At 63.7% G+C, this 55793-nt stretch carries 57 protein-coding genes and 1 tRNA gene (1 of these 58 cut by a window edge); 37 read left to right on the top strand and 21 right to left on the bottom strand.

Annotation, left to right across the window (positions count from 1 at the left end; genetic code table 11):
* The 3 genes from LD110_RS15160 to LD110_RS15170 all read left to right on the top strand — a co-directional run.
* Nucleotides 1–503 carry the 3' end of a LacI family DNA-binding transcriptional regulator gene (locus LD110_RS15160; RefSeq protein WP_225499671.1) on the top strand. 550 nt of this gene lie to the left of the window's left edge, so only the last 503 of its 1053 coding nucleotides appear in the window; its start codon lies beyond the left edge, outside the window; it ends in the stop codon at nt 501–503.
* Complete coding sequence (locus tag LD110_RS15165; protein WP_225499672.1) at nt 496–1221, top strand: HAD family phosphatase; 726 nt, start codon at nt 496–498, stop codon at nt 1219–1221. The genes LD110_RS15160 and LD110_RS15165 overlap by 8 nt, the downstream gene beginning before the upstream one ends.
* 206 nt (nt 1222–1427) lie before the next feature.
* Nucleotides 1428–3827, top strand: coding sequence for a glycoside hydrolase family 65 protein (locus LD110_RS15170; protein WP_225499673.1), 2400 nt, complete (start codon nt 1428–1430; stop codon nt 3825–3827).
* Between the two features lie 130 nt (nt 3828–3957).
* On the opposite strand, the gene LD110_RS15175 is transcribed toward LD110_RS15170, so the two are convergent.
* Nucleotides 3958–5286, bottom strand: coding sequence for an MFS transporter (locus LD110_RS15175; RefSeq protein ID WP_225499848.1), 1329 nt, complete (start codon nt 5284–5286; stop codon nt 3958–3960).
* Between the two features lie 197 nt (nt 5287–5483).
* A complete protein-coding gene (locus LD110_RS15180) occupies nt 5484–5636 on the bottom strand; it encodes a hypothetical protein (RefSeq protein ID WP_225499674.1) in 153 nt (50 codons plus the stop codon).
* 180 nt (nt 5637–5816) lie between these two features.
* On the opposite strand from LD110_RS15180, the gene LD110_RS15185 reads away from it, so the two are divergent.
* Genes LD110_RS15185 through LD110_RS15195 form a run of 3 tightly spaced genes read left to right on the top strand, consistent with a single transcriptional unit; the run spans nt 5817 to nt 8177 of the window.
* The gene (locus tag LD110_RS15185) at nt 5817–6665 is read left to right on the top strand and encodes a hypothetical protein (protein WP_225499675.1); all 849 of its coding nucleotides are present in this window, start codon (nt 5817–5819) and stop codon (nt 6663–6665) included.
* Nucleotides 6649–7305 (top strand): 5-oxoprolinase subunit PxpB, encoded by a 657-nt coding sequence (gene pxpB / locus LD110_RS15190; RefSeq protein WP_225499676.1) that lies wholly within the window; start codon nt 6649–6651, stop codon nt 7303–7305. The genes LD110_RS15185 and pxpB overlap by 17 nt, the downstream gene beginning before the upstream one ends.
* Nucleotides 7305–8177, top strand: a complete 873-nt coding sequence (locus LD110_RS15195; protein ID WP_225499677.1) for a biotin-dependent carboxyltransferase family protein — start codon at nt 7305–7307, stop codon at nt 8175–8177. The genes pxpB and LD110_RS15195 overlap by 1 nt, the downstream gene beginning before the upstream one ends.
* A 95-nt stretch (nt 8178–8272) precedes the next feature.
* Here LD110_RS15195 and LD110_RS15200 read toward each other — a convergent pair whose 3' ends face one another.
* On the bottom strand, nt 8273–9673 hold the full coding sequence (locus LD110_RS15200) for a DUF445 domain-containing protein (protein WP_225499678.1): 1401 nt from the start codon (nt 9671–9673) through the stop codon (nt 8273–8275).
* A gap of 115 nt (nt 9674–9788) precedes the next feature.
* Between LD110_RS15200 and LD110_RS15205 the strand changes: the two genes are divergently transcribed.
* The 9 genes from LD110_RS15205 to LD110_RS15245 all read left to right on the top strand — a co-directional run bounded on the left by LD110_RS15205 (nt 9789) and on the right by LD110_RS15245 (nt 16631).
* Nucleotides 9789–10664, top strand: coding sequence for a glycerophosphodiester phosphodiesterase family protein (locus tag LD110_RS15205; RefSeq protein WP_225499849.1), 876 nt, complete (start codon nt 9789–9791; stop codon nt 10662–10664).
* Nucleotides 10665–10714: 50 nt separating this feature from the next.
* Complete coding sequence (locus LD110_RS15210; protein ID WP_225499679.1) at nt 10715–11509, top strand: AzlC family ABC transporter permease; 795 nt, start codon at nt 10715–10717, stop codon at nt 11507–11509.
* The gene (locus LD110_RS15215) at nt 11506–11817 is read left to right on the top strand and encodes an AzlD domain-containing protein (RefSeq protein WP_225499680.1); all 312 of its coding nucleotides are present in this window, start codon (nt 11506–11508) and stop codon (nt 11815–11817) included. Before LD110_RS15210 ends, LD110_RS15215 begins: the two co-directional genes overlap by 4 nt.
* A gap of 222 nt (nt 11818–12039) precedes the next feature.
* Nucleotides 12040–12372, top strand: a complete 333-nt coding sequence (locus LD110_RS15220) for a PadR family transcriptional regulator (RefSeq protein WP_225499681.1) — start codon at nt 12040–12042, stop codon at nt 12370–12372.
* A 1-nt stretch (nt 12373) separates the two neighbouring features.
* Nucleotides 12374–12736, top strand: coding sequence for a DUF1048 domain-containing protein (locus LD110_RS15225; RefSeq protein ID WP_225499682.1), 363 nt, complete (start codon nt 12374–12376; stop codon nt 12734–12736).
* Nucleotides 12737–12738: 2 nt separating this feature from the next.
* A complete protein-coding gene (locus tag LD110_RS15230; protein ID WP_225499683.1) occupies nt 12739–13611 on the top strand; it encodes an ABC transporter ATP-binding protein in 873 nt (290 codons plus the stop codon).
* On the top strand, nt 13608–14369 hold the full coding sequence (locus LD110_RS15235) for an ABC transporter permease (RefSeq protein WP_225499684.1): 762 nt from the start codon (nt 13608–13610) through the stop codon (nt 14367–14369). Before LD110_RS15230 ends, LD110_RS15235 begins: the two co-directional genes overlap by 4 nt.
* A gap of 187 nt (nt 14370–14556) precedes the next feature.
* On the top strand, nt 14557–15435 hold the full coding sequence (locus LD110_RS15240; RefSeq protein ID WP_225499685.1) for a TetR family transcriptional regulator: 879 nt from the start codon (nt 14557–14559) through the stop codon (nt 15433–15435).
* Nucleotides 15432–16631: an FAD-dependent monooxygenase gene (locus LD110_RS15245; RefSeq protein WP_225499686.1), complete on the top strand. Its 1200-nt coding sequence runs from the start codon at nt 15432–15434 to the stop codon at nt 16629–16631. The genes LD110_RS15240 and LD110_RS15245 overlap by 4 nt, the downstream gene beginning before the upstream one ends.
* Before the next feature lie 184 nt (nt 16632–16815).
* Here LD110_RS15245 and LD110_RS15250 read toward each other — a convergent pair whose 3' ends face one another.
* The 4 genes from LD110_RS15250 to LD110_RS15265 form a co-directional block, all read right to left on the bottom strand.
* Complete coding sequence (locus LD110_RS15250) at nt 16816–17415, bottom strand: DUF5684 domain-containing protein (protein WP_225499687.1); 600 nt, start codon at nt 17413–17415, stop codon at nt 16816–16818.
* 81 nt (nt 17416–17496) lie between these two features.
* On the bottom strand, nt 17497–17967 hold the full coding sequence (locus LD110_RS15255; protein ID WP_225499688.1) for an NUDIX domain-containing protein: 471 nt from the start codon (nt 17965–17967) through the stop codon (nt 17497–17499).
* 121 nt (nt 17968–18088) lie between these two features.
* Nucleotides 18089–19816, bottom strand: a complete 1728-nt coding sequence (locus tag LD110_RS15260) for a hypothetical protein (protein ID WP_225499689.1) — start codon at nt 19814–19816, stop codon at nt 18089–18091.
* A 114-nt stretch (nt 19817–19930) separates the two neighbouring features.
* On the bottom strand, nt 19931–20548 hold the full coding sequence (locus LD110_RS15265) for a TetR/AcrR family transcriptional regulator (RefSeq protein ID WP_225499690.1): 618 nt from the start codon (nt 20546–20548) through the stop codon (nt 19931–19933).
* Nucleotides 20549–20636: 88 nt separating this feature from the next.
* Here LD110_RS15265 and LD110_RS15270 point away from each other — a divergent pair, with 88 nt between their 5' ends.
* Together LD110_RS15270 and LD110_RS15275 are read left to right on the top strand one after the other, a co-directional pair.
* Nucleotides 20637–20966, top strand: a complete 330-nt coding sequence (locus LD110_RS15270; protein ID WP_225499691.1) for a thiamine-binding protein — start codon at nt 20637–20639, stop codon at nt 20964–20966.
* Between the two features lie 20 nt (nt 20967–20986).
* Nucleotides 20987–21670, top strand: a complete 684-nt coding sequence (locus tag LD110_RS15275; protein ID WP_225499692.1) for an O-methyltransferase — start codon at nt 20987–20989, stop codon at nt 21668–21670.
* 211 nt (nt 21671–21881) lie between these two features.
* Here the strand turns inward: LD110_RS15275 and LD110_RS15280 are convergent, their stop codons facing one another.
* A complete protein-coding gene (locus LD110_RS15280) occupies nt 21882–23033 on the bottom strand; it encodes a YihY/virulence factor BrkB family protein (RefSeq protein ID WP_225499693.1) in 1152 nt (383 codons plus the stop codon).
* A 143-nt stretch (nt 23034–23176) separates the two neighbouring features.
* On the opposite strand from LD110_RS15280, the gene LD110_RS15285 reads away from it, so the two are divergent.
* Both LD110_RS15285 and LD110_RS15290 read left to right on the top strand, forming a co-directional pair.
* Entirely contained in the window at nt 23177–24109 is a 933-nt protein-coding gene (locus LD110_RS15285) for a spermidine synthase (RefSeq protein WP_225499694.1), read from the top strand.
* 68 nt (nt 24110–24177) lie between these two features.
* Entirely contained in the window at nt 24178–24525 is a 348-nt protein-coding gene (locus LD110_RS15290; protein WP_225499695.1) for a hypothetical protein, read from the top strand.
* A gap of 59 nt (nt 24526–24584) precedes the next feature.
* Here the strand turns inward: LD110_RS15290 and LD110_RS15295 are convergent, their stop codons facing one another.
* Nucleotides 24585–25499, bottom strand: coding sequence for a LysR family transcriptional regulator (locus tag LD110_RS15295; RefSeq protein ID WP_225499696.1), 915 nt, complete (start codon nt 25497–25499; stop codon nt 24585–24587).
* A 130-nt stretch (nt 25500–25629) separates the two neighbouring features.
* On the opposite strand from LD110_RS15295, the gene LD110_RS15300 reads away from it, so the two are divergent.
* Nucleotides 25630–27000 (top strand): MFS transporter, encoded by a 1371-nt coding sequence (locus tag LD110_RS15300; RefSeq protein ID WP_225499697.1) that lies wholly within the window; start codon nt 25630–25632, stop codon nt 26998–27000.
* Between the two features lie 139 nt (nt 27001–27139).
* On the top strand, nt 27140–27889 hold the full coding sequence (locus LD110_RS15305) for a 3-hydroxybutyrate dehydrogenase (protein WP_225499698.1): 750 nt from the start codon (nt 27140–27142) through the stop codon (nt 27887–27889).
* Nucleotides 27890–27995: 106 nt separating this feature from the next.
* On the opposite strand, the gene LD110_RS15310 is transcribed toward LD110_RS15305, so the two are convergent.
* Nucleotides 27996–29480, bottom strand: coding sequence for an amino acid permease (locus LD110_RS15310; protein WP_225499699.1), 1485 nt, complete (start codon nt 29478–29480; stop codon nt 27996–27998).
* A 159-nt stretch (nt 29481–29639) separates the two neighbouring features.
* On the opposite strand from LD110_RS15310, the gene LD110_RS15315 reads away from it, so the two are divergent.
* The 4 genes from LD110_RS15315 (at nt 29640) to LD110_RS15330 (ending at nt 31818) form a co-directional block, all read left to right on the top strand.
* Nucleotides 29640–30029, top strand: a complete 390-nt coding sequence (locus LD110_RS15315) for a hypothetical protein (protein WP_225499700.1) — start codon at nt 29640–29642, stop codon at nt 30027–30029.
* A gap of 155 nt (nt 30030–30184) precedes the next feature.
* Nucleotides 30185–30622, top strand: a complete 438-nt coding sequence (locus LD110_RS15320) for a hypothetical protein (RefSeq protein WP_225499701.1) — start codon at nt 30185–30187, stop codon at nt 30620–30622.
* A complete protein-coding gene (locus tag LD110_RS15325) occupies nt 30616–30840 on the top strand; it encodes a helix-turn-helix transcriptional regulator (protein ID WP_225499702.1) in 225 nt (74 codons plus the stop codon). Before LD110_RS15320 ends, LD110_RS15325 begins: the two co-directional genes overlap by 7 nt.
* Before the next feature lie 6 nt (nt 30841–30846).
* Nucleotides 30847–31818, top strand: coding sequence for an NAD(P)-dependent alcohol dehydrogenase (locus LD110_RS15330; RefSeq protein ID WP_225499703.1), 972 nt, complete (start codon nt 30847–30849; stop codon nt 31816–31818).
* Between the two features lie 183 nt (nt 31819–32001).
* On the opposite strand, the gene LD110_RS15335 is transcribed toward LD110_RS15330, so the two are convergent.
* Complete coding sequence (locus LD110_RS15335) at nt 32002–32892, bottom strand: sulfurtransferase (RefSeq protein ID WP_225499704.1); 891 nt, start codon at nt 32890–32892, stop codon at nt 32002–32004.
* 243 nt (nt 32893–33135) lie between these two features.
* Between LD110_RS15335 and LD110_RS15340 the strand changes: the two genes are divergently transcribed.
* From LD110_RS15340 to LD110_RS15360, 5 genes are all read left to right on the top strand, one after another.
* On the top strand, nt 33136–33969 hold the full coding sequence (locus LD110_RS15340) for an IclR family transcriptional regulator (RefSeq protein WP_225499705.1): 834 nt from the start codon (nt 33136–33138) through the stop codon (nt 33967–33969).
* Nucleotides 33970–34095: 126 nt separating this feature from the next.
* On the top strand, nt 34096–34560 hold the full coding sequence (locus LD110_RS15345) for an SRPBCC family protein (protein ID WP_225499706.1): 465 nt from the start codon (nt 34096–34098) through the stop codon (nt 34558–34560).
* A 294-nt stretch (nt 34561–34854) separates the two neighbouring features.
* Complete coding sequence (locus LD110_RS15350; protein ID WP_225499707.1) at nt 34855–36585, top strand: urocanate hydratase; 1731 nt, start codon at nt 34855–34857, stop codon at nt 36583–36585.
* Nucleotides 36586–36590: 5 nt separating this feature from the next.
* Nucleotides 36591–38183, top strand: a complete 1593-nt coding sequence (hutH, locus tag LD110_RS15355; RefSeq protein WP_225499708.1) for a histidine ammonia-lyase — start codon at nt 36591–36593, stop codon at nt 38181–38183.
* A gap of 194 nt (nt 38184–38377) precedes the next feature.
* A complete protein-coding gene (locus tag LD110_RS15360; protein WP_225499709.1) occupies nt 38378–38626 on the top strand; it encodes a hypothetical protein in 249 nt (82 codons plus the stop codon).
* Between the two features lie 157 nt (nt 38627–38783).
* Here LD110_RS15360 and LD110_RS15365 read toward each other — a convergent pair whose 3' ends face one another.
* Nucleotides 38784–39005 (bottom strand): hypothetical protein, encoded by a 222-nt coding sequence (locus LD110_RS15365; RefSeq protein ID WP_225499710.1) that lies wholly within the window; start codon nt 39003–39005, stop codon nt 38784–38786.
* Nucleotides 39006–39248: 243 nt separating this feature from the next.
* On the opposite strand from LD110_RS15365, the gene LD110_RS15370 reads away from it, so the two are divergent.
* Entirely contained in the window at nt 39249–41006 is a 1758-nt protein-coding gene (locus LD110_RS15370; RefSeq protein WP_225499711.1) for a hypothetical protein, read from the top strand.
* 78 nt (nt 41007–41084) lie between these two features.
* Here LD110_RS15370 and LD110_RS15375 read toward each other — a convergent pair whose 3' ends face one another.
* The 5 genes from LD110_RS15375 to LD110_RS15395 form a co-directional block, all read right to left on the bottom strand.
* Nucleotides 41085–41261: a hypothetical protein gene (locus LD110_RS15375; RefSeq protein ID WP_225499712.1), complete on the bottom strand. Its 177-nt coding sequence runs from the start codon at nt 41259–41261 to the stop codon at nt 41085–41087.
* Nucleotides 41262–41571: 310 nt separating this feature from the next.
* Nucleotides 41572–41642, bottom strand: a tRNA-Cys gene (locus LD110_RS15380).
* 168 nt (nt 41643–41810) lie between these two features.
* Nucleotides 41811–42341 (bottom strand): hypothetical protein, encoded by a 531-nt coding sequence (locus tag LD110_RS15385; protein ID WP_225499713.1) that lies wholly within the window; start codon nt 42339–42341, stop codon nt 41811–41813.
* A 149-nt stretch (nt 42342–42490) separates the two neighbouring features.
* The gene (gene hutG, locus LD110_RS15390) at nt 42491–43474 is read right to left on the bottom strand and encodes a formimidoylglutamase (protein ID WP_225499714.1); all 984 of its coding nucleotides are present in this window, start codon (nt 43472–43474) and stop codon (nt 42491–42493) included.
* Between the two features lie 159 nt (nt 43475–43633).
* Nucleotides 43634–45079 (bottom strand): NCS2 family permease, encoded by a 1446-nt coding sequence (locus tag LD110_RS15395; protein ID WP_225499715.1) that lies wholly within the window; start codon nt 45077–45079, stop codon nt 43634–43636.
* A gap of 112 nt (nt 45080–45191) precedes the next feature.
* Between LD110_RS15395 and LD110_RS15400 the strand changes: the two genes are divergently transcribed.
* Nucleotides 45192–45863 carry a copper resistance CopC family protein gene (locus LD110_RS15400; RefSeq protein WP_225499716.1) on the top strand — a complete coding sequence of 224 codons (672 nt, stop codon included), beginning with the start codon at nt 45192–45194 and terminating at the stop codon, nt 45861–45863.
* On the opposite strand, the gene LD110_RS15405 is transcribed toward LD110_RS15400, so the two are convergent.
* On the bottom strand, nt 45864–46508 hold the full coding sequence (locus LD110_RS15405; protein WP_225499717.1) for an FAD-dependent monooxygenase: 645 nt from the start codon (nt 46506–46508) through the stop codon (nt 45864–45866). It abuts the gene before it with no gap.
* Between the two features lie 451 nt (nt 46509–46959).
* On the opposite strand from LD110_RS15405, the gene LD110_RS15410 reads away from it, so the two are divergent.
* The 3 genes from LD110_RS15410 (at nt 46960) to LD110_RS15420 (ending at nt 51352) form a co-directional block, all read left to right on the top strand.
* Nucleotides 46960–47388: a universal stress protein gene (locus tag LD110_RS15410; protein ID WP_225499718.1), complete on the top strand. Its 429-nt coding sequence runs from the start codon at nt 46960–46962 to the stop codon at nt 47386–47388.
* Nucleotides 47389–47563: 175 nt separating this feature from the next.
* Nucleotides 47564–48601, top strand: a complete 1038-nt coding sequence (locus LD110_RS15415; protein ID WP_225499719.1) for a universal stress protein — start codon at nt 47564–47566, stop codon at nt 48599–48601.
* 21 nt (nt 48602–48622) lie between these two features.
* Nucleotides 48623–51352: a PEP/pyruvate-binding domain-containing protein gene (locus LD110_RS15420; protein ID WP_225499720.1), complete on the top strand. Its 2730-nt coding sequence runs from the start codon at nt 48623–48625 to the stop codon at nt 51350–51352.
* An 81-nt stretch (nt 51353–51433) separates the two neighbouring features.
* Here the strand turns inward: LD110_RS15420 and LD110_RS15425 are convergent, their stop codons facing one another.
* From LD110_RS15425 to LD110_RS23710, 3 genes are all read right to left on the bottom strand, one after another.
* Nucleotides 51434–51976 carry a DUF6036 family nucleotidyltransferase gene (locus LD110_RS15425; protein WP_225499721.1) on the bottom strand — a complete coding sequence of 181 codons (543 nt, stop codon included), beginning with the start codon at nt 51974–51976 and terminating at the stop codon, nt 51434–51436.
* Nucleotides 51963–52514 carry a hypothetical protein gene (locus tag LD110_RS15430; protein WP_225499722.1) on the bottom strand — a complete coding sequence of 184 codons (552 nt, stop codon included), beginning with the start codon at nt 52512–52514 and terminating at the stop codon, nt 51963–51965. The genes LD110_RS15425 and LD110_RS15430 overlap by 14 nt, the downstream gene beginning before the upstream one ends.
* A gap of 65 nt (nt 52515–52579) precedes the next feature.
* The gene (locus LD110_RS23710) at nt 52580–52705 is read right to left on the bottom strand and encodes a hypothetical protein (protein WP_263855260.1); all 126 of its coding nucleotides are present in this window, start codon (nt 52703–52705) and stop codon (nt 52580–52582) included.
* 178 nt (nt 52706–52883) lie between these two features.
* On the opposite strand from LD110_RS23710, the gene LD110_RS15435 reads away from it, so the two are divergent.
* On the top strand, nt 52884–54140 hold the full coding sequence (locus LD110_RS15435) for a hypothetical protein (protein ID WP_225499723.1): 1257 nt from the start codon (nt 52884–52886) through the stop codon (nt 54138–54140).
* Nucleotides 54137–55237 carry an ABC transporter ATP-binding protein gene (locus tag LD110_RS15440; protein WP_225499724.1) on the top strand — a complete coding sequence of 367 codons (1101 nt, stop codon included), beginning with the start codon at nt 54137–54139 and terminating at the stop codon, nt 55235–55237. Before LD110_RS15435 ends, LD110_RS15440 begins: the two co-directional genes overlap by 4 nt.
* Nucleotides 55238–55793: the final 556 nt, after the last annotated feature.

Here is a 55793-nt window from a genome sequence, read left to right on the forward strand (position 1 = left end):
TCGCCGTGCTCGCCGCCCGGGAGAAACGGGGCTACTCAGTGGCCACGAGTCAACAGAGGCTGGCCGGGTTCACCCGGGCGCTTGAGGAACAACACCTCACCGTCCACCCGGACCTGGTCATCGACGCGGACTCCAGCATCGAGGGCGGCCGGCGTGCGATGACAGAGCTCATCGCTCACCGAAGCCTACCGACGGCGATCTTCGCCCACTGTGACGAAGCCGCCTTTGGGGCCTTGATGGCTTTGCGGGAGCACGGACTGTCGTCGCCGAAGGATGTGTCGTTGATCGGGATCGACGACCACCCGATGAGTTGGTTTATGGGACTCAGCACCGTGGCTCAGCCGGTAGCTGACCAGGGAGCCTTCGCCGCGAATCTCCTTGTGGAGCGGCTGCAGAATCCGGAAGCCAGCCACGAGCCCACACACCACCTCCTCAACACGAAGCTGATCGAACGGAAGACAACGCGCCGCAAGCGTGGAACGGAAAAGCACAAACATGACTGAACACCGCACCGCCTGGGCCGGCGCCTCCGCTGTTCTCTTCGACCTCGACGGCGTGCTGACGCCCACTGCCGTAGTGCACGAGCAAGCCTGGCAGGAACTGTTCGACGGCTACTTGGCCGAAACTGGCAACCCGGAAGGCTACCGGGAAAGCGACTACTTCGATTTCATCGACGGCAAGCCGCGGTTCGACGGCGTCCGGGACTTCCTGGCCTCCCGCGGGGTCGAGCTCCCCGAAGGACCCGCCGATGACGACCCCTCCAATGCAACTGTCCAGGGTCTGGGGAACCGCAAGAACCGCATTTTCAACGACATTGTGGAAACCCATGGCGTCGCCCCCTACGAGGGTTCGGTTCGCTTTGTCCGCGCGGCGCTCGAGGAAGGCCTCAAGCTGGCGGTCGTTTCGTCGTCGCGCAATGCGCCGGCCGTGCTGAAGGCAGCCGGCCTCGCCGGCCTGTTCCCGGTAGTGGTCGATGGACAAGTGGCGGCGGATCACGGCCTGCCGGGCAAGCCGGACCCCGCCACCTTCAAGTACGCGGCGAAGCTCCTGGACATCCCCACCGAGCAGTGCGTCATCGTTGAGGACGCAGTTTCCGGCGTCAAGGCGGGCAGCGCAGGCAGCTTCCGCGCAGTCATCGGCGTGGACCGTGGCGCGGGACGCGAAGTCCTGCTGGACGCTGGCGCAACGTTCGTCGTCGACGACCTGGCTGACCTGCTCTGACCAAGCTCCGGTCGACGGGGGACGGCGACGCCAAATCCTACCTGGATAGCGAACAAAGACAGCCCGCCAGGGTGGTCCTAAACGGGCCCTTCCGCTGGTAAACGTGAGGCCCGCGCCTCCGCTGGCGGCCGTCGTCGGACCCTCCACAGACTCCCACCCACTTCCTTGCTTTCCCCAATACTTCTCCTGTAAGGAACACACCTCCCATGGCACTCATCAGTTCTGACCGGCTGCGCTTCCCTTGCGATCCTTGGAAGCTCGTGGAGAACATCCACGTACCTGGCGACGCCGGCACGCTGGAGACGTTGTTCTGCGTCGGCAATGGCCACCTGGGCGTCCGCGGCGCCCACTGGTCAGCCGGTGACGGCGATCTCCCGGGCACGTTTATCAACGGTTTCCACGAGGTCTGGGACATCAAGCACGCCGAGAATGCATTCGGTTTCGCCCGGACCGGCCAGCGAATCGTGTACGTTCCTGACGCCAATAACTTCGCGGTAGTGATCGACGGCGAGCAGCTGAACCTCAGCGAATCCGTGGTGGCCGACTACCGCCGCACGGTGGACTTTTCCACAGGTATCTACGAGTGCTCCATCACGTGGCAGTGCCGCTCCGGCGCCACAGTCACAACCGTGGAGCGCCGGGCTGTCGGCTTCGAATCCAGGGGCTCGCTGGGCATCGAGCTGACTGTCACGGCCGACCGATACGTTTCCGTGGACATCACCTCCACACTCCTTAATCGACAGGACCAACCTGTTGAGGACCACTCGGAGCACGATCCCCGTCGCTCAGGTCGGCACGCCGGACGTGTGCTCAGTCCCCTGCACCTGCAGGGCGCGGACGGATCGCTCCGCCTGGCGTGGCGGACCTCTGAGTCGCGGCAACGCATCGGGGTTGCCGTGGACCACTGGATCTCGTCTGATCACCAGCCCTTCGAAACCACGGTTGGGGAGGACGAGTCGACAGTTCGCTACGTCCTGCCCATCGGTGAGGGCGAGGAATTCCGCTTGGAAAAGAGCGTCAGCTACGTCGTAGCCGGCGCAGCCGAGCCGGTAGTCGGCGTCGAGGGTGAGTCAACAGTCGACGACGGCGGTGAGGGGCTCGCCGCTGCGGCGGAAGAAGCGCTAATTCCGGTGCGCGAAGTCTTCGCCCAATCAACCGCACACTACCGTCGATACTGGTCGTCAGCCGACGTTATTGTCCGCGGGCAGCCGGAACTTCAGCAGGCCGTGCGCTGGAGCCTTTTCCAGCTGGCCCAGGCCACTGCCCGGGCAGGTGTGGCCGGCATCCCCGCCAAGGGCGTTTCCGGGTCCGGCTATGAGGGCCACTACTTCTGGGACCAGGAAATCTACCTTCTGCCCTACCTGACCTACACCAACCCCGCCGGTGCGCGACAGGTCCTGGAGTCGCGCCATGCCATGCTGCCGGATGCGCGCATCCGGGCAAAGGAACTCAGTGTGGAAGGCGCCCTTTTCCCGTGGCGCACTATCAACGGCCTTGAAGCCAGCGCCTACTACGCAGCCGGAACCGCGCAGTTCCACATTGCGGCAGCCATCGCCTTTGCGGCGAACCGATACGAGTGGGCCAGCGGCGACCCCGGCTTCCGCACCGAAGTGGGCGCCGACCTGCTCATCGAGACGGCGCGAATGTGGCTTTCGCTCGGGTTCTTCGGCAAGGACGGCATGTTCCACATTCACGGTGTCACCGGCCCGGATGAGTACACCGCCGTGGTGAACGACAACCTGTACACGAACGTTATGGCGCGCTTCAACCTGCGCGCGGCCGCCGCACTGGACCACCCTGGCATCGAACCGAACGAGCAGGACCTTTGGGCACAGGCAGCCGAGCGCATGGCCTTGCCCTACGACGAACACCTGCATGTCCACAGCCAGGACAACGACTTCATGACCCTGGAGCCGTGGGACTGGTCCACACCACGCTCCAAGTACCCGCTGCTGCTGAACTTCCACCCACTGGTGATCTACCGCCACCAGGTGCTCAAGCAGGCGGATACCGTGCTGGCGATGTTCCTTCAGTGGCAGGACTTCACCCCCGAGGAGAAGCAGCGCGCCTTCGACTTTTATGACCCCATCACCACGGGAGACTCCACTCTTTCCGCCTGTGTGCAGGGGATCATGGCCGCCGAGGTGGGCTACGCGGGGGTTGCGCTCAAGCACTTCACCGAGGCCTTGTTCATCGATCTGGACAACACGCACCTCAACACCGTGGATGGCGTCCACATTGCCTCTACGGGCGGCATCTGGTCCTCCCTTGTTTGCGGCTTCGCGGGCATGCGGGACCAAGGTGAGGTGCTGTACTTCGACCCTCGCCTTCCTAAAGAGTGGGAGAGCCTGTCCTTCAAGCTGCACCTCCGTGGCCGGCAGCTCGCAGTGGAACTCGCCTCTGGACGGATCACGCTAGTGCTCAATGGCCAACTGGAGGGCTTCTCACAAGAACCGATTGAGGTGGCCGTCCGCGGCCAGCGCCTCAACGTCGGTTCGCAGCCCGTCACCGTGGCGCTCGACGACGTCGCCGTCCCGCCGCCGTCGGTGTTTCCGAGCAACATGCCCACTGCCGGTATCCCGGTGATTGGCCTGCCCCGCTCCTAACGGCGCCCCAGCTAGCGCTGGGGGTGGCCCCGGCAATTCAGCCGGGGCCACCCCTACGCGTGCGGCGAGGAGTTTGTGTACAGCTCAGACCCCTTATATCAGACCCTTATAGACGGCCACATAAGGGGCACTAAGTGGACACAATCTCCGGCTCCTCGGTGGGCTCTGCCTTGTCCAGTGGATGCTCCAGCTCGTCTGTGGGCATCCGGGCAGCGGCCATGGCAACCACCGCCACGACCGGGCAGACCGTCCCGGCCACCAGGAAGATCAGCCAGAGCGGCGCCATCTGGGCAACCGGGCCGGCCAAGGCCATGGAAAGCGGCATCAGGGCTAGCGAGACAAAGAAATCCAGGCTCGAAACCCTGCCCAGCAACCTTGGCGGTACGCGGCGTTGGAGCAAGGTGCCCCAGATGACCATGCCGACGCCGCCGGAAGCGCCGAAGACGAACAGGGCCACGGCCATCACCCAGAAGTTCGCGATTATTCCGACGGCGGCAATCGGCAAGCTGCCGAGGCCCCATGACACCATCATGACGGTGAGATAGCGACGCGGCAGCGTCATCGAGGCCGTGACCAGCGAGGCCATTGCCCCGCCCACACCCATCACGGCCAGCAGGAAACCAAACATCCTGGAATCGCCGGACAACTGCTCCTCCACAACGAACGGTAGGAGGACTTCGATGGGACCGATCAGGAACAGCACTGAGAGGCATGCCCATAAAAGAGTCCAGAGCAACCACGGTGTACGGAGGGTGTAGACGATTCCCTCGTGAAGGTCATGGAAGAAGGACGTCTTCCTTGGTTGGACTGCATCGGTGTTTGTTGCGTTTGTGGTCGTTGGCCGAGCAGCGGCCGAATCGGCGTCGAGGCTGTGGCGGCCGAGGAAATTCAGGATGACGAACGCCGTGAGGTGACAGACAGCCACACCAGATACCGCGTGGGCAGGGCTCAGCGAGGCCACCACGATGCCCGCAACAGCAGGACCGGCTGCCTGCTGCAGGATTGGCCGCATGGTACCTTCCATGCCGTTGGCGGCCAGCAAGTCCTCGGGCGGCAGGATCCGGGGGAGGATCGCCGAATAGGCAGGGAAGAAGAAGGCGGCGCCAATGCCCAAAACGAAGGCGCCCACTGCAACGTGCCAGAGCTGCAGCCAGCCAAATATCGCCAACAGGCTCACGATGGCGATGACTGCCAAATTGGTCCCCTCAACGGCAATAATCAGCAGGCGCTGCGGCATCCGGTCAGCAGCAATGCCTCCTGCGAGTACAAAGGCGACCAGGCCAATGCTGGCTGCAGTGGCCACAAGGGACAGCTCCAGTGGTCCCCCGCCAAGGTGAAGGACCTCGTAAACCATGGCCACGGCCCACATGCCGGAGCCGAAAATGGAGATCGCCAGCGCGGAAATCAGCACGCGGTATTTCCGGTGCGCGAATGGGCGCAAAGCCCTAAGTTGTGCCATAAGTCCAGTCAGGTAGGAAGCGGTCAATGGCACGCTCCAACGTCACCGGTGGTTCGTTGTGCGGCCTGTCCATGGAAAGGGGACTAACCCGCAGGGGAACACAAGGGACTAAACCCGGAGGGGGAAGCATCGGGTGTCAGTGAGCGTGCTCAAGCCGAACTAGGGATGGTGCCTTAGTCAGACGAGCGGATCGGGAGCTACTCTTCCGGAGCCGCTTCGTCGGTGTCAGGGCCCTCGGCGGGATCCTGGCTGTGCAATCCGGTGTCGTGCGGAACCCAGCCTTCCGTCTCGCCTTCCGCCGGAGCATCGGTGTGGTGGCGTTCGCTGCTGAAGTTGCTGGTCTTTTCCATTCCGGATACTTCCTGTCCCTTGTTGGACTTTCCGTTGGACTTTTCCTGAAGCGCACGCTCAGTTTACGCCCGTGTTCGCCACCCAGCCATCCTTTCCACATAGGACTCGCAGCCGTGGGACCGGTTTTCGCCACCGACTAGGCTTGGCAGAGACGGGTTTCCAACCACGCAGGGGTGACGATGCCTAAACGAACCAATCCGGCCGTCAGAATCGCACACAAGACAGCACACAATGCCGTGTTCGACCAGCAGGGCCGGCCGACAGCGGGCCTCCACGGGGCGTTGCTGCGCGCTGTTGACGTCCAACGCCCGCTTGTGCTGGCAAACCTGCGTCGGCTGCAGCGCAGATACCCCGGAGCGCCACCCTATTTCCTTGCGGCAAAGCTGGAGCGCGACTATCTGGCCGCTGTTACCAGTGGCGGGGCCGCGGTAGGTGCCACCGCCGTTGTGCCCGGCCTGGGCACCGCGGCATCGTTGGGCTTGTCCGCCGTAGCCACCATAGGTTTTCTTGAGGCAACAGCGCTCTACGCGTCGTCCCTTGCGGAGCTTCATGGCGTCCGTTTGGAGGACCCGGAACGTGCCAGCACGCTGGTCATGGCCATCATTCTGGGCGAAGAAGGAACTGCGCTGCTTGGTTCGCTTAGCGGTCAGTCGCTGGGCAAGGGTAGGGGAGTCACTCATGCATGGGGAACCATCCTGGGCAAGCGGCTGCCGATCTCCGGCTTTGCTGCCATCCGCGATCGCATCCAGCGGGCTTTCCTTCGACGCCTTGTGAAGCGGCAGGGGACGGCATTGTTGGGTCGCGCCCTGCCGTTCGGGATTGGTGCTGCGGTTGGCGGTGCCGGGAACCTGATGATGGGGCGCGCCGTAGTGAAAACGGCCAAGGAGGCATTCGGTCCGCTGCCGGACACTGTCCCGGGCGAACTCCTGCCGGGCGAGCTCCTGCCGGGCGGATTCCTGCCGGGCGGACCCGTGATGGGTTCCGATCCGCTGCCATTGGAAGGTCCGGCCGGTGACCAACCAAGCTGACCACGCCGACGAGTTGCGGATTCTGGGCTGTGGTGATGCCGCTTTCCTCGCAGAGTTCCCCAACCTTGACTCTGTGCTGGCCCACTATCGAGGGCTGACAAAGGGCGGTCCGGCCGCTGGTTCCCTGCCAGCCGGTGTCATCGATGTTGTTCCGGCCGCCAGAACCATCCTGGTAACTTTCAACCCCTCGGTGATTGAAGGCGCAGCGGTCCACCATTGGATCCGTTCCACCCCGCCGGAAAGGTCGGGCGCCCCAGTCGGAAGCGAAGTCCAGATCGAGGTGAGGTACGGCGGACCTGACCTGTCCGACGTCGCACATCACCTGGGCGTCTCCGAGGCGCAGGTGGTCAACCTCCATACCGGTTCGGCGTGGACTGCCGCGTTTTCGGGCTTCGCGCCGGGATTCGTTTATCTGGTAACGGATCACGCACGACTTCATGTACCGCGGCGCAGCAATCCGCGCACAACTGTGCCAGCTGGCGCAGTTGGCCTTGCCGGCGAATTCAGCGGGGTTTATCCGCGTCAGTCGCCGGGTGGCTGGCAGCTGATCGGAACAACGACGGCGGTACTTTGGGATGCGTCGCGACGGGAACCGGCCCTGATCCAACCTGGTGACACTGTCCGATTCGTGGAGGCCTAATGGGAATCCTGGTGGTGAAACCCGGAGCGCTGACTCTCGTGGAGGACCTTGGCAGGCCTGGCCACGCTGCGATGGGCCTAAGCCCCTCGGGTGCCTTGGACCGCGCGTCGCTGATGCTCGCGAATTCCTTGCTCGGCAATCCGGTGGGAACGGCAGGCTTAGAGGTCCTGATGGGCGGCCTGGTCCTACGTTTTGTGACCGCATCCGCCGTAGCCGTGACGGGGGCGGAGGGACTCGTGCGCCTCAACGGTACGGAAATGCCATTGAACAAGGGGGTCCGCGTTGCTCCGGGTTCTGTTCTGGAATTCGGGACACCGTTCTTTGGGCTTCGCTACTACGTCGCCATACAGGGCGGCCTGGAAGCTCCGGTGCTGCTTGGCTCACGGAGTACGGACGTGCTGTCCGGTGAGGGGCCGGCACCGCTAAAGGCGGGGGACACGCTGATTCCCGGCCGGTCCGGGATGGGCGTGGGAAACAGCAACGTCTACACCTCCTCCTTCCCCGTGATCCGACGTGCCCCTGACCCGGAACGACCCATCACTTTGCGTATAGACGAGGGGCCGCGGGCCGACTGGTTCGCGCCAGGTGCGTGGCAACGGCTGATCGGCCAGCACTGGACGTTATCGCCGGATTCGAACCGCATAGGTGCCCGTTTGCAAGGCCGCCCGCTGGTGGTGGACCGGGCGGAGGAGCTAGCCAGCGAAGGGATGGTGAAAGGCGCGCTGCAAGTGCCGCCGTCGGGTCTTCCCACCGTGTTCCTGGCTGACCATCCCGTGACGGGAGGATACCCGGTGATCGGCGTAGTGCGGCAAGCAGACCTTGACCTGCTGGGACAAGCCAGGCCTGGGCAGGAGATCCGCTTCCTAGGCTAAGTCGGAGTGGGCGCCAATGGTGGGCGCCCCGGGGTGCGTGAGGAGTGGGCGCCCCGGCAAAACGTGTGCGGCGGGTATCAACTGCAAGGACTCGGTCACCCGAACAGCAGGTGCGCCACAGCAAAGATGGTCACTCCGGCCAGGCTTCCCACCACGGTGCCGTTGATCCGGATGTACTGCAGGTCGCGGCCCACCTGGAGCTCGATCTTCCGCGAGGTTTCCTCGGCATCCCAGCGTGCCACCGTGTCCGTAATGACGCCGGCAATGTCTGAGCGGTAGGTCCTGACGATGTAGCCCGCAGCATCACCGATCCACGCGTTGACTTTTCCTGCCAGCTCAGGATCGTTGACCAGGCGAGAACCGAAATCACGGACCGCCGTCTTAAAGCGCTGCGTCAATTCGCTGTCCGGATCGTCGACGGCGGTTAGTAGGGCAGTCTTGAGCGTGCCCCAGGTGCGGGAGGCCAATTCGCGGACTTCGGGGTCGCCGAGGATCTGGTTCTTGATCGATTCCGCACGGGCGATCATGGCTGGATCGTGCTGAAGGTCGCGGGCCAGGTCCTTGAGGTAGGTGTCGATGGACTGCCTCACCTGATGGTCAGGGTCCGACTGAACTGCCAGCACAAACTTGTACAGCTCGGTGTACACCTTGTCGCCCACCAGACCGTCCACGAACGACGGCACCCATAGTGGCGATCGGTCCGAAACCAAGCGGTTGACCGTGGTGTGGTTGGCCTCCACCCAATCAACTGCGCGGTCCACGAGCAGGTCGATCAGGGTGTGGTGATGCCCTTCGGCAAAAACCCGCTCGGCCAAGCGGCCCACAGGAGGTCCCCACGGAGGCGCCAGCAGGTGCTTTCGCACCATGCCCTCGATGACCGCCTGGACGTCGTCGTCGTTCAACACCGTGAAGGCTCCGCGGATGATGGCGCCGCCCTCCTTGGCCACGCGCTCCGCCCCGCCCGGGGCGGACAGCCAGGCACCCACTTTGCGGGCGATGTCCACGCTCTCCAGTTTCTGCTGGACCACGTGTTCGGCCAGGAAGTTCGTCTCCACAAAGTTGCTCAGGGAGGCGCCGATCTGGTCCTTCCTGCGGGGGATGATGGCCGTGTGGGGGATCTTCAGCCCCAGCGGGTAGCGGAAGAGCGCGGTCACGGCGAACCAGTCAGCGAGTGCGCCCACCATGCCGCCTTCGGCCGCAGCGCGCACATACTCGAGCCACGGGTATTGCTTCTGCAGGGCAAAGGACACCGCGAACACCACGGCCATGACTACCAAGAGCGCCAGGGCAAAGGACTTCATCCGCCGCAGAGCAGCGGCCCTCACGCGGTCTTCCGGGGATAGCTCGTGGGAGGGGAAACGACGACGACGGGACCAGGTACCGCTGGGCCGCCCACCTTGGTCTGGGGCCGGGCCAGCGAACGGCTGGCCGTTGGCTGTCCGGGAGTCAACCGTTCCAGCATCCGTGGTTGAGGTTTGTCCAGAGTTCACCTGCATGTGCCCAGCGTAGCCCTGCATCGTCAGCCCCGTCGGCTACCCTCTGAGCATGACAGTCGACGACGCCGCCCCTGGCCGCGCCTACGAGGCGCCCTCGGAGGACGGGATTTTTGGCATGGAACCCCTCATCGGCCGCCCCAAGGTGTATGCGCACCGCGGCTCCAGCGCGGCCTTCGCTGAGCACACTCGCGCTGCCTATCTGCGGGCGTTGGCAGATGGCGCGGATGGGGTTGAGTGCGACGTCCACCTGACCAGGGACCAACACGTCGTCCTGCTGCATGATGCCAACCTGGACCGCACATCCAACGGAACCGGTCCGGTCGGAGAGCGCTCACTGGCAGAGCTGCGCGAGTTGGATTTCAGCTCCTGGAAAGGCGTCCGAATCCCGGACGCGTACGGCGCAATCTCGGAACAGTTCCTGACGCTCCCTGAACTCATCGACATCCTGCGGGGAGCGGGCCGCGAAATCGGCCTGGCCATTGAGTTCAAGCATCCCAGCCCGTACCAGCTGAAGCTGGAGGATCGGGTGTTGGCGCTTCTCACGGAGCGTGGGTGGACGCCGGAGGAATCGCGACTGGACAACATCCAGATCAGCTTCATGAGCTTTAATCCCGACTCGGTGCACCACCTGCTGCAGGTGGTTCCCGCCGAGCACATTTGCCAGTTGGTGGATGACGTGAATGTGCAGGAAGTCCGCCAGGAGTTGGGGCTCGGCGCACTGACAGGCAGCGCCGTGGCCAACGTTATGCGGCAAGCGCAACTAGAAGGCGAAGAACTGCTCGACGAAAGCAAAGTGGGCATCGCGGGTCCCGGCATCACGTACGTGCGCCGGCACGCCCTCAAGGTGCAGCGCTGGATGGAGTCCGGCCGGCGATTCCGGGTGTGGACCGTGGACAGCGAAGCCGACGTGGCACTGTGCCAGGGGCTCGGTGTCCACGAGATCACTACCAACAAGCCCGCGCAGGTTTTGGCACAGCTCGCCACTCAGTAGCACCTACTCCATTTGCGAGAGCCGTGCCGCAGTTGTGATTGCATGGAGGCGTGAAGCTGCTCGAATCGCCTGCTGTCCGGGTGGGTCTGTCCATCAGCATCGCCACCGGACTTTACGGAGTTTCCTTCGGCGCCTTGTCAGTCGCGTCCGGCCTGGACTTCTGGCAAACGATGGCCTTGAGCCTTCTGCTGTTCAGCGGGGGATCGCAGTTTGCGTTCATCGGCGTGGTGGCCGGCGGCGGTTCCGGCTTGGCCGCAACAACCGCCGCCGCCCTTCTGGGCGTGCGCAACGGGATCTATGGCATGCAGATGAATGCGATGCTGCAACCGGCGGGGCGGCTTAAGTATGCCGCGGCTCAGTTCACCATAGATGAGTCCACCGCCACCGCATCCGGCCAGGAGATAATCAGCGAACAGCGACGCGGGTTCTGGACCGCCGGACTTGGCATTTATGTGTTGTGGAATTTGTTTACGGCCGTCGGAGCCCTGGCTGGCGACGCAATGGGTGACCCAAAACAGTGGGGCTTGGACGGCGCTGCCGTGGCAGCTTTCCTGGGGCTGCTCTGGCCTCGACTCAAAGGCAAGGAACCATGGGCGATCGCCGCGGCGTGCGCTGTTGCCACGGTGATGGCTGTACCGTGGGTTCCGAGCGGCATGCCGATCCTTATCGCCGCGCTGGTCGCCGCCGTGGTCGGCTGGTTCAGCCACGGCCGCAGCGACGAAGGGCTGGAGCCCGACGTCGAACCTTACCACCGCGCGGGCCGCATAAGCGGCCCCGTCGACGGCGACCCCACCGGTGGCTCTAGCGACGGCGGCTCCTCCGGTGGAGAAGGGGAGCGGAATTGAGTCTCTGGTGGTGGATCCTCGCCGCATGCATCCTGGCCTATGCCACCAAGTTGGCAGGGTATTTTGTGCCAGCCAAACTGCTGCGTAGCCCTAGAATGATGCGAATCGCGGGCACCATGACCATTGGCCTGCTGGCCTCGCTCACCACGGTGAACGCCGTCGCGGCCGGCCAGTCCCTGGTCTTGGACGCCAGGCTGGGCGCTTTGGCTGCCGCAGGCGTCGCCTTGTGGCTGCGTGCCCCCTTCCTTGTGGTAGTGCTGGTGGGTGCCGGCTCCGCCGCCGCGCTGAGGCTGCTTGGCTGGAACTAGCTCTCAGGCCCTCCGGCTGGAACTGGTTCGGAGGCCTTCCGGCTGGAACTGGCTTTGAAGCCTGGAACCGCCGCCCATTTCGCCGTTCCGGTGGCTTAGCGGCATCTGCCAGCCTTGATTTTCGCCAGTCAAATCACCCTTCATCGGGACCTTGTGCCGCCGCTATTCAGTGTTACTATGTAGTGGTAGTTAGTATCACTGAGTAGTCCAAGGAGGTGTTCCGTGGGCAAACAAATGACCGAGATGCTCAAGGGCACGCTGGAAGGAATCGTCTTAGCGATCCTGTCCGTGCAGGCAGCGTATGGCTACGAGATCACGGCCCGATTGCGGGAGCAGGGCTTCACTGAAATCGCCGAAGGCACTGTCTATGCGTTGCTCATCAGGATCGAGCAAAAGGGCTTCGTTGATGTGGAGAAGGTCCCCTCCGAGAAGGGACCCCCGCGCAAGGTGTATTCGCTCAATGTCCAGGGACGGGAATTTCTCGAAGAGTTCTGGAGCACGTGGAGCTTCCTCGCAGAACGGCTCGAACAGCTCCACAAAGAAGGAGGTAATTGAAATGGCAGCGAAATGGATCGAGCTGGTCACCGGGTCGCTCGAGCAGAAGAAGCAATACAGGCAGTACAAGGCACGCATCGAGGCCCTTCCTGAGCCTTACGGCGCCGTGGCGAAGGCACTGCAGCGGTACTTCATGTACTACGGAGGCATCACAGACGGCGAGACCGCCATCAAGATGTTCGACGACTTCGCGGATCTCTGGGAGCGTGCCGCGGCCGACGGCACGCCAGTGCGGGCGATCGTCGGTGAAGACCCTGTTGAGTTCGCCGAAACGTTCGCCCAGGCCTACGTAGGCACGCGGTGGATCGACAAGGAACGCGCCCGCCTGACCAAGGCTATCGAGGACGCGGAGCGGGGAGAGTAGTGATGGCCACAGATGCAGCCATCTCCGTTAGGGACCTGCAGAAGTCCTACAAGGCCCTGCATGTCCTGCGCGGCGTGGACTTCGACGTGGCGCGGGGCAGCATTTTCGCCCTGCTCGGCTCGAACGGGGCGGGCAAAACCACGGTGGTAAATATCCTGTCCACGCTGCTCAAGGGCGACGCCGGGACTGCCAGCGTCAACGGCTTCGATGTGGCCACGGAGGCTGCGCATGTGCGGGAATCCATCAGCCTCACCGGACAGTTCGCCGCCGTTGACGAAATCCTCAGCGGGCGGGAGAACCTTGTCCTGGTGGCCCGTTTGCGGCACCTCAAGAACCCGGGTTCCGTCGCAGACGATCTGCTGGATCGGTTCTCGCTGACCGAGGCCGCCGGGCGGAAGGTCTCAACCTATTCGGGAGGCATGCGCCGCCGTCTGGACATTGCGATGAGCCTGATCGGGAATCCGCCCCTCATTTTCCTCGACGAACCGACTACCGGGCTGGACCCGGAGGCTCGCATCGAGGTGTGGCAGGCCATCAAAGAACTCGCCAGGAGCGGTACCACGGTGCTCCTCACCACGCAGTATTTGGACGAGGCCGAACAGCTCGCAGACCGGATCGCGATCCTCCACGAGGGCAGGATCATCGTGAACGGCAGCTTGGCCGAGCTCAAGCAGCTGCTTCCGCCGGTTGAGGTGGAATACGTCGAAAAGCAGCCGACCCTCGAGGATGTGTTCCTCGCTTTGGTTGGCCGCAACGGCAAGGATGCAAAGCCGGCTATGGCCACGGTGGCGGCACAGACCCCTCCGGCACAGACCCCTTCGGCACAGACCCCTTCCGCAACCCCTCCGGCACAGACCACCAAGGAATTCCGATGAAAACGCATTTCTTCGGTGATACAGCTGTCCTGCTGGGACGGTCCCTGCGCCACATTACGCGCAGCATGGACACCATCATCACCACCACGATCATGCCGATCGCCTTCATGTTGCTGTTCGTTTACGTATTCGGTGGCGCGATCAACTCAGGGTCGGACTCTTATGTGAAGTATCTGTTGCCTGGCATCTTGCTCATCACGATCGCCTCGGGCATCTCCTACACCGCGTACCGGCTCTTCCTGGATATGCAGAGCGGCATCTTCGAGCGATTCCAGTCCATGCCGATAGCCCGGTCCTCCGTACTGTGGGCGCACGTGCTGACCTCGCTGGTCGCTAATCTGATCTCGCTCGGAGTGGTGGTGCTAGTCGCGCTCCTTATGGGCTTCCGCTCGGGGGCGGGAGTGCTCGAGTGGCTGGCTGTGACCGGCATCCTGACCCTGTTCACCCTGGCACTGACGTGGATGGCCGTCATCCCCGGTCTCACGGCGAAGTCCATAGACGGCGCGAGCGCGTTCTCCTACCCGCTCATCCTCTTGCCGTTCATCAGCTCGGCCTTTGTGCCCACCGGCACCATGCCCGGCCCGGTGCGCGCCTTCGCCGAGAATCAGCCGGTGACGTCCATCGTCAACGCTATTCGCGGCCTCTTCACGCAGCAGCCGGTCGGGAGCGATATTTGGATGGCCCTTGCCTGGTGCGTCGGAATCTTGGTTGTCGCGTACTTCTTCGCGATGGTCACATACCGCCGCAGGATCTCTTAATGGAACTTGCCTCGGGAGCCTCAAGCGGTCATGGGAAATCCGCTTGAGGCTTCTTCGGCTTAAGCCTCTGCTACTCTCTGTATTAGAACGATTGTTTGAAACAATCGTTTGAAGTCGATGCTGATACGAACATTCAGAACGATCGTTCCAATTGGGTGAAAGATGGACAAGCGAGTTGGGGGAAGGCATGACACAGGGACAGGACCAGCGGGTACGCGGATTCGAATCGAGGGAGAGGCTGCTGGCAGCCGCGCGGGAACTCATCCCGGAATTGGGCTGGAGTGGAGTGAGTGCCCGGCTTCTCGGGGATAGGGCCCGAGTTGCTGCTAGCGCGGCGCATTACCACTTTGGTTCGGTGCAGGGGGTGCTCGCCGAGGCAGCGATCGAGTCTCTTCGGGAAGCTGGGGCCGGCCTCGTCAAGCTCCTGGAATCATACGACGACCCCGCCGACGGCCTGGCCGCGATGCTCTCTGCCCTGGACGCCCAGGACACGCTGGATGCCCATGAGGCCCAGGACCCACTGGACGCCCATGACGCCCAAGCCGCACTGGACGCCCAAGCCGCACTGGACGCCCAAGCCGCACTGGACGCCCAAGCCGCACTGGACGCCCAAGCCGCCCTGGACGCCCATGACGCACTGGACGACCATGACGCCCAAGCCGCACTGGACGACCATGACGCCCAAGCCGCATCGGACGCCCAAGACGCACACGCGCAAAGCAGTGTCGTCGCGGTGGAGCTCTATCTCGCGGCAGCCCGCGACCCCGCCCTTCGTGACAGGGTGGTTGCTCTGCTGGAAGAGTTCCGCGGCTGGCTAGCTGCGTGGCTCGCTGACAGGGGCCAACCCAACGCTGAGGTGGTCGCAGCGGTCCTTGCCGCGGCACTCGATGGCATCATGCTGCACCGGACCCTCGACTCGCGGGATCGAATTACAAGCTCTCCTGATGCAGCCGAAGTAAGAGGTACGGCACATGAAACCAGAAAGGGACCACTCAGTGCGGTATCCATCATCCCCATCCTCAATCGGCTGCTTGTTCCCGCGACAGGAATGGAGAAGGCGAAATGAGGGCGATCGTCGTCGGGGCCGGCATCGCGGGACTGGTGGCCGCCCGCCAGCTGGGGCTCGCCGGCTGGGAGGTGGACGTCGTGGAGCGCTCGCAGGCGCCGCGCCCCGACGGCTACATGATGGATTTCTTTGGCCCGGGCTACGCCGCGGCGGACACGATCGGCCTGCTTCCGCGGCTTCTGGAAACGGCGTACCGAGTTGACTCAGCGGATTACATCGACTCCGAGGGACGGACAACAGCCCGTTTCGGCTACGAACAGTTCGCTCGTATAGCGGGAGGCAAGCTGCTCAGCCTGCTCCGCCCCGACGTCGAACTCGCCTGCGTTGCGGCGCTCGACGACGTCCCGTCCGGTCGTGTCAGGCTCCACTACGGCGCCACACCGGTGAGGATATGGGCCGACGACGGCGGTCCCGGCGTCGAGTTTTCAACGTCCCGGAACGGGCAGCAAGCCAAAATGACGCTGGAGGCGGACCTCCTGGTGGGAGCCGACGGAATCCACTCGGCGGTTAGGGCTGCGATTTTCGGCGCCGAGGAGCAATTTCTGCGGCCGCTCGGCATGCGGACGGCCGCGTACATCGTGCGGGATCCTGACTTGGGGGAGCGTTTCGAGGGTCGCTTTATCCTCACGGACACCATCGATCGTCAGGTAGGGCTGTACACCTTGCGGGACGGGCGAACGGCGGCGTTCCTGGTGTATCGGGATTCCGACGGCGCCGCTGCGAACGGAACGCGCCAAAGGCTCCAGGACACCTTTGCCGGGATCGGGCCGATTGGCGAGGGACTGCTGGAGCTGTGTCCGGAGGACCCTTATGACGATGTAGTGGCGCAGGTTGCCATGCCCCAATGGCACAAGGGCCGGGCAGTGCTCATCGGCGATGCGTGCCAGGCGGTATCCCTGCTCGCGGGCCAGGGCGCTTCCCTCGCCGTCGCGGGGGCGGCACTGTTGGCCGACGTCCTCCAACCCCTGCCGGAAGGCGCGTCCAGCCGCGAGATCGAAGCGGCCCTCGACGACTACCAGCAACAGTGGCGGCCCATCGTGGAGGAAACCCAGGCGGTGGGACGGCGTGCGGCGTCGTCGTTCCTTCCCGCCAGCCGGATCCAGCTTCTTGCGCGGCGCTGGACGCTCCGACTCTCCGGGCTGCCCGGCATAGACCGCATCCTGGCGCGCCAGATCGTCGGCCGGCTGGTTAAATAGTGCGGCCGTCGTCGGGCTCTGAGCCCGACGACGGCTTGCGTTAGGTACGACGTCGGCGCGCCCGGGCGGCGGCTAGCTCGACGGCGGCTTGCGTTAGGTACGACGTCCGCGGGGCCGGGAGGCCGCTAGCTCGACGGCGGCGGGCCCGGGCGGCGGCTAGCTCGACGGCGTGCCGGGGCGGCGGCTAGCTCGACGGCGGCGTGGGGTTATGCGGGTTGTTGCTGTACGGCTGCTGGCCATACGGCTGCTGGGGCTGCTGCCCGTAGGGCTGGGGCGGGTACGGCTGCTGGGGCTGCTGCCCGTAGGGCTGGGGAGGGTAGGGCTGCTGATAAGGCTGCTGTGGGTATGGTGCGTTGCCGTAGCCAGGCCCATATTGAGGCTGCTGCCAGGCCGCGGCCGGGCCCAGGTAACGCGCGGAGCCGTAGGACAGCATGGGGACGAAGACGATGGGGAGCAGGACCAGGCCTACCGTGTAGCCCGAATCCTTGCCGAAAGATTTGGCGAGGTCGTTCAAAACGATGATGGCAAACACGATGTTGACGAACGGAATCAACAAAAAGAGGAACCAGTATCCGGGCCGTCCCGCGATCTGCACCAGTCGGAAACCGTTATAGAACGGGACGAATGCTTCCCACGCCGGGCGGCCCGCTTTGGTGAAGATGCCCATGTAGAGAAGGCCGACGATTCCGAAGATCACCACAAAGTAGATCAGCATAAAGCCGAAGACCGCGGCAGCCGTGGCGCCGCTGTCGTAGTAGTCGTACCTGCCCAGAAGAATGTCCATGGTGCCGAGGTTACTGCCGGCGGCGGGTTGGGTCGATGGGGAGAACTCCCAGTTGCGGCGGCACGTATTTCCTGCACTACGTCATCGGGCTTGGATGTGGAGCATCAGCGCATCGAGGATCGGCAGCTGGCCTTTGACCAGCTTGTTGATGGCCTCGGATGCAGATACCCATTCAGCATGGTCGATCTCCGGGAAATCCTGGATGGTTCCGGAACCTTTGGGCCACTCCAGGGGGAAGGTGTTGCTGACGATCCGTTCCGGCTGGAAGTCGGTTTCAGCAGTGAACACGGTGATGACTTTGCCGGAGGGCTGCCTGAAAGCTCCCAGTTCGTGGTAATCCGCTGGAGGCACGGGGTTGCCCATCTCTTCGGCAAACTCGCGTTGCGCAGCCAGGAAGGCGTCCTCGTCGTCGAGGTATTCACCCTTGGGGATGGACCAGGAGTGGCTTTCCTTGTGCTCCCAGAACGGTCCGCCCATGTGGGCGATCCACACCTCTACCTCGGAGTTCTCCGTTCGCCTGTACAGCAGGATTCCAGCGCTTCGAACAGTCATGGATGTGCGTCCTTCCCCGGAAATCGTACTGCAGCGGCGTCGCTCTCAGTACGCCTGCCGAAGACGCGCCGGGCCGGGATAGCTCATGCGAGACCCTGGGACTACTCGGCTTCCGGGAAGACTACTTGGCTTTGAAGCTCACCGTCGTGGATGACTTGGCATTGCCGAAGGGGTCTTTGACCACGATCCGGTAGCTGTGGGTGGACCCCGGTGCCACGATATCCAGGAACTCCAGTGTGGGGCGGTTCCAGAAGGTTGTTGACTTTGCCTGGGTGTTGACAACTACGCCATCCCGGAAGACCTGATACGTCAAGTTGGCGTTGTCGCGGTCCCAGTTGGACTGCCAGCGCACGCGGATCTGTCCAGTTGCGGGGGAAGAGGGCGACGGATTGATGGAGTCCGCCGAGGACCGTGGGCCTTCCTTGTTGGGTGCGATCGAGGACAGCGCAAAGCGCACCAAGCCCTGCTGGCCTTTGAAATTGACGTTCAGGAACTCGCCGCCCATCACCACATATTGGCTATTCCCTGTGACAGTCCACGGGCCCTGGCCTTGACCTGTGGCCGTGCCCGTGTCCAGGTCCGGGAACCACACCAATAGTTCCGGCGAAGGTTGTCCCGTGAAGCTGGGGTAGCCGTGGGTGTCCTTGATCAAGGTACGGGTGGGTTCCCGACCAAATGCGAGGGCTCGATGCCAGCTTTGAGGGTTTGTGTCCGGGAATCCGCCAAGGTTGCCGCAATAGTGCGGATGGCCCACTAGGTAGTTGGCAGTGCTGCCGGCGAAGATGCTGTAGGAGTCGCCGTGGCAGTCCTCCAGCCATTTGATGCCCAGAGTGGTCCACAGCCCCGAGAATGAACCCTCGAAATTGCCCGTTCCGCCGAAGTCGTAGCCGGTTCCGTACCAATTGGTACCGTCGGTGGTCAGTGAGGTGATGGCCGAACTGTCTCCGGCGTTCCGCACGACGTCGTTAACTGGCGTGGCGAGGTTGGCGCCGGTCACGGCGTCCAAGCCGCCAAGCCCATATCCGGGCTTGGCGGAACCGTTGAGCGAGGTGAAGTGTCCCCCGGCCACGATCTTCTTGTTGTCCGGGGACAGGACCAAAGCGTTGACTTTGCCGCCCTGGGCGTTCGGTTTCCAATCCGACAACACGCCGTTGGTGGAGTTCATGGCTGCCAAGCGGTTTCGGGCGGTGGTCCCCACAGTGGTGAAGTTGCCGCCCACGTACACCGTGGTGCCGGATGTCACGATGGCCCTGACTGAGCCGTTCACCTTTGGCGCGAAACCGGCGATCACCGCGCCGGTGCCGGGGTCAAGCGCCACGATGCGATTGCGTGTCTGGCCGCTGACGGAAGTGAAATCCCCACCCACGTAGAGCCGGGACTTATCCGGTGACGGTGTGACCGTGAGTCCCTGTGCATTCAGCGTCGGCGCAAAACCGGGGATCAGGGCACCAGTCTGCAGATTGAAAGCCAGGATATTTTTCCGGGGCACGGTCTGCGCCCCCGGAGCGGCACCGGCCGGGCGGGCAGTGCCAAAACTGCCCACCGCGTACACGGTGTTGCCGATGATGGCCTGTTGCCACACCACGCCGTCGACTTGCACCGTCGGCAGGGCATCGGCCGTCACGGTGACGGGCGTCCTTGGGTCGTTCGGGTTGACGGGCTTGGAGTCTGCTGAAGCGCGCGGCATGGATCCCAGAATGAGGAAACTGAGTATCAGTGCGGCCGTGAGGACAGCTGCGACAGCCGCAACCGGGCCTTCCGCCGCCGTCGGACCTCCAGCCGTCGGACTTCCCGCCACCGGAACTGGGACCGTTGCGGCACGTGCGGTGCCGTTACGCAGTTTGCGCATACATCCCAGTACAACGCCCTTGTGTCGCCTTGGACACGAGTAACTGGTACTCGATTCCTGTCGCAGCAGTTGCGCATCCGGACACGGCAGCCCCGGGAGGTACTCCCGCTGAAGCTAAAGTGCGAGGCCCGGGATGGGGGTCTGCGGCGGCAGTTCCCGGTCGGGACGCACCGCGCGAATCGCGTCCTCCATGAGTGCCACGGGGCGGTCCCAGGACCGGGAACCCGGCTCCATGGTGTCCACGGCACCGATCAGCATGGCGACGATGCGGACCATGTCCTCCAGGGTGATGTCCCGGCGAAGCGAACCCTGGCCCTGCCCGCGGACCAGCAGCACGCCGATCCCATCAATCAAGCCGCCCGTGATACCGGTGAGCAGGCCGCGGCGGCCAGCGACGGCGTCGAGCAGGTTGGCGTCCTCGCTGGCGACCTTCATCACGGCGTCGATTACCTTAAACAGCCCTTCCGCGGCGTCCATCCCGCCAAGGGCTTCCTCCACCACGGGGTCGACGTGGAGGCGGAGCTGGCGCGACAGCGCCGCGAGGACCAACTGTTCCTTGTCCGCGAAGTTCCGGAAAAGCGTTGCCGGACCGACGCCGGCGGTCGCAGCGATGGTCTGCAAAGGTACGTCGGGGCCCTGCTCGCGGAAGCACTGCCGCGCTGCCGTGATGATCTTGTCCACGTTGCGGGCCGCGTCCGCGCGCAGCGGTCTGCGTTCAAGGGGACGGTCCATGCTGTCAGAGTAGCAACGCCGACGGCTGGTCCTCGGGTTACTTTTTAGTAGCGGCTATTGTGACACGGCCCCATGAAACACTGGGCTCATGTTGCTTGCATTTTCTGTTGCTCCCTCGGGCCGCCCTGCCTCCGCTGAAGGCGCAGGCTACTCGGAAGATGGATCTGTCCACGACGCAGTGGCCGCCGCAGTCAAGATCGTGCGGGATTCGGGCCTGCCCAACCGGACGGACGCCATGTTCACCACCATCGAAGGCGAATGGGATGAGGTGTTCGATGTCGTCAAGCGGGCCACTGAAGCTGTGGGCAAGTACGGCAGCCGAGTCTCCCTAGTGATCAAAGCGGACATCCGCCCCGGTTACACCGGCGAGCTCACGGGAAAGGTCGAACGGCTGGAAAATGCTATCGCCGAGTCGTAGCTAGGTGCCAGACTGGGCGCATGATCGAACATGTGGCCCAGCCAGGCTGGGTGGCCGTTGAGCGGTACTTGTCCGACGTCGTCGTTCATCCGGACGCCTCGCTCAAGCGGGCGGTCCAGTCCGCCGTCGACGCCGGGATGCCACCTATCGAAGTGGCGCCCAACGCAGGCAAGCTGCTCAAGATGCTGGTCCAGCTGTCAGGCGCCCGCAGGGTTTTGGAGATTGGAACCTTGGCCGGGTTCAGCACCATTTGGATGGCCCAGGGACTTCCCGACGACGGCAGGTTGGTCACGTGCGAATACTTGCCTTTCCATGCTGGCGTGGCCCGGGCGAATGTGGACGCAGCCGGTTTGGGCGACAAAGTGGACATCCGGGTTGGTGCGGCCCTGGACACCCTGCCTACCTTGGTGTCCGAGGTGGAGCGCGAAGGGCCATTCGACTTTGTGTTCATCGACGCGGACAAGGAAAACGACGCCAATTACCTGGACTGGGCGATCCGGCTTGGCAGGTCCGGGACCGCGATCGTGATGGACAACGTCATTTGGGACGGTGCCATCCTTGAGCCGTCCAGGGACGAGGTGAACGCGCCGGGAATCGTCTCCGCGCTCCAAATGATGGGCCGGGACGAGCGACTCGACGCCACTGCCATCCAGACCGTCGGCAGCAAAGGCTGGGACGGCTTCGCCCTGGCGCGGGTGCGCTAAGGCGGGGACAGTTAGCGTCGCCTAGTCGATGCCGCCGTCGCGCTTGCCGCCGTTTAGTACCTGCCGCCGTCGGGCCTGCCGCCGTTTAGTCCCTGCCGCGGTCACGCCTGCCGCCGTCGTGCCGGCAGCCGTTTACTCCTTGCCGCCGTCGCGCCGGCCGCCGTTTAGTCCCCGCCGCGGTCACACCTGCCGCCGTCGTGCAGGCAGCCGTTTACTCCTTGCCGCCGTCGCGCCGGCCGTCCCGGCCGTCCTGGCTGGTTTCATTGTCTCGGCTGTACTGCTCGCGGAGGTCGCGCCCGTAGGCAATGTCCTCCTCCTCGCGATCCTGGAGCTTTTTGCTGAGTTTTGTGTCCCTTGGCGGCAACTGAAGTGTTTCCTCCGCCTCGATGCCAGCCTGCAACTGTCGGCCCCTTTCCATCTCGGCGTCGAGTTCGGCACCGAATAGCAGGGACATATTCGTGATCCAAAGCCACAGCAACAGTACGATCACGCCAGCGATCGCGCCGTAGGTTTTGTTGTAGTTGCTGAAATTCGCCACATAAAAACCGAAGCCCAGCGACGACAACATGAAAATGACCAGTGCAATGAATGAACCGATGCTCATCCAACGGAATTTGGGCTGCTTCACATTAGGCGTCGCGTAGTAAAGGATGGCGATCAACATGATCGCGAGCACTATGACCACGGGTAACTTTGCCAGGTCCCACGCGCTTTGGAATGCTTTGCCGAGCCCTATGAGATTGCCAACAGCCTCTGCAATAGGTCCGGTCACAACCAACAGGCTGGCCAGGATTGCCACCATAACCACGGTGACGACCGTGACCGCGAGCATTGTGCCGCGAAGCTTGATGAAACCGCGCCCCTCGTCCACTTCGTAAATCCGGTTCATTGCCCGCGCAAAGGCGCCAACATATCCAGACGCCGACCACAAAGCCACGGCTAGACCAATGAAGAACGTCAGTCCGGCCGTGGTTGATTTGGTCAATTCCTCCACCGGTTGGCGTATGAGTTCCATCGAGGATCCTGGCGCAATTCCCTGGGCCAAATCCAGAATGGCGGCCGTGGTCCTTTCGGCTTGCCCAAAAACTCCCAGAAGCGATACCAGCGCCAGCAGGGCAGGGAACATCGACAACACGCCGTAGTAAGTAAGGGAAGCGGCAAGGTCCGGACATTGATCGCTGGAGAATTCCCGCAAAGTCTTCTTGAGGATGTACATCCACCAAGGTTTGGTGATGTCCGTTGGGCTATCCGGCTTCCGCGCGTCGTCGGGTTCGGGCGCGACGTCAGCTTTGGCTGTACTGGTCTCGGCAGTCGGGGTGTCCTTGACTGCTTCCCGTTGGGATACGTCTCCGTGCTTTGCCATCGGAACCCTCCTTGGCCAACTGATGGGCGTTTATGGTTAACATCCAATAATAAGTACCCTTAGTTTCTAGTATGAATCAGCGGCCCGTGCCTGGGTGCGCACAGTCTCCACTAGGGTTGAGGGGAGACGAGGAGGCTGCTGCAATGGCTAAGCGTGGCAGGAGCGGCAAGAGCTCCGGGAGGCCCATCGGAAGGACGACGGCGGCACTCAGCGATGCGCCCGCCAGCGCCAATGCGGCGGGGCCGGTTCAGGGCATTTACTACATCGATACCGGTGACTGCGAGTTGCTCCAGGACCCGGACAATTCAAACGGTTGGCTGTTGAAGATCAACGGCGTGATGAGCTCGCACATCGACCTCGCCGACCCCCTGTTCCTGGATTTTGAGTACATGCGCTGGATCGCGGCGCTGGTGGAATCCCGCTGGCCGCAGCTGGATAAGCCCAAACTTCGGGCCCTGCACCTGGGTGGTGGCGCCTGCTCCATGGCACGTTATGTGCACGCGGCCTATCCCGATGCTCGCCAGGTGGTCGTTGAACTGGACGGCAAACTGGCCGGGTATGTCCGTGACTGGTTCGAGCTCCCGAAGGCGCCGCTGCTGCGGATCCGGGTGGGCGAGGCTCGTCAGGTCACCGAGTCGCTCACTCCGGAAACGCGCGACCTGATTATTCGTGATGTCTTCTCTGGTGCGTTTACTCCCCGCGCCCTGACCACGCGCGAATTCGTTGAGCACGCTGATCGCGTCTTGGCGCCTGGAGGAGTGTATGTGGTCAACTCGGGGGATTCTCCGGACCTGAAGAGCGCCAGGGAGGATGCCGCCACCATTGCCGACGTGTTCGAACACACGGTGATCATCGCCGACCCCGCGATGCTTAAGGGGCGCAGGTACGGGAACATCATCATCGCCGGTAGCCATCAACCGTTGCCGGATGATCCCGCTTTGGTTCGGACTCTCCTGGGCGGCGCCGTTCCGGCGCATCTGTGGCAGGACCACCAGGTGCGTGCCTTCGCTGTTGGCGCCAAGGTCCGGCACGATCCGCAGCTCCCGGAAGATCCGGCACCCGGGGAGGCGTCATAGCCGAGCCTGGAAAGGCGGCATTCACCCGACTCTGCTTACAATCAACCGAGTCGACTATCGAGGAAATAATGAAAAAACTCGCCATTACCGTGCTTGCCGCGGGCCTTGCCCTCTCCGCTACGGCCTGCTCGCCCACCAAACTTAGCAACCAGGAAACCTGCGAACGGGTCAACCTTGTGGTGTCCACTCCGGCAGGTTCCAATACCGGCAAGGCAGGAACCACGCGCCTGGCCAACGCCATCCGTCCCGTTGAGGCTGTTGCATCGGACGACCTTAAGCCGGCACTACGGGGCATCCTCAAGTTCTTGGACGAGTCCATCAAGAAAGAAACGGACCAGGCCAAACTTGAGGAACTGCGGCCCGAATACGAGAAGGGCGTATCCACGTACAACCAGTTCTGCTCGCAGGCAGGCTAGCGGGCCCACAATGCGCTGGCTTCGCCCGGCTAATCGGCCGGGCGAAGCAGTGGGTTCCCTTACCCACCCCTAGCCTCACGGCCACGGCCCATCAACGCCTCCTTATGGACCGCCATTTGCTCACGGATGGCCCGCACGACGGCGGCCACAGCGGGGCGGCGCATGGCGTCCGGGCGGAGGACCATCCAGTAGGGGAGCAGCTCCGCGAAGGTCTCGGGGAGCAACCGCACCAGATCATGGTGTAGATCGGCCATAAAGCACGGCAGGAAGCCAACCCCGGCTCCAGCGCGCGTAGCCTCGACGTGGACTAACACGTTCGTGGAGCTCAGGCCGTCGCGCATGGAGGGGACCAGCCGCCGCGGCGCATCAAGGTCGTCCACTTGCAGCATTGAATCCACGAAGTACACCAGCTGGTGTTCCGTGAGCTCCTTGATGCTCCGTGGATTGCCACGGTCCGCCAGGTACGCCCGGGACGCATACATGCCCAGCATGTACTCGCCCAACTCAAAGGCCTCCGCCCGGTGGACCTGCGGCGCACCCACCACCACTTCGATGTCCAGGCCGGACCTTTGCTGGAGGGCGCGTCGCGTCACCGTGATGATTTCCACGCTGAGTCCAGGATGGTCCCGCCGCAGCCGGGCGACCGCGGGTGCCGCGATATAGGCGCTGAACCCATCGGTCGCCGTCATGCGTACGACGCCGGTAATCGGGTCGGGTGTCTCATCGGAACCTCCCAGCGTGCCCACCGCCGCTTCCACCCGCTCGGCGACGGCTACGGCCTCCGCACCTAGTTCCGTCACCTCCCATCCTCCCGCCGCGCGGGCCAGGACCCTGCCGCCGAGCGCCTTCTCAAGGGCCGCTATCCTGCGCGACACCGTGGTGTGGTTCAAGCCCAAGGCCTGCGCCGCCGTCGTAAATTTGCCGGAGCGGGAGACGGCAAGGAGGACCAGCAGGTCGTCTGGATTTGGGTTCATATCTGCAATTCTGCACAGGCTTGGTGCCTTTTTGGCCATTGAGGACCAGTGAATATGCAGAAATACTCAGTGGAGCATTCCGTGTTGTGGATCACAGCACGTGTCGACGGAGACACCCAAGGAGATGGACATGAGCGTAGGACAACGCTCCGCAACAAATGCCGGGTCCGCCGGGAAAGGTGCCGGACTCAAAAAGATCGTCGCCGCTTCCATGGTGGGCACGGTGGTCGAATGGTACGAATTCTTCCTTTACGCAACGGCCGCCACGCTGGTGTTCGGCAAGTACTTCTTCCCCAGCACAGGCAACGAGCTGGATGGAGTGATCCAGGCGTTCCTAACCTATGCCGTTGGATTCGTGGCCCGCCCGCTGGGTGGCATCGTGTTCGGCCAAATCGGCGACAAGCTGGGCCGTAAGCCCACGCTGCAGCTAACCATCGTCATTGTGGGAGTTTCCACGTTCCTGATGGGCTGCCTGCCCGGTTTCGCTGAACTTGGCTATCTGGCGCCGGCACTCTTGGTGGCCCTGCGCTTTATCCAGGGCTTCGCACTCGGCGGCGAGTGGGGCGGCGCCGTGCTCCTTGTCGCAGAACACAGCCCTAACCGTTCGCGTGCGTTCTGGTCCAGCTGGCCACAGGCTGCCGTTCCGGTTGGCAACCTGCTGGCAACACTCGTCCTGTTCATCATGTCCAAGGTCCTCAGCAACGCCGACTTCCTTGGCTGGGGATGGCGCGTGGCCTTCTGGCTTTCCGCGGTCATCGTATTTGTTGGCTACTACATCCGCACCCACGTCACCGAGGCGCCGATCTTCCTCGAGGCCAAGGCCCAGGTTGAGCAGGAAAAGGCCGTTAGCTACGGCGTTGGCGAGGTGATTCGCAAATATCCCAAGGGAATCCTGCAGGCCATGGGGCTCCGTTTCGCGGAGAACATCATGTACTACCTGGTGGTCAGCTTCGCCATTGTCTACCTCAAGAGCGTCCACAAGTACGACACGTCGTCGTTGTTGCTTGCACTCCTGATCGCCCACGTCATCCACTTCATTGTGATTCCGCAGGTGGGCCGCTTGGTGGATTCCTGGGGCCGGAAGCCGGTGTACCTGGTGGGCGCCGTTGCCGGTGCGGTGTGGCCATTCATCGCGTTCCCGATGTTCGACACCCAGAACGCCGTGGTGATCGTACTGGCGGTGACCATCGGCCTGGTCCTCCACGCCTTCATGTATGCGGGCCAGCCGGCCATTATGTCCGAACTGTTCCCCACGCGGATGCGCTACTCCGGTGTTTCCCTGGGCTCGCAGGTCACCTCGATCTTCGCCGGTTCGCTGGCCCCGCTGCTGGCAACGCAGTGGCTCAAGGACACCAACTCCTGGCTTCCAACCGCGATCTACCTAGTGGTCGCCTGCGCGATCACGGCCGTGGTGGTACTAACCCTTCGCGAGACCAAGGGCATTGCCTTGGAGGACGTGGACACGGCAGACGCCCAGCGCCATGGGCTGGTGACCCGGTAGCTAGCTGGGGAAAACTGGCCCAACTTTGAGGCCCTCCACGGGTCCTCACGCGGGGAATTCGGTAGCCAGCCGTCCAAAGTTGGGCCAATCCGGCAGCGTATACCTCGCGTGCCGCAGACAGAGACAGGACAAAGGTTTGATGGACAACACCCTGAACGGCCGCAAGGCCCTGGTCACTGGTGGCGCAAGCGGCATTGGGGCCGCTTGCGCCCGAACGCTCGCTGCCCGGGGCGCCAAGGTAGTAGTGGCCGACGTCGATGCCTCTGGAGCGGCGGCCCTCGCCGACGAGTTGGGCGGCACGGCCTGGACGGTGGACCTGCTGGACACCGATTCCCTGGCTGCACTGAGCCTGGACTGCGACATCCTGGTCAACAACGCGGGCATCCAAAAGGTGTCACCCATCGAGGAGTTCGAGCCTCAGGACTTCAGGAGGATCCTGGGCCTGATGCTCGAAGCTCCGTTCCTCTTGATCCGGGCCTGCCTGCCGCACATGTATGCGAACGGATTTGGCCGCATCATCAACATCTCCTCGGTCCACGGTCTCCGCGCTTCCGCCTTCAAGAGTGCATATGTCTCGGCGAAGCATGGCTTGGAGGGGCTCAGCAAGGTGACGGCGTTGGAAGGCGGACCACACGGGGTGACATCCAACTGCATCAACCCCGGGTATGTGCGTACGCCGTTGGTGGAGAAGCAAATCGCCGATCAGGCCCGGCTTCACGGGATCCCGGAGTCCGAAGTATTGGCCAAGGTCATGTTGACCGAGTCCGCCGTCAAGCGGTTGGTGGAGCCGGAAGAAGTTGCGTCGCTTGCAGCCTGGCTGGCCTCCGACGACGCCGGCATGGTCACCGGCGCCAGCTACACGATGGACGGCGGCTGGTCCGCCCGTTAAAACACCCCGCGAGATGGCATTTGATGCCAATGTTTTGCGTAAACATTGGCATCAAATGCCATCTCGCGGAGGTTGAGGCGGGGGTGCGACTAGGGGGGTGGCGGGGCTAGGCGCGCTCGGTGACCACTGGAATGGTGCCCGTTTCGTCCACAAGTTCGGCCCGGCGTCGGCCGTTACCGCGGACCCACAAGCGGTAAGCCACAACCAAGAGCCCCAACCAGGTGCCACCAACATACAAGGCCACGCGGGTGTCCTCGAAGAAGCCCAGAACGGCGATCACCATGGCCATAAAGGCGATGGTCAGCACAGAAGACAACGGCCAGAGCGGGGACGGGAACTCCGACGCCGGCAGGCCCTTCCGAGCGATCTCGCGCTTCATGGCAACGTGGGACGCCAGGATCATGACCCACACCCACACCGTGGCGAAGGTTGCGATGGAGGCGATGACCAGGAACACATCCTCCGGGATCACCGCGTTGAGGACCACGCCTACCAGCAGGATCACGCCCATCATCACCACGGTCATCCACGGCACGCCGTTCCGCGACACCTTGCCGAACGACGCCGGCGCGTGGCCTTGCTGGGCGAGACCGAACAGAATGCGGCCCGCGCCGAAAATGTCCGAGTTGATCGCCGACAGGGCCGCGGTGATTACCACTGCGTTGAGGATGTGCGGCGCGGCGGGGATGCCCAGGCCGTCGAAGATCTGCACGAATGGGCTTCCGTTGGTGCCAATCTCGTTCCACGGGAACAGGGACATCAGCACGCCCAGGGTCAGCACGTAGAACAGCAGCACACGTACGGGGACGGTGTTGACGGCCTGCGGGATGACCTTCTTGGGGTCGGCGGCCTCGCCTGCCGTGATGCCGATCGTCTCGATCCCGCCGAACGCAAACATTACGACGGCGAACGCGGCCAGGAGCCCGCCGAAGCCATTGGGGAACAGGCCACCGTGCTCCACCAGGTTCCCCAGGCCAGGCGCAACGCTTGCCGCAGCACCGGCGTCGGCCGTTTGGAAGCCAAAGGCGACGATTGCAGCTCCGCCGATGATCATGGCGATAATCGCGGCCACTTTGATGAGGGAGAACCAGAATTCAAGTTCGCCGAACACTTTGACGCTCAGCAGGTTGATGGCGCCAAGGAAGAAGATGATGGCTAATACCCAGATCCAGCGGTCTACCTGCGGGAACCAGAAACCCATGTAAATGCTGAAGGCAGTGACGTCGGCAATGGCTACGATTGCCATTTCGAAGACGTATGTCCAGCCGGTCACGAAGCCGGCCAGCGGGCCGAGGTAGCGGCTGGCGTACTGCCCGAACGAACCGGAGACGGGGTGTCGGACGGCCATCTCGCCCAGTGCCCGCATCACCATAAAGACGGCGGCGCCGCCGATCATGTACGCGAGGAGGACTGCCGGACCAGCCTTCTGGATGGCTGAAGCCGATCCATAAAACAGGCCGGTGCCAATCGCGGATCCGAGCGCCATGAAGCGGATGTGCCGGACGTTCAGGCCGCGGTTGAGGACGCCGGCGGCGGAGCTTGATGCCGTTTCCTTTGATGTTTGCTGTGGGGACAGCGTTGTTTGTTGCATGCCAAATACCTTCTCGTCATTGGGAGGGATCGCTTTCCAGCACATCATTTTCGGAAGGGTTGTGATTGGCCTCACGACGTCTTGGTGTCTTCCATGTCAGACAGTCGGAGAATTAAGAGTGATGGACTTTCCGGGTATCGGCACGAACGGAGCGGCGCCATGGGTGATTTCATCGCATACCTCGACACTTCAGAGGTCCTCCCCGGGCGGTTGGAGGAACTAAAAACCGCCATGGCGAAGCTGGCCGAATTCGTGGAAGAAAACGAGCCCAGGATCATTAGCTATTCCGTCCATTTCGCGGAGGACGGATCGGAAATGAGCGTCCTGCATTTTCATAAAGACGTGGAATCACTGAAGTTCCACATGGACGTGGCTGGTGCAAAGTTCCCGCCCATTGCCCCCCTCATTCGGATGAAGAGCATCGAGATCTTTGGCCACCCCAGCGAGGAAGTGCTGGCCCAATCCAAGGCGAAGGCCAAGCTCCTTGGCAGTGCGACGGTCATTGTCCGCGAACTGCACGCCGGCTTTGCCCGATTCGGACGCGACTAGGCGTTCCGCGCGGCGTTGAGCTCCTGGGAGGGTAGCGCCAGCCTTCTTGAAGTCAAAGACTCTTGACCTAATGTAAGGAAAGTTTTACATTGATCGTGTCAGGTTTTTTTGACATCACGAAGACTGCAGCCCCGATGCCGGGCGGAGGAGCGGAGATGCCGTTCGAAGAGAAAAGCGCGTGGATCATGGGCTTCACCGCGGTGGGAGGTTATGCGGCCTACCTCATCGCGGTCCTGAGCATCGCAGGCACCACGCCTGGACAGGCGCTCGCAAAGGTTCCGTATATTGCGCCGATGCTATGGTCGATCGGTGGGGCGATCCTGGCGTCGATCGTGCTGCATGCCGTCGTCGGAATCGCTTCGCCCAAGGAAGCGGGCAAGAAGGACCAGCGGGACCGCGAGATATACCGCTTTGGTGAATACATCGGCCAGTCGTTCGTGGTGATCGGCGGTGTGGCAGCCCTGCTGATGGCGATGGCGGAATGGGATTACTTCTGGATTTCCAACGCCATTTACTTGGCGTTTGTTCTCTCGGCTATCCTCAGCTCCGTTGCCAAGATCGTCGCCTACCGTCGGGGCTTCCAGCCATGGTGAAGCCCACCCGTGTGACCAACTCCATTCGATCCCTGCGATTCGCCCGCGGCGAGATGACGCAGGCCCAATTGGCGGACGCCGTCGGGGTGACCCGCCAAACAATCATCGCCATCGAGCAAGGCCGTTATTCCCCGTCACTGGAAGTGGCCTTCCAGATCGCCCGAGTTTTCGCGGTGCCGCTCGATGACGTCTTCCACTACCCGGACAGCGAGGAGTGAAAAACAATGAAAGCGATCATCCAGGACATTTATGGCACGGCAGACGTTTTGAAGTTTGCTGATATCGACGAACCGGTTCCCGGTGAAAACCAGGTGAAGATTCGCGTGCGTGCGGCCGGCGTTGACATGGGCGTCTGGCATTTGATGACAGGGGAGCCGTACCTGGTCCGCGCAGTCGGCTACGGGCTCCGCAAGCCGTCCGTGCCCATCCGCGGCCGCGACGTGGCCGGCGTAGTGGAATCCGTCGGCGCCAAAGTCACGCAATTCAAGCCCGGCGACGAGGTCTTCGGAACGTGCGAGGGCTCATTCGCTGAGTTTGCCGTCGCCCGCCAGGACCGCATTGCGCCGAAGCCTGCCGAACTGTCGTTCGAGGAGGCCGCAGCGGCGCCCATTTCCGGTGTTACGGCGCTGCAGGCGCTCCGCGACATAGCCGGTGTCCAAGCGGGTCAGTCCGTGCTGGTAATCGGCGCGGCAGGGGGTGTTGGGTCCTACGCGGTGCAGCTTGCCAAGGCTTTGGGTGCCCACGTCACCGGGGTCTGCAGTACGGGCAAGGTCGAGCTGGTCCGCTCGCTCGGAGCGGACGATGTGCTTGATTACACCCGAACAGACGTCACTGACGGCTCGCGTCAGTTCGACGTCATTATCGACACTGCCGGAAACCGACCCCTGTCCGCGCTCCGGCGGACGTTGGTGCCGCGGGGGACCGTGGTGCTGGTAGGTGGTGAAGGCGGAGGCAAGTTGTTTGGATTGATGGGACGGATCCTGCGGGCGGGCCTGTTGAATCCGTTTGTCGCTCAGCGGCTGCGTCCCTTTGTGTCCACGGAGGGGCAGCAGCACTTGCAGGCCTTGTCCAAGTTCCTGGCGGACGGGTCGGTCCGCCCGGCCATCGACCGGACCTTCGCGCTCGCCGAGGCGGCCGAAGCCATTCGGTACATCCATGCCGGGAAGGCACGCGGCAAGGTGGTAGTTACAGTCTGACGGCTGTTGGCGCCCGCAAGGTTTCGACGGCGGCTGGTGGGCTCCGCTGCTCGGTTTGCCGAGCGGGTCGGTCTGTCCGGCTGGTGAGCGGACTGCGGAGGATCTACCGGTTTCTACCGGCTGGTGAGCGGACTGCGGAGGATCTACCGGTTTCTACCGGCTGGTGAGCGGACCGCGGATGATCTACCGGTTTCTACCGGCTGGTGAGCGGACTGCGGATGATCTACCGGTTTCTACCGGCCGATCCAGTGCGTGGCCATACTGCGACCAGCCGCCGACATACAACAGGCCGCGGCCCAGGCCGACATGTTCCATGGTCAGCAGGTTGTGGCATGCCGTGACCCCGGAACCGCAATAGGAGATGACCTTTTCAGCGGAGTCGATTCCCGCGGCCGCGAAGGCCTGGAGGATCTCCTCGGTGTTCTTGATTCGTCCAGAGGGCTCCAAGTTGGCGCGGCATGGCACGTTCACCGCGCCCGGGATGTGGCCTGGACGCGGATCGATTGGGTCCTGACGACCCTCAAAGCGGTCCGCGTTCCGGGCATCAGCAACTGTGACTCCCGGGAGGGCTAGTTCGTCGATGCCGGCCAGCATGGAATCCGGCCAAGGGGCAGCTTTGAACATGGCTGGCTGTGTGGCTGGTTCGACCGCTGGCTCGGCCAACGGTCCAGGGCCGGATTCCAACGGGCCCGCCCAAGCTGCCATGCCGCCGTCGAGCACTGCCGCCTGGTGGCCGGTGACGCGGAGCATCCATACCAAGCGGGCGGCGATAACGCCGCCGGCGTCGTCGTAGGCGACCACCGGGGTGTGGTTGGAAATGCCCAGGGACGTCATGCCTTCGGCGAAAACGCCTGGAGCGGGCAGGGGGTTGCGGCCCGTTTCGGGGCTGCCGGGTCCGGAGAGCCACTGGTCGAGGTCCACAAACACAGCGCCGGGCAGGTGACCGGCTTCGAAGGCTTCGCGGCCGGAACTGCCGTCCAAGTACCAACGGGCGTCGGCGACGACCACCTCGGAGTGGTGGGCAGCGAGCCACTGTGCGCTGACGAACGGGGGAAGGGTCACGACGTCATTCATGGCAAGAGTCTAGGCATGCAGACCACATTGCGAGACACTTTGTATCAATATATGGACATTCCTGAATGTTGGTCCGAACCTGTAATAGTCTGTCTGACATACAAGACACGCGCTTCTGGGTACTGCTTCCGAGCTGGCCGCCGCGGGTCCACGATTAAGTACGGGATACCGGACACTTGGGGAGTCTGCCTTTTGCGGTGCTGCCTGGTCGGCGCTGCCAGAACTGCGATTCGAAGAGGAACCATGACCACTGAGCCGTCCATCGCGAATAAGCCAAGCCCGGGTGCGAAACCAACATCTAAGGTCCCCGCGGCCGAAAACACGTTGCGCATCCTTAAGTTGCTTGCCTCGCGTCGGGGACCGATGGCGGCTGCGCAGATCGCGGCCACCCTGGGACTTCCGCGTTCCAGCGTGTACCACCTTCTTGCCGTGATGGAAGCGAACGGCTTTGTACTGCATCTTCATGAGGAACAGCGGTATGGCTTGGGCATTGGTGCCTTCGAACTCAGCTCGGCTTACTCGCGGCAGGAACCGCTGTCCAGGCTGGGACGACCCGTTCTAGCCAATCTGGTGGATGCAATCGGGGAGAGCGCCCACCTTGCCGTGTTGCACGGCCGGGACGTGTTGTACATCGTGGAGGAACGGGCCAAGAACCGCCCGTCGTTGGTGACCGACGTCGGCGTCCGGCTGCCCAGCCACCTCACGGCAAGCGGTCGCGCGATCCTGGCCGCGCTGCCCAAGTCCCAGGTTCGGGCCCTGTACCCCAACGCAGCGGCATTTACGTTCCGCCACGAGACCGAGTATCCGATCATGAAGTATTCCACGCTGTCCTCGCACCTGGACCAGGTTCGGATGCGCGGTTACGCCACGGAACATGGCGAAGTAACGCCCGGATTCGGCTCCGTCGCCGCCGCTGTGACGGACCACCTGGGATGGCCAACCGCGGCAGTCGCCGTGACATTCCTGGAAGAGAAAATACCGCCTGAGCAATGGCCGGCCCTCGCGGCCCGAATCCAAAAAACTGCGGACGAACTGTCCATTAGGCTGCACGGGCGGCCGAGCTCTTCCGCAGGCTGATTGTCATTCAGGGGCCTTTGGTAACCTTTCCTTGTCCGTTTCCGCGCGGAGTCATAGCGTGTAGTTAAGGCCATTTTAGGCCCGGAAATTTCAGGGCCAGCCGGTATCTGAAGGAGTGTTTCCGCCATGGCCAACGTACAGGAATCAATCGAAGTCAGCGTGCCATTGAGCCAGGCTTATAACCAGTGGACGCAATTCAAGGAATTTCCCCGGTTCATGTCAGGCGTGGAATCCGTGACGCAAATTGACGATACCACCGTGCATTTCACAATGGACATTGGTGGCGTTCGGCGCGAATTTGACGCAAAGATCGTGGAGCAGATTCCCGATGAGAAGATCACCTGGCAAAGCGTCGAGGGACCCCAGAATTCCGGAACAGTCACGTTCGTGGCTTTGAGCGCCACGGAAACCAAAGTGACCGTCGATCTGACGTGGGAACCGGAATCAATGCTGGAGAAGTTGGGAGCTTCCCTGCGCCTCGATGACCGCCAAATCCAGCACGATCTGCGCCGCTTCAAGGAGTTCATCGAGGGCCAGGAAGTCGAGACCGGTGGCTGGCGGGGGACGGTCACCGAAGGCGAAGTGGAGTAGCTCCCAGCCGTCCCACGCCCCCGCGAGATGGCATTTAACGCCAATGTTGGGCAAAAACATGGGCATTAAATGCCATCTCGCGCGGGAGGCAACTGGACGCACCCGGATCGCGCCGGTGGATTTGCGCCCAGTGGATCGCGCCGGTGGATTTGCGTCGGTGGATTTGCGCGGGTGCCCTTGTCTCTAATCCCGGACAGCACCCTTCAGAAACCCGTTCCTCGCCCGGAAAAATGGGGCTTTAGTGGATACAGAAGATCTTTGCACCATCTGATCCACTGACATGAAGGAGCCATCATGGCACCCGCTGATTTCACTACTGGAGCCCGCCCGGTCAAGGCTGCCCGGGGCACGGAGCTGACGGCTAAGTCCTGGCAGACCGAGGCGCCGTTGCGCATGTTGATGAACAACCTGGATCCGGAGGTCGCTGAGCGTCCGGATGATCTGGTGGTTTATGGCGGTACCGGCCGCGCGGCCCGGAGCTGGGCTGCGTTTGACGCGATCACCCGCACGTTGGAGACCATGGAGAAGGACGAGACCCTCCTGGTGCAGTCGGGCAAGCCGGTGGGTGTTTTCCGGACCAACGAGTGGGCGCCGCGGGTTTTGTTGGCGAACTCGAACCTGGTGGGTGACTGGGCGACGTGGCCGGAGTTCCGGCGCCTGGAGGCCGAGGGTCTGATGATGTACGGCCAGATGACGGCCGGTTCGTGGATCTATATCGGCACGCAGGGCATCCTGCAGGGCACCTATGAGACGTTCGCCGCGGTGGGAAACAAGCTCAGGGCCGAGGGCCGCCACCCCGCTCCTGCGGTGGAGGGTTCCACCGAAGGCCCGCTGGCCGGGACGCTGACCCTGACGGGTGGTTGCGGCGGGATGGGCGGCGCGCAGCCGCTGGCGGTGACGCTGAACGACGGCGCCTGCCTGATCGTCGACGTCGATGAGTCCCGGCTGCGTCGCCGCGCCGGCAAGCGTTACCTGGACGAGGTGGAGACCGATCTGGACGCCGCGATTGCCAAGGTCCAGAAGGCCAAGGCCGAGCGCCGCGGCTGGTCGGTAGGGTACGTGGGCAACGCCGCGGAGGTGTTCCCGGAGCTGCTGCGTCGGCACCGTGCCGGGGAGCTGACCGTGGATGTGGTCACGGACCAGACCAGTGCGCATGATCCGCTGTCCTACCTGCCCGAGGGCATAACCGTGGCGGAGTGGCACCGCGAGGCCGAGGCCGATCCGGAGGGTTTCACGAAGAAGGCCCAGACGTCCATGGCCAAGCACGTGCAGGCGATGGTGGAGTTCCAGGACGCCGGCGCGGAGGTGTTCGACTACGGCAACTCCATCCGCGATGAAGCGCGCAAGGGCGGCTACGAGCGCGCGTTCGAGTTCCCGGGCTTCGTCCCGGCGTATATCCGTCCGTTGTTCTGCGAGGGCCTGGGCCCGTTCCGCTGGGTGGCGCTGTCCGGGGACCCGGAGGACATCCGCGTCACGGACGAGGCGATCAAGGAGCTGTTCCCGGAGAACACGCACCTGCACAAGTGGATCGACGCCGCCGCCGAGCGGGTGGAGTTCGAGGGCCTGCCGGCGCGGATCTGCTGGCTGGGCTACGGTGAGCGCCACAAGGCCGGGCTGCTGTTCAACCAGCTGGTGAAGGAGGGCAAGGTCAAGGCCCCGATCGTGATCGGCCGGGACCACCTGGACTCGGGCTCGGTGGCCTCCCCGTACCGTGAGACCGAGGCCATGAAGGACGGCTCGGACGCGATCGCGGACTGGCCGCTGCTGAACGCCCTGACCGCCGCGTCCTCGGGCGCCACCTGGGTTTCCATCCACCACGGAGGCGGCGTTGGCATCGGCCGTTCCATCCACACCGGCCAAGTCTCCGTGGCCGACGGCACCGACCTCGCCGCGCAGAAGCTCGAACGGCTGCTGACCAACGACCCCGGCATGGGCGTCATCCGCCACGTCGACGCCGGCTACGACCGAGCCATCGAGGTCGCGAAGGAACGCGGCGTCCGCATCCCCATGGCAGAAGGCAAGTGAGAACTGTGACACTAACAACCCACGAACAAGGAACCGTCACCCTCGGCTCCAGTGGCGTCACGCCTGAGGACGTTGTCGCCGTCGCGCGCCACAACGCCAAGGTGACCATCTCACAGGAAGCCCTCGACACCGTCGCCAAGGTCCGTGCCCACATTGACGGCCTGGCCCACAGCGACATTCCGGCGTACGGCATCTCCACCGGCTTCGGTGCCCTGGCCAACCGCCACATCCCCGGTGAACTCCGTACGCAGCTGCAGAAGTCGCTGATCCGGAGCCACGCCGCAGGCATGGGCCCCGCCGTAGAGCGTGAAGTGGTGCGCGGCATCATGTTCCTGCGTGCCAAGACCCTCGCGTCCGGCCGTACCGGCGTTCGTCCGGTGGTCCTGCAGACCATGGTGGATGTCCTCAACGCCGGAATCACCCCGGTGGTTCGCGAGTTCGGCTCCCTGGGCTGCTCCGGCGACCTCGCACCACTGTCCCACTGCGCGCTGGTGCTGATGGGCGAGGGCGAGGCGACCGGCCCGGACGGTACCCTGTACGGCGCCGCAGACACTCCGCCGGTGTCCCAGTTGCTCGCCGAGCACGGCATCGAACCGGTGACCCTGGCCGAAAAGGAAGGCCTCGCCCTGGTCAACGGCACCGAGGGCATGCTGGGGATGCTCCTTATGGCCATCGCCGACCTGCGTGAATTGACCACGACGGCGGACATCACCGCCGCGCTCAGTGTCGAGGCGCTGCTTGGCACCGACCAGGTGTTCCTGCCCGAACTGCACGCAGCCCTTCGCCCCCACCCGGGGCAGGCTGCCAGCGCGGACAACATGCTGCGCGTCCTGTCCAACTCCGCGATCGTCGCTTCGCACAAGGAAGGCGACTCCCGAGTACAGGATGCCTACTCGCTGCGCTGCGCGCCCCAGGTGGCCGGAGCTGTCCGTGACACCTTGGACCATGCCGCCCTCGTGGCGTCACGGGAACTGGCAGCCGCCATCGACAACCCGGTGGTCCTGCCGGACGGGCGGGTGTCCTCCAACGGAAACTTCCACGGCGCTCCGGTGGCCTATGTCCTGGATTACCTGGCCATCGCCGTCGCGGACCTGTCCTCCATTGCGGAGCGCCGCACGGACCGCATGTTGGATCCCGCGCGCTCCCACGGCCTGCCGGCGTTCCTCGCTGACGACCCTGGCGTGGACTCGGGCATGATGATCGCCCAGTACACGCAGGCCGGGTTGGTTTCGGACAACAAGCGCCTTGCGGTGCCCGCCTCGGTGGACTCGATCCCCAGCTCTGCAATGCAGGAGGACCATGTGTCCATGGGTTGGCACGCTGCCCGCAAGCTCCGCAAAGCTGTTGACAACCTGCGCCGGGTCCTGGCCATCGAACTCGTCACGGCGTGCCGGGCGCTGGACATCCGCACAGCCAGCTCGGGTGGGAAGCTCACGCCGGGTCCTGCGGGTGCCGCCGTCCTCGCGGTGCTACGTGACGTCGTCGACGGACCCGGGACAGACCGGTTCCTGTCCCCGGAGCTGGAGGCCGCGGACCGGCTCCTGGCCGGCGATCGGGTGCGTACCGCCGTCGAATCCGCTGTTGGAATCCTTGCCTGACGCCGAATAAAGGCATCGGAGAGGTTAACATTTTGGGCCTCCCGGGAAATAGTGTGCGACAACTCACTCCCGGGTGGCCCGAGTGTAGTAGAACTAAGAGGGTACGGCCTGTCCATGCCAATGACGTCATGGGCATGCCGGTTGAAATTCACGAATATAGATACAGAGAACATCCACAAAGGGGTAGAGGTTCAATGAAGGCACGCGGGACTGTTATGTCCAAGCGCATCGCACACGCCGCAACGGTTTCCGACTGGGGATCGCTCAAGGTGGGGGAGCACATCGAGATCGTCAAACACGCGCATGTGATCGCGGCGGGAGAAGTGGAAGAGGTGTCGCTGAGCGGAAACGTGCTTTGGCTGGAGCCTTCGGGACATGGCGCCGATGAAGCCGCCAAGCTCCTCTTTATGAAGTCGGACGGCGTCCAGGTCCGCAGGACCTGACCCAAGACCTCGCCGCCCTGACAGCGGGGCAGTAAGCAACAATGGCAGCGGCCGCAGCCTTCCTACTTTGGAAGGCTGCGGCCGATGTCTTTTTGTTCTGAAATGCGCCCGGCGCTAGAAGTGTCCGGTTCTCATGGGCCCGGTGGGGCGGCCGTTGCTAGGCGGTGATTGCCTCGTGGGTCTGGCCAAACGGGACGCTCTGGTCCAGTGCAACCGTGTAGGTCCCCGGCTCGTGGCGGGTGACCAATATGCCGCAATCGCCGGATTCGGCTGCGGTTTCGATGAGCGTTTCCACTGCGCGATCCAGTCCTTCGTGTACCTCGTCGGCTCGCTCGAAAGAGAGGCGGATCGACGTGGCTTCGGCGGTGGTAATGCTCATAGTGGGACTTTCTCGTTGGGGATACCGCAGGATTGCGGTTCAATCATCATAAGCGCACTGTCAATGAATTGGTTAGATGTCTGGCATTTCGTATTCGGGATCACAGACGCTTGCTAGAGCGAACTTGGTCAATTTGCGGGGAAGCGAGAGTCAAATTGGTCAACCGGTTGACTTATAAAGTGATACATCCCACAATTAATTCCATTCATTTCTTGTTCACTTACTGCTGCAAGGGGCCCTGCCGTGACCAATGAAGCTAACGATGCCCGGCTTTTTGCCCCCGCGGAACCAATCGAGGTGCGAGGCTGGAAGGCAGAACTCCGGAACGACGAATTGGCCGACATCAGCTTCAACGGCATACCGGTGCTGCGAGCCATCCGTTCCGTGGTGCGTGACCAGGACTGGAACACGCTGGCGCCCACAGTGCACCGAACAGCCAGCCGCGACAGCGAGAACGGTACCACCGTCCTGTTGGACATCGACTTTGAAGGCTACGGTTCCCGCTACACCGGGGAACTCGCCATCCACCTCGCGGCGGACAGCCTGAAGGTGACGTTCGACGGCGTCGCTCCCGCCGACTTCCGGAGCAACCGCATCGGCTTGGTTGTCCTGCACCGCCCTGACGACGCCGGCCGCGCGGTGGCCATCGGCAGCCCTGGCGGCGACAGCACGCCGTCGAACTTTCCCACGAATATCAGCCCCCACCAGCCCTTCCTGGATATCGCATCCATGGAATGGGAGCGCGACGGGACCCGGTTCGCACTGGGCTTCAGCGGCGACGTCTTTGAGACGGAGGACCAGCGCAATTGGACGGACGCTTCATTCAAGACGTACAGCACCCCGCTCTCCAAGCCCTTCCCGGTCAACGTGGCGGCCGGCTCGCGGGTTCACCAATCTGTGCTGCTGACGGCAGTTGGGTCTGCTGCCGATGCCGCCGACCCTGGCCGTGCCACCGCGGCGGGCCCGCTTAAGGTGACAGTGCTCGACGACGTAGCCGCCCAGGTGCCCGGGCTTTCGGTTTCGAGCGGGTCGGGTTCCGTGGCTGACATTACCGGGCTCGACTCGCTGGTCCTGGAGGTCCAGGCTGGGACGTCCGCCGACGCCGCAGTCCGGGACGGAATTCGGCAGGCAGGGGAGCTCGGTGTCCCGCTGGATGTGCGGCTGATAGTTGCCTCGGCGGAGCAGATTGCCGGGCTCCTCGAATTGCTTCCACTGGAGAACGTAGTGAGGTTGGCCGTATTTGACGCCGCCAGCCATGTGACGGAGCCGCCGCTATGGGCGGGATTGAAAGCTGAAGCGGAACAACGGGGATTTGCGGGGACTCTTCTGGCCGGTGCCCGTTCCCACTTCACGGAGCTCAACCGAAATGCCGATCGGCTGCCCGCCGAGTCACCCGCGCTGGCCTACAGCATCACGCCGCAGATGCATGCCACGGAGGTTCCGCACATCGTCGAAACCCTGCCGATCCAGCGACTTACCGCCCTGAATGCGCTCAGGATTTCCGACGGCCGGCCCTTGCATGTGGGCCCTGTGACGCTGAAGGCGCGGTTCAACGCCGTCTCTACGTCCGGATCGCTTGGTGACGACGAATCCTTCAACGATCCGCTGCAAAATGAGCCATTCACTGCCGCTTGGCTGCTTGGCAGCGTCGCGGCGCTCAGTGTCCCCGGCGTCGAAACTGTCAGCTACTTCGAGATGTCCGGACCCCGCGGCATCAGCGACTTTGAAGGATTGACGCCCGCCGGGGAATTGCTGGCAGCCTTGGCCCCGCTGCGCGGTGCGGACGTCCTCGCAATCGACGGTAGCGTTCCCGGACTGGCGTTGTATCCAGTGCGCGACGGCGTCGAGACAGTTGTTTTCGCGGCGAACCTCACGCCCAAGCCGCTTGCCGCCGTCGTGCTTTTGCCTGGCGGCGAGGACGCCGCTGGTGAGCTGACCCTGGATCTTGAGCCGTGGACGCACACAATCCGTCGCGTGGCATCACAGTGGGCGGCGGCCTGACGGCGCTGTAGCCATGATGGCCCTTGGCGTCTTAATCTTGGTTGTCTCCGCTGGGCATCGACGGGATAACTATCAACGCTAATTAGGTGCGCCGTCCACCACCACCACATCGTCGCTCGCCCGGAAGCCCAGCCGCCAGGCACCGACCCAAATCTTTTCTGCCCGGGAGGCAACCGGCCCGGTGTAGAGATGCCAGCGGCGGCCGTCGTCGTCAGGGACCCCAGTCGCCAGCTCCAGGGGAGATTTCTCCCGCACCGGCCCCGGTGGATCCAATGTCCACGCGATAGAAGAACCTCTCCATCCACAACAGCTATGCCTTCTACGACTACTCCCGGCCGTGGGTCACGCACTGCAGCATCCAGCGGCAGGATGTCCACAAGACCGCCGAGTTCACCGGCGGATGGCGCCAACGCTGGGGCCACGCTTGACCTCTCCGACGGCAGTTCATGGCGGTGAGGCTCAGGGCCGTCTAGCGGCGAGCTGGGTAGTGTTCAAAGATCCAGCAGATCAAGCGGGCTAGGTGGCCCGAAACCCACTTGATCCGCTGACCTATTCAGCACGGAAGACGTGGTGGCGGGATTCGAACCCGCGTGCGCTGCTTTGCAGGCAGCTCCCTGGCCCCTCGGGTACACCACGTGCTTAGAGGCTAGGACTGCCCGCAGGCACACGCCAAACATGGTTTCGTCGCCTTTCGCCCCGTTGCGCGGGCTTACGTTGTGTTGCCCGAGTACAGCACAAACATTGCCCAGCGTTGCGTAGAGTTGCCCAACTTTGCGCCCCGCTCTCCCGCTTCCGGGTGGGAGCCTACGACGGCGTGCGGCGGGGGAGGAGCCGCGCCACGACGGTGAGCAGGACCACCGTCAAGAGCGCCGCCGCGGCGTGGGTATAGAGGAGCAGCTCGCTGGTGTGAATATGAGCGACGGCGGCCGCGTTGGGGGCGGCCGCCGTCGCCTGCTCCTGGGTAACCGATAACGATGCCGCAGTTACGTGGTGGCCGAACCACCCACTCAGGCCGTCGGTCCCCGCAAAGGCCGTGAAGGCAAGGTGTAGTAGCTGCTGGACCGCGGCGGAGGCCACAAGCAAGGCCCAGCCGGGCGCTCCCCATCGGACCAGCACGGTGGCGATGAGGCCTGTGAGCGCCGCAATCGCCAGCACAACGATGACCGCAGGCGCGGACGCCCCAGCTACTAAGTGCGCAAGCAGTCCCAGCCCCACCGCTACTGGCCCGCCCAGCCACGCAACCTTCCCCCACGCAGCATGGCCCTGAGCGGAGGTGCGGGAGGTGGCTCCCTTCGGGCTTGTTGTCCGGTGCGCGGGCAAATCGGGAATTGCCATGCGGGCCCTCCTTCAGGGTCAGGCATACCGCAATGCAGGCGGCGATGCCATACCCCTACTCCTCTGAGCCAAGGAAAGCCAGGCCCGCCGCCATTGCTCGCGCCGGCCCTGCCGCATGCTAGCCCCAGCGGCACTTCCCAGGAGGAGGCCTAGCGCAGCAGCGTGTCCACCAATCGCGCTGCCACGCGCGCGGTCCGCGAGTCGACGTCGAACTGCGGGTTCAGCTCAGCCACGTCGCAATGCAGGAGTTTGCCACTCGAGGCCACCTGCCGGCACACGGCGGCGATCACCGATAGCGGGACGCCGTAGGCGGCCGGAGCGCTGACGCCCGGAGCGGTTTCGGCGGGCAGGACATCCAGGTCGATGGTCAGGTACAGGACGTCAACGTCGGCTAAGAAGTCCGAGACGAAACGGTCAACGGCCTCGGCCGAGGAGTCCTCGTCGAGCAGGTACCTCACGCCCAGCCGACGGGCAGTGTCGAAGAGCGCCCTCGTGTTATTGACCTCGGATACCCCCACCACGCCATACCGGAACTCGCGTCCGGCTGCCTTCTCCGCCTGCGCCATCTGCAGGAACGGTGTCCCGGAACTCGGTTGCAGCTCGTCGCGCAGGTCGAAGTGTGCATCCAAGTTGAGAATCCCCAGCCGGGCACCGTTACGGACAGCGGCGGACCCCGCAACGCCTAGGTAGCTGGCATACGCAGTCTCATGGCCGCCGCCCAGCATCACTGTGAGGTTTCCGTCGTCGAGCAGTCCGGACAGCACTTGGCCCGCACGTTGCTGCCCGGCTTCAAGGACACCGGGGGCATCACCCTCAACGGTGACGTTGCCGGCGTCGAACACGGCACGGTGACCATGAAACGCCAGCGGCCCCAGGGCTGTGCGGATGGCGGCAGGCGCCGCAGCGGCTCCAACGCGCCCCTTGTTGCGCCGCACCCCTTCGTCACTGCAAAACCCAACGACGACGGCGGGCCGGCCCGCGCTGCCAGCAGAAGCCGGGGTGGGGATCTCCTGAGTACTGGGTGCGTAGGGTTTCACAGCCTGCCACCAGCGGCGATGCCACGAGGTGTCGCCGTCGAACCGCCCAGTCCAGGGCTGAGGGGGAACATCGATGGCAGGCAACACGGAGTACATGTTCCAAGCTCACCGTATGGCTACAGCGAAAGCGAGCCTATCCGCCGTCGGAGTGTCCGGAATCCCAGACCCACCGCCGCGCGAGATGGCATTTAACGGCAATGTTGCCGCCAAACATTGCCATCTAATGCCAACTCGCGGGGGGCGAAAGGGTGGGACCTACTTGATGCCGAGCAACTGCTCCACCGGTCCGATGCCAAAGAACAGCAGGAACGCCGCGGCCACGGCCCACATCAGCGGATGGATTTCCTTGGTGCGACCCTGGAACGTGCGGATCAGGGTGTACGCGATGAAGCCCGCGCCCAAGCCGTTGGCGATGGAGTAAGTGAACGGCATCAGCGCGATGGTGAGGAACGCCGGGATGCCGATACCCCAGTCCGACCACTCGATCTTCCCCACTTGGGACACCATCATGAAGCCGACCACCACAAGCGCGGGGGCCACGGCCTCGAAGGGAACCAGGTTGATGAGCGGCGTGAAGAACATGGCCCCCAGGAACAGCAGCCCGGTGACGATCGAGGCGAGGCCTGTGCGCGCGCCCTCGCCGATGCCGGCACCTGACTCGACAAAGATCTGGTTGGAGGAGATGGACGAGCCGCCGCCCACGATCGCGCCCAGCGCATCCACCTGCAGCACCCGGTCTACGTTGGGGATGTTGCCGTGCCTGTCCACGGTGCCTGCTTCGTTCGCGAGGCCCACCATGGTGCCCATGGCGTCAAAGAAGATGCTCAGGAGGATAACGAACGCCAGCAGGATCGCCGCCACAACACCCAAGTGCTCAAACGCGCCAATAGGGTTGGCCTTCCCAATCAGGGACAGGTCCGGGGCGCCCCATTCGGTCAGGGTGGGTGCCACCAGCGACCAGCCCTGGGGGTTGTAGGGCTTTCCCGGTTGAACGCTCGGCCCGATATGAAGTGTGAATTCGAGGATTGCTGCCAGGGCGGTGGACGCGATGATGCCAATAAGGATGGCGCCGCGGACCTTGCGGACCACAAGTCCAATGGTCAGGAGCAGCCCGACCACGAAAACCAATGTGGGCCAGCCAAGCAGCTTCCCGTCTGCTCCAAGGCTGACCGGGACGGTGGTGCCAGCGGCGTCCGGAATGCGGCGCACGAATCCCGCATTCACCAGGCCGATCAGCGCGATGAACAGGCCAATGCCCACCACGATCGCTGTTTTCAGTCCTTCCGGCACGGCCTTGAAAACCGCCGTGCGGAACCCGGTGAGGACAAGAATCATCATGGTGATGCCGGAAAGCATCACCAGCCCCATCATGTCCGGCCAAGTCAGGCCGGGGTGCGAGGCTACTGTGACGGCCACGAACGCGTTGACGCCCAACCCCGTGGCCATCGCGAACGGGTGCTTGGCCCAAGCGCCCATAAGGATGGTGAGGATGCCCGCCACGAAGGCTGTGACAGCGGCTACGGCCGTGAATCCCAGGGCCTTGCCGGACGAGTCGCTGCCGGACAGGATCAGGGGGTTGAGCACCACGATGTAGCTCATGGCGAAGAACGTGGCGAAGCCTCCGCGGATCTCGCGGGAGAAGTTGGATCCTCGTTCCGAAATCTTGAAGTACCGGTCGATGGCAGAGCCCTGTTTGAGCATGGGAGTCTCCAGGTTGGGGTAGCTGGCTCTCAAATCCTATGACGGCGGTTCGGGTTGACCTGTGGAAATCGCCTACTCTGTAAGGAAGCCAACACGAAGGAAGCCACCTCTCATGCGCGCAATCCGAACGCTGTCCGCTACCCTGACGGGTGCCCTCGCCTTGGTTGCGGGCCTGTTGTTCTCCGGTCCGGCCGCTTCCGCCCACGACGCCGCCGAGTCGAGCTCCCCGGCAAATGGATCCACGGTTGCCGCTGTTCCGGACAAAGTCTCCGTCACTTTCAACAACCGTCCTTTGTCCCTCGGAGCGCAGATCGCCGTCAATGACGAGCAGGGGCGCAACTGGGCAGACGGAGCCGTTGAGATCGTGGACAACACAGCCTCCCAGAAGGTCAAGCCGGGCGCTCCGGCAGGTGCCTTCACCGTAGTATGGCGCGTGGTGAGCTCGGATTCCCACCCCATCGAGGGAACCTTCCGCTTTACGGCTTCTGGTCAGGGTTCGACGGCGGCTGCCGCTTCCGGTGGAGCGTCACCTGCACAGACTGCCCCGGTGGCGTCGGCCGGAAGTGCGCCCGCCACAGCCGGCACAGGCCAGCCGCAGGCGGCTCCGGACGCTTCCCAGCCGTTCCCTTGGAGCATCGTGGGCTTCGCGGCCGTGGCGCTGGTTTTGCTGGTGATCCTCGCGGTGACTGCCCGGCGCCGGCTGGCGGGCGGCGACGAGGCCGCTGCGGATGAGGTCAGCTCCGATCGCCCCGAATCCTCGGATCACACCAGCGCCGAAGGCTAGCTACCCAATCGCGAGCTGCGGCATTCCCAAGGGAGACGGAAGCGTGGACGGCCGCGCCTTGGCGGAAATCGTCTGACCCACTGCTTTGGCTTGCCGCAGGAGTTCCTTTGGTGTGGGCGTGATGAGTTCGCCCACGCCCACAAGGTAGATCCCAATGGCTCGCATCGCGGCAACCACGTTTTGCCCTACGGCAATGCCCAGCTCAGCGACGATCCTGCGCAACTGCCCCTGTGCGCAGCGCGTTACCACGATGTGGTCGGCAATGAGGATGCCCTCCGCGGTGTGCACAGCCCATTGCCGGTGCATGGCAGCGGTGGTGCTGCTGCCTTCAGGTGCTGCATCGACGGGGTTGAGCTGGACTGCGCGGGTGGTGTTGCGGACGTCCAAGCCGTGGCTTGCTGCGTAGTTGCGCAGGTGCCGGATGATTTCGTTGCGTTCCTGGTACGTGGCAAGGTCGGCCGCGTCGCAACGCTGCAGTGACAGCGTGTGCGTGCTGACGGCGCTCCCCACCAGGTCGAGGCCATCCACCACGATCGAGTCGATGCCGTGCCGGCTGAGTTCGCTGGCTACGGCCAGCCCGGACAAGCCCGTCCCAATGACCACCGTGGTGGTTCGTTCCATGCCGCTGGCAGGCGTGGTTGACACAGCTGGTTCCTCCTTGAGGGCTTGTTGCCGGAAGCGTCATCGCTGGTGCGCGTCCTGGCTCTCCCCCCAAGAATTGCGGTCGCTGCCGACCCGTCAAAAGGCGCGGCTGGCCGGCTGACAAACGTTCTGTCATGTGGCCCAGCGCACACACTCCGAGGACTCGGTGCATCGAACACTACAGAATTTTTTGGGCGCTGGATAGCCTTTGCTGCCCATTCGCCAACAGCAGAAATACAAGGCTGTGATTTGACGCGGAAGACCCGGAGAACCTGCCGAAAAGCCACCAGTTTCAAACGCTTTTTGTGACGCGCTGCGGCGGTAGCGGAACAATCCGGAATCGTAACGGAGCCAAGGCGAATTGGCCCGCGGAAACTGTTGTGGTGATGGCCTTCAGTGGCAACGATGATAGTGCGGTCCAATCCGGCCGACCGGCGCAACTGAGGAGCACATCTTGGCAGAGAACATTGTTGTTGTTGGTGTTGATGGAAGCGAAACCGCACGTCTGGCGGCGGATGCCGCTCGGGACATCGCCGCGGCGCTGGGGGCAAGGCTCCACATCGTAACCGCCTTTGACAGCGATCGGATGGAGGTCTACACCGACGGCGATGACACGTGGGTGGACTCCGCTGCGGATACCGCTGAGCGGACCGCCGGCCGCGTGGCCGAGGAACTGGAGTCCTCGGAGATGCACGTGAGCTACACCGGTGCCCGCGGCAAGCCGGCCGAGGCTTTGATCGAGGAAGCCCAGCGTCTTGACGCCCGAATGATCGTGGTCGGAAACAAGCGCATGTCCGGCGTCAGCCGTGTGCTGGGAAGCGTGGCCAACAGTGTGGCGCATCATGCTCCCTGTGATGTGTACATCGTCAAAACTGACGTCTAGGGTGGCAGCCACGCAGCGCCCGCCAGCCCGCTTGATAAGGCCCGGGCAACCGAGAATAGTGGGCTTAGGACTAATTTGACAATTGCCCGCCTTGCGCCCGTGGGGGTCGGGAAAGCTGGGCGGGCCTCTGGCAGAATAGCCGCAAAGATCGCTGACAATGCGAGGAGGCTGAGCCATGGACCAGCACGACAGGCCAATGGACCGGGAGGAACCCGGCGAGGACGAAGGCGTGGCGCCCGAGGGCATCGTTGTAGGGGTTGACGGTTCGGACCACGGCCAGTGCGCCTTGGTATGGGCTGCCAGGGAAGCCCAGCGGCGACGGCGCCCATTGCACATCGTGACCGCTTATTCCGTACCCATTTTTGCCGCGTCCGGCCTCGACGGCGGATACGCAACCGTTGACGACTCCGTGATCCGTGAGGGCGCCGAGGCGATTGTCCGCCAGGCCCTGGACAAGGTCTCCACCTACGACATCGACGTGGACGCCTCCGTGGAGAACGGCGATGCGTCCGGCGTCCTGCTGGAGATGTCGGAAACGGCGGAACTCCTGGTGTTTGGCACGCGCGGACGCGGCGGCTTCGTGGGCCGGCTCCTCGGCTCCGTCAGCAGTGCGCTCCCGGCCCACTCAAAATGCCCCACGGTAACGGTGCCCCTCATCTGCGCACCCCGGCTCGGCGAGACCACCGAAGACAGGCACGTCAAAGCAGAACAGGCCAAGGCCGGCAAGCGCGACGTCGAGCAAGTGGTCGTGGTGGGAGTAGACGGTTCCGAGCAGGCCCGCGTCGCCGTACTCGAGGCGGCGGAACAGGCCCAGCGAATGGGACTGCCACTCCGGGTCCTATGTGCGGTCCCGCAGTACAGCGGCTCCCTGGCCTGGGTGCCCGCACCGCTTGACCGCGAGGCGCTCTTCGCCGACATCAAGGTCCAAATGGATGCCGGCCTTGCCTGGATCAAGAGCCATTTCCCGGGCCTGCCGATCGAAACGCGGCTGGTGGACGGATCACCCGTGGAGGTCCTCATCGAGGCAAGCCGCAATGTGGAACTCGTTGTCCTGGGCACGCGCGGCCACGGCGGTTTCGCCGGCATGCTTCTCGGCTCCACCTCGGACGGCGTGCTGCACCACGCCAAAGGACCCATCTTGGTGGTCCCGGACCGGGACGACCCCCGCCTGGCGGACCGGGCCAAATTTGGCCCGATGCTCGGCGCAGCCTAGAGCCGAACCGGATAGACGACCATGGCGGGCCCCCAGCCGTCGCCGGCAATAGCCGAACCCCTGATTCTGGATTTCGACCAGATCCGCGTTGGCATGCTGCCCGTTGTTGGCGGCAAGGCCGCGAACCTTGGCGAGCTCACGGTGGGCGGCCTGCCCGTGCCGCACGGCTTCTGCCTCACGACGGCGGCCTACCGCCGCGCGGTCGATTCGCCGGAGCTCGCGGCGATAGCGGAAGAGCTTGCGTCTAAAGACCCCACTGACATGGCGGCACTGACCTCCCTCGCTGCCCGTGCTCGACACGCAGTGTTCGACGCCGGTATGCCAGAGGACGTGGCCACGGCAGTTCGCGACGCCTACGCCGGTTTGGGCAACACCACTCCGGTTGCCGTCCGATCCTCGGCTACAGCGGAAGACCTTCCCTTCGCGAGCTTCGCCGGCCAGCAGGATACGTACCTCAACGTCATCGGGCCGGACGCCGTCCTTGAGGCCGTCCGCAGCTGCTGGGCTTCGCTCTGGACTGACCGCGCAGTCACCTACCGGGCCGCCAACGGCATCGACCCGTCTACAGTGGCGCTCGCCGTCGTCGTGCAGTCCATGGTTGACGCAGCCGCCGCGGGCGTGATGTTCACCGCCAACCCCGTGACCGGCCGCCGCAACGAGGCAGTCATCGACGCGAGTCCCGGCCTCGGAGAGGCCGTGGTGTCCGGGGCAGTGAACCCGGACCATTTCGTCGTCGACGGCGTCCTGGGCGCCATCCGGGAACGGCGGCTGGGCGACAAGAAGGTTTTGATCCGGCCCAAAGCCGGCGGCGGCACGGAACGCCTGGAAGGTGACATCATCCACGGCGACGGTCAAGCCTGCCTGGACGACCGGACCGTGCTGGCGCTCGCAGCCTTGGGCCGCCGGGTCGAGGCGCATTATGGGGCGCCGCAGGATACCGAGTGGGCCATCGACGCCGGTGGCAGGGTTTGGCTGACCCAGGCCCGTCCTATCACTACGCTTTATCCACTGCCGCGACGCGCTGCCCCTGTGGGTGGTGACCGTCTTTACCTTTGCTTCAGCCTGGCGCAGGGGCTGACACGGCCCATCACGCCCATGGGCATGGCTGGAATCCGGTTGATGGGCTCCTCGGTGGCCAAAGCAGCGCATTTCAGCGTTCCGCATCCGCGCAAAGGCCCTCCGCCGTTCGCCGAGGCTGGGCAACGGATCTACATCGACCTCACCACGGTCCTCCGCAGCTCAACCGGACGGAAGATCGTCCCGCGCATCTTCGATGTCATGGAGTCGCGCTCCGCCACACTGATGCGGAGATTCTTCGACGATCCCCGGTTCTCCGTGGAACACGTCGGACCGTGGCGGCTCCTGCGCCACGTCATGCCCGTAGCCGCCAAATACCGGCTGCCCGAAACCATTCTGCGTGCTGTCTTCCGGCCTGCCGCGGCCATGGAACGAATCCGCGATTTTGAGCGGCGGCTCGATGCTGCTCTGGTGGTCCCGGATAGGATTAGTGCCCGCCAACGGCTTGACCACGTGGAACGGATCCTCAGCAAGGAACTGTTCGCCATCCTCCCGAACACGCTGCCCACAGCGGTTGTTGGCTTCGCCATGTTCGCTCTGGTCCGCAAGATCATGGGCAAGGCGGCGCCGTTCGATGAGCTCCAGGCCATACTGCGCGGGCTCCCAAACAACGTCACCACGGAGATGGACCTGGAACTTTGGGGCCTGGCCGGGAGGCTCCGCGCTGACGCAGAATCGAAGTCCGCACTGACGAACCGCAGCCCGGAGGACCTCGCTGCCAGCTATCGGCGCGGCACGTTGCCGCCCGCCGCGCAGTTCGGGCTGCGGAATTTCCTGGAAACCTACGGTCACCGAGCCGTCGCGGAGATTGACCTCGGCATGCCTCGCTGGAGCGAGGATCCCACCCACATCATCGGCGTCTTGGCCAACTACTTAAGGCTCGACGACGACCGGCTGGCTCCCGATCGACAGTTCCGTACCGCGGTTCAGGAGGCCGAGGAATACCGTCGCACGCTCGAGGCCAAGGCTGGCCGGGGGCCGTGGGGACGGCTGCGCGGCCGCGTGGTCAGGGCGGCTCTTGACCGCACGCGCATGTTCGCAGGGTTGCGGGAGTTGCCCAAGTACAACCTCGTCAAGGGCTTTGCCGCAGCCCGCCACCACATCGGCCTGATCGGCCAGCGTCTAATGGCACTGGGGTCCATCGAATCTGCTGACGATGTCTTCTTCCTGGACCTGGACGAGGCACGGCGTGGCCTTGATGGAACGGACCTGCGGCGGCTTGTCGCCCGACGCAAGCAGGACTACGAATCGGAGCTGGCACGGCGCCACATTCCGCGCATGCTGATGTCCGATGGCACTGAGCCGGAGGCGCTGCAGGCCGCCGGCGGTCGTGGACCCGCGGGGGAGGACTATCCGGAGGGGACGCTGCTGGGGACGCCGGCATCGGCCGGCACCGTCACCGCCGTCGCACGCGTCATCCTTGATCCAACCGGCGCAAGGTTGGAACCGGGGGAGATCCTGGTGGCGCCTTCTACCGATCCGGGCTGGACCCCGCTGTTCCTGACGGCCGGCGGACTGGTGATGGAGATGGGCGGCGCCAACTCCCACGGTGCCGTGGTGGCGCGTGAGTACGGGATTCCCGCGGTGGTGGGAGTACCGGATGCCACCGGCCTGATCACAACAGGCCAGGAGATCACAGTGGATGGAGCCTCCGGCACGGTGACGCCTGCCTGAGCCTCGGCGGATCCGTGGAGGCCGAAGGCGTTCTTACCACGCGGCAGTCGAGGCCGGAACGTGTGTCCCGCGTGAACTGTTTCAGGGCTGCAACGTGCTCCTTATCCATGAGATGGCGCGATCCCGACGAACCTCGTCTTCAGAAACGGTCAGTAACCGCTCAGCGATTATTTCTGGGCGCACAATCCCGTGCCTAAGAAGTGCACCGACGAAAAGATGATCCTTCGTTCTGCCTGCAATGAGCTTGGCGACGCATAGGTCGTGAGGCTCGAGGCACAGCCCGGTGCGGCCTAAGGTGTTCTCATTGCTTAGGATGACTAATCGCTCAGTCCATCCGGCAGGGAGCACGGCTGTGCTCCGGCCAACGCCCTGGACATAGAAGCCGTGAGTTTCGTGAAAGTAGGACATTTCTCCAATCGCGGCATCCAGCTCGGTTGCTAGTGATTGGGCGTCGTCATCGTTTATCGGCGCAATATCAACCTCTTCAGAGAATGTTGCTTCGGCGGGCAACTCGTTTTCTGTGAAGGAGCCGAGAATAGATTGGCTTCCGATAACAAAGACCGATTCCTGCCTGATTATTTCTGTTGCCGCTCGGATCGCGTGTTCCAGTTCACCGCGCTGCACGTGTGGCCTTATGAATGGCTAGAAGCCGCTCTTCCTGCGAGAGTACACCGGCGAATGGTGTCATCTGGCGGAGATCGATTCCCTTTTCGTCGGCGCTGAGCATTGTGGCCACAAGCTGTCCGATGTCCCCTGCATTGATGAGTGTGATCCAATCTGTCACCCAACCCTGGGCGTGGCCACCGCGGATTCGCGAACTCATTGCCTGTAGGTTGGTTCGGGCCTTGCCGAGCACACCCTGAGGGTCTTTTGTGATCTTCTCAGCTACTGCCCGATGGAGTTCGTAGGAGACTCGCTCTTCACGACGCATCAGCTGCGGGCGACTTTCTCTGGCCTTTTCCAGTAGGCGCTGTGTGACGGCAGGACTAACGCCGGTGAGCCCAGCGATCCTGCGAACTGATAGGCCCTCGGCCCAGAGCGCGAAGACAGCCTCAGCACGCCGCTCGGAGGCCGCGTTCATCTCGAGACGGGCTTTCTCAGCAGCTTCTGCAGCTATTTTCGCCCTTTGGATTAGCTCATCCGTTAGCGGAATGGGGGACATGAATAAAGTGTATCCTACCCGGATACGGTTTATTAAAGAATATGGATTATGCCCTCTCTGGAGCCCTATTCCAGGAGGTCCAGCAAGTGCTTAATGGCGTCGTACGTGCGCACCGTCATGCTTCGGTATACGGGGCGCGGGAGGTTGCCGAGAGCGTACTTGCCTGCCGCGCGGCGGACGGGAGTTCCCACTCCTTCCCACTCAACCCCACAATGCCTGATCCGGCAGTAGGTGGGTAGAACCGCTGTTTTCCCGATGCTGGCCGGCGAGCCACACCGTGTCGGATCCGTAACCGTTGACGCCTGTGTGCCGCAGGGCCGTGAGGCGTACTGTGGATTCATAAAGGTTCCTCGAGGGGGCTGATGGTCCATGAAGCGTCCATGGTTGCGGTGGATGCCCGCCGTCGCTGTCCCGGCCGTCATCGCCGGGGCTGTCCTGATTGCACCGTTGCAGGCAGGCGCCAGTGCCCCGCTCCCTGACAGAACCCCCGCGGACGTCATCGCAATGCTGGCCAAGCACCAAGTCAAAGCGCTTTCCGGCACCGTAGAGCAAAGTGCCGATTTGGGCCTGCCGCAATTGCCCACCGCACCGCCGAGCTCCGGTGGAACCCCTTCGCAGGGTCTGGACATAGCCTCCGTCCTGGAACTCTTCACCACGCCGCACACGGCCCGAATCTATACGGATGGAGCGGGTAGCGTCCGGCTTCAAGTCATGGACCCCATGGCTGAACGCGACCTGGTCCGCAGCGGCAACGATGTGTGGTTCTACAGCTCACGCGACAACACCGCTACGCACCTAACCGTGCCCGCGAACATGGCTCCGGGCATGCCAACCAAGCCCTCCGCCTCGGCACGCACCGCCATGCCTACCCCGGAAGACATCGCGAAAAAGCTGCTCGCTGCAGCCGACCCCACCACGGCGGTAACGCTTGGTGCTGACACGCAGGTAGCGGGCCGTGCCGCCTACAACCTGCTCTTCACGCCAAAGACCACGGAGACACTCGTTGAGTCCGCAGCCGTTTACGTCGACGGCGAGACCGGCCTGCCGCTCGGCGCCGAAGTGAGGGCGCGCGGCCAGCAGAATCCCGCCTTCCGGGTAGCGTTCTCCCAGCTCACCCTGGGTGCCCCGGACGCCTCGATCTTCAAGTTCACACCTCCTGCGGGCGCAACCGTCAAGGAGTTGCCATTGACCGGTATGCCGCTACCACTTCCGCCATTTGCAGGAGGCCAGGCCGCAACCCCTTCATGCGCAAGGGAAATGCCCCCCAAATCGCCAACGGTGACTCCGGACGGACCGACCACGCCGGGACCCCAACCGATCCCATGGCGTACGGCGCCCTATATGCCGGTCCCCGTACCATGCGGTACCGTCGCCCCAGTCCCCATGCCGGCTCCCACCAAGCCGCACGTCACGGGCAGCGGCTGGGACGCCGTCGTCGAACTTCCTGGTGCTGGACTGCAACAGCTCATGGCGTCCACACCGCTGTTGGCGCAGCTGGCACGGCCCGTTCAGGGCGGGCGGCTGTTCTCCACCACCCTTGCCAATGTCCTCCTGACCGATGACGGTCGCGTTTTCGCGGGGATGGTGACGCCGGAGCGGCTACAGGCCGTTGCCGCTGTCCGGTGACGGGCGAAACCGCGATCCACACCACGGGGCTGAGCAAGCGCTTCGGCCACCAACTGGCCGTGGACGGGCTCAACCTCAGCGTTCCGGTGGGGTCGGTGTTCGGCTTCCTGGGTCCCAACGGCTCTGGAAAAACCACCACTATCCGCATGCTCTTGGGCCTTGCCTCTGCGAGCTCGGGGTCGATTTCCGTGCTTGGCCGGGAGATGCCTAATGGATTGCACGACGTCCTTCCGCGCGTGGGTGCCCTCGTGGAAGGGCCGGCTTTCTATCCCTTCCTCTCAGGGGCCGCCAATCTTCACAGGCTGGACACCGCCAACCGGCTCGCTTCCGCCAGAACACGCCGCGACAGAGTCAACCATGCACTGGAGCGCGTGGGCCTCTCCCATGCGGCGCACAAGAAGGTCAAGGCGTATTCGCTGGGCATGAAGCAGCGGCTGGGCATCGCAAACGCCTTGCTAAGCCCTCGCGAGCTGCTGGTCCTCGACGAGCCCACCAACGGCCTGGACCCGCAAGGAACGCGCGAGGTCCGCCACCTCATCCGCTCGCTCGCGGCCGGCGGCACCACGGTGTTCGTTTCCAGCCACTTGCTGGCGGAGGTCGAGCAGATTTGCTCCCACGTTGCCGTGATGCGCACCGGCCGATTGGTGGCCCAGGGGACGCTTGCGGAACTGCGGCGCAACGGCGCCAGGCGTGTGCGGATTGTCACCCCGGACCCGGGCATCGCCGCGGAAGTTCTTATTCGGCTGGGTCTGCTGCCCACCCCGGAACCCCCGGAAGGCACCGACGCCGTCCTCACCGCAATGCTCCCGGCTGAGAGTCCCGTTGGCGGCAACTACGACGGCGGCAACGGCGCAGTTTCCGGTGACCGGGATGCCAATGACAGGGGATCCAGCGGCCCGGTGAGCGACGACTCCATCACCGGCGGCTCGAGCACAAAAGACACAGCGGGCTGGGGGGCTTCAACCATGTTGCCGGAGTCCGTGGCGGAGGCTTTGGTTCGCTCGGACGTTCGGCTTCGTGGCTTCGCTGTGGTTGTGGGGAGCCTGGAGGATCGTTTCGTAGCACTTACGGGGGAGGGGTTCGACGTTGACCAGTGACGTCACGCAACCAGACGGCGCGGCTGCCGCTGTTCCAGGACCGCCTGCAATGCCCAAGCGGCCCGCCATTCCCGGGCGCCTATTGCGGCCCGCTCGCGATAAACAGCTTGCCAGGACTGAATCTCTTGCCGGGACCGAATCTCTTGCGGGGTCGGAACAGTTCGCCCGAACGGAGCCGGCCACCCCGACTGAACCGACAACCCGGACTGAACCGACAACCCCGACTGAACCGACAACGCGGACTGAACCGACAACCCCGACTGAATCGACAACCCGGACTGAACCGACAACCCGGACTGAACCGACAACGCGGACTGAACCGACAACGCGGACTGAACCGACAACGCGGACTGAACCGACAACCCGGACTGAACCGACAACCCGGACTGAACCGACAACCCGGCCGGAGTCCGCAGCCAAGGTCGAGCCGCCGTCGTTGGCTTTTTCGGTCCCTTTGGCAGCAGCGGGTGCGGCGGCCGCCGGCACGGGTACAACTGGCATCCCGGCACCAGTCACTGCGGGAACCAAGGTCCCCGGCCGCTCTGCATCCGCCACC

Origin of the sequence: Arthrobacter sp. M4 (genome assembly GCF_020251205.1) — a bacterium.
Taxonomy (GTDB): Bacteria; Actinomycetota; Actinomycetes; order Actinomycetales; family Micrococcaceae; genus Arthrobacter.

Bases quoted from the DNA above. Each gene is read 5' to 3' on its own strand.
- LD110_RS15165 (WP_225499672.1), top strand. From the start codon at position 496: ATGACTGAACACCGCACCGCCTGGGCCGGCGCCTCCGCTGTTCTCTTC.
- LD110_RS15170 (WP_225499673.1), top strand. From the start codon at position 1,428: ATGGCACTCATCAGTTCTGACCGGCTGCGCTTCCCTTGCGATCCTTGG.
- LD110_RS15175 (WP_225499848.1), bottom strand. From the start codon at position 5,286: ATGGCACAACTTAGGGCTTTGCGCCCATTCGCGCACCGGAAATACCGC.
- LD110_RS15180 (WP_225499674.1), bottom strand. From the start codon at position 5,636: ATGGAAAAGACCAGCAACTTCAGCAGCGAACGCCACCACACCGATGCT.
- LD110_RS15185 (WP_225499675.1), top strand. From the start codon at position 5,817: ATGCCTAAACGAACCAATCCGGCCGTCAGAATCGCACACAAGACAGCA.
- LD110_RS15195 (WP_225499677.1), top strand. From the start codon at position 7,305: ATGGGAATCCTGGTGGTGAAACCCGGAGCGCTGACTCTCGTGGAGGAC.
- LD110_RS15200 (WP_225499678.1), bottom strand. From the start codon at position 9,673: ATGCAGGTGAACTCTGGACAAACCTCAACCACGGATGCTGGAACGGTT.
- LD110_RS15205 (WP_225499849.1), top strand. From the start codon at position 9,789: ATGGAACCCCTCATCGGCCGCCCCAAGGTGTATGCGCACCGCGGCTCC.
- LD110_RS15225 (WP_225499682.1), top strand. From the start codon at position 12,374: ATGGCAGCGAAATGGATCGAGCTGGTCACCGGGTCGCTCGAGCAGAAG.
- LD110_RS15230 (WP_225499683.1), top strand. From the start codon at position 12,739: ATGGCCACAGATGCAGCCATCTCCGTTAGGGACCTGCAGAAGTCCTAC.
- LD110_RS15235 (WP_225499684.1), top strand. From the start codon at position 13,608: ATGAAAACGCATTTCTTCGGTGATACAGCTGTCCTGCTGGGACGGTCC.
- LD110_RS15240 (WP_225499685.1), top strand. From the start codon at position 14,557: ATGACACAGGGACAGGACCAGCGGGTACGCGGATTCGAATCGAGGGAG.
- LD110_RS15245 (WP_225499686.1), top strand. From the start codon at position 15,432: ATGAGGGCGATCGTCGTCGGGGCCGGCATCGCGGGACTGGTGGCCGCC.
- LD110_RS15250 (WP_225499687.1), bottom strand. From the start codon at position 17,415: ATGGACATTCTTCTGGGCAGGTACGACTACTACGACAGCGGCGCCACG.
- LD110_RS15255 (WP_225499688.1), bottom strand. From the start codon at position 17,967: ATGACTGTTCGAAGCGCTGGAATCCTGCTGTACAGGCGAACGGAGAAC.
- LD110_RS15260 (WP_225499689.1), bottom strand. From the start codon at position 19,816: ATGCGCAAACTGCGTAACGGCACCGCACGTGCCGCAACGGTCCCAGTT.
- LD110_RS15265 (WP_225499690.1), bottom strand. From the start codon at position 20,548: ATGGACCGTCCCCTTGAACGCAGACCGCTGCGCGCGGACGCGGCCCGC.
- LD110_RS15270 (WP_225499691.1), top strand. From the start codon at position 20,637: ATGTTGCTTGCATTTTCTGTTGCTCCCTCGGGCCGCCCTGCCTCCGCT.
- LD110_RS15275 (WP_225499692.1), top strand. From the start codon at position 20,987: ATGATCGAACATGTGGCCCAGCCAGGCTGGGTGGCCGTTGAGCGGTAC.
- LD110_RS15280 (WP_225499693.1), bottom strand. From the start codon at position 23,033: ATGGCAAAGCACGGAGACGTATCCCAACGGGAAGCAGTCAAGGACACC.
- LD110_RS15285 (WP_225499694.1), top strand. From the start codon at position 23,177: ATGGCTAAGCGTGGCAGGAGCGGCAAGAGCTCCGGGAGGCCCATCGGA.
- LD110_RS15290 (WP_225499695.1), top strand. From the start codon at position 24,178: ATGAAAAAACTCGCCATTACCGTGCTTGCCGCGGGCCTTGCCCTCTCC.
- LD110_RS15295 (WP_225499696.1), bottom strand. From the start codon at position 25,499: ATGAACCCAAATCCAGACGACCTGCTGGTCCTCCTTGCCGTCTCCCGC.
- LD110_RS15300 (WP_225499697.1), top strand. From the start codon at position 25,630: ATGAGCGTAGGACAACGCTCCGCAACAAATGCCGGGTCCGCCGGGAAA.
- LD110_RS15305 (WP_225499698.1), top strand. From the start codon at position 27,140: ATGGACAACACCCTGAACGGCCGCAAGGCCCTGGTCACTGGTGGCGCA.
- LD110_RS15310 (WP_225499699.1), bottom strand. From the start codon at position 29,480: ATGCAACAAACAACGCTGTCCCCACAGCAAACATCAAAGGAAACGGCA.
- LD110_RS15315 (WP_225499700.1), top strand. From the start codon at position 29,640: ATGGGTGATTTCATCGCATACCTCGACACTTCAGAGGTCCTCCCCGGG.
- LD110_RS15320 (WP_225499701.1), top strand. From the start codon at position 30,185: ATGCCGTTCGAAGAGAAAAGCGCGTGGATCATGGGCTTCACCGCGGTG.
- LD110_RS15325 (WP_225499702.1), top strand. From the start codon at position 30,616: ATGGTGAAGCCCACCCGTGTGACCAACTCCATTCGATCCCTGCGATTC.
- LD110_RS15330 (WP_225499703.1), top strand. From the start codon at position 30,847: ATGAAAGCGATCATCCAGGACATTTATGGCACGGCAGACGTTTTGAAG.
- LD110_RS15335 (WP_225499704.1), bottom strand. From the start codon at position 32,892: ATGAATGACGTCGTGACCCTTCCCCCGTTCGTCAGCGCACAGTGGCTC.
- LD110_RS15340 (WP_225499705.1), top strand. From the start codon at position 33,136: ATGACCACTGAGCCGTCCATCGCGAATAAGCCAAGCCCGGGTGCGAAA.
- LD110_RS15345 (WP_225499706.1), top strand. From the start codon at position 34,096: ATGGCCAACGTACAGGAATCAATCGAAGTCAGCGTGCCATTGAGCCAG.
- LD110_RS15350 (WP_225499707.1), top strand. From the start codon at position 34,855: ATGGCACCCGCTGATTTCACTACTGGAGCCCGCCCGGTCAAGGCTGCC.
- LD110_RS15360 (WP_225499709.1), top strand. From the start codon at position 38,378: ATGAAGGCACGCGGGACTGTTATGTCCAAGCGCATCGCACACGCCGCA.
- LD110_RS15365 (WP_225499710.1), bottom strand. From the start codon at position 39,005: ATGAGCATTACCACCGCCGAAGCCACGTCGATCCGCCTCTCTTTCGAG.
- LD110_RS15385 (WP_225499713.1), bottom strand. From the start codon at position 42,341: ATGGCAATTCCCGATTTGCCCGCGCACCGGACAACAAGCCCGAAGGGA.
- hutG (WP_225499714.1), bottom strand. From the start codon at position 43,474: ATGTACTCCGTGTTGCCTGCCATCGATGTTCCCCCTCAGCCCTGGACT.
- LD110_RS15395 (WP_225499715.1), bottom strand. From the start codon at position 45,079: ATGCTCAAACAGGGCTCTGCCATCGACCGGTACTTCAAGATTTCGGAA.
- LD110_RS15400 (WP_225499716.1), top strand. From the start codon at position 45,192: ATGCGCGCAATCCGAACGCTGTCCGCTACCCTGACGGGTGCCCTCGCC.
- LD110_RS15415 (WP_225499719.1), top strand. From the start codon at position 47,564: ATGGACCAGCACGACAGGCCAATGGACCGGGAGGAACCCGGCGAGGAC.
- LD110_RS15420 (WP_225499720.1), top strand. From the start codon at position 48,623: ATGGCGGGCCCCCAGCCGTCGCCGGCAATAGCCGAACCCCTGATTCTG.
- LD110_RS15430 (WP_225499722.1), bottom strand. From the start codon at position 52,514: ATGTCCCCCATTCCGCTAACGGATGAGCTAATCCAAAGGGCGAAAATA.
- LD110_RS15435 (WP_225499723.1), top strand. From the start codon at position 52,884: ATGAAGCGTCCATGGTTGCGGTGGATGCCCGCCGTCGCTGTCCCGGCC.